The organism is Erythrobacter rubeus (assembly GCF_014705715.1).
GTDB classification, from domain to species: domain Bacteria; phylum Pseudomonadota; class Alphaproteobacteria; order Sphingomonadales; family Sphingomonadaceae; genus Erythrobacter; species Erythrobacter rubeus.
In genome coordinates this window covers 153,837-209,963 of sequence record NZ_JACXLC010000001.1, presented here as the reverse complement: position 1 = coordinate 209,963, position 56,127 = coordinate 153,837, and the positions used below count along the sequence as shown (strand labels likewise).

Sequence of the window (56,127 nt, the reverse complement as noted above, 5' to 3'; positions counted from 1 at the left end):
GAAGTCCTCAATATCAAAACCTCTGAGTTCCAACCAGGCACATAGGTCGGCTAGCGGATTTGGACCATCTCGAACTGAAGGGGCAGAAGCGACATACGCTGAATGATTGCCGCCATTTTTTGTTGTCTGGGCCGCTGACCAAATCGCTGATTTTCATCTCAACCGGATCAAGCCTCGCAGTTCGCTGTCATTCGCCAAGTTAAACAACGCTCGATCTTGCATGCGCTCCCCTTGACCTGAGAATAAACGGATCGCCTGGATCGTCTTCTTGTTCAATGGCCACTTGTGACCGGCCTTGGCTCCGAAGCTCCAAGGCACTCGGGTTTGACCGGCAAGGCCGAAGTGTAAGTAAGTCATACTTATTCTCCTTGGCCGGAATGACCTCGAAGAATGTCTGCGGCGAGGAACCGACATCTCGGATGGCAAAGCCTTGAATAAGAACGCAATTCGGCCATTCGCGCACAAGACGAGCTTGAAGTGGGTTTTGTAAATCATCGAGTAACCCAGCCAGCGCAACAGTAGCTTAACAAACAAATTATAGCGTAAATACTCTCACCATATAAATTGCCAATTCAAAGAGAAAAACAGCGATTTCACATCATATCAGATCTAATTCTATTTATATTTCTATGACTTACACCCCCGCTACGGATAATAGTTAATCATATTCAAATCAAACTATTAATAAATGTAATAGCTTAATATGTTGGGAGCTATTGCATAAATTTACCATTCATTAAAAAATAGATAAACTTTGCAATTTCAATATTTCAACTTACACATGAGGGGCGTACCTTGTTTTTGCAGAATTCGCGGCTTGTTTTGGTTTTGCTGTTCGCAGCAACAACTTCGTGCACATCGCCATCCAATGTCACTTCTCCAGCTCAGACTAGCCCCGCGGAGGTGTATGCCGATGTCGAACCGGCTTCGATGGTGCGAGAGGGGCGATTAGATCAGTCTAGTTCTGAAATCGACGAAAATGGCCCTGCATTCGATGTGAGAGATGATTCCAGCATTTGCACTCGATTGACAGTTGACCCGTCGGTCTGGTCAATATCTCAGGGCTACGAACCGCCAAGCGACCTTAGCACTATGTTCGCTGCCGCATTATCCCGTGCGCACATGGCTAATGGTGGGTCGCCTCGCCTTCCGGCAGACCGAAAGATCCCTCGCATCACAAGTGATTCGTCCGGGCAAAACCCTTACTGCCGCGATGAGGGCGTCGATATCATTGTGACAGCCCGATATTCGGCTCGTGCTGACGGAACGCCGTTCCTGTTCGAATATGAGATTCGTCAAGGGCCTGTGGTACGCCGAAGGTCTTTTGAGAGAGATGCAGAGGCTGATCTGAGGGATGGAAAGCTTAAGTGGATTTACTGGCAGAGCCGCATGCAAAACGCAGTGTTCATGGACACGCAAGAACGTGCGGTGATCATATTAAATGACATTTTCCACTTGGAGTAGGAGTGCGACATGTCCGCAAGCAACATCGTAAACGTGAATAGGATTGTTAATTCTGATCGTATTTCGAGCACTGCGTCGGCAAAATATCTCTCTTTGGCGACGTTGTTTATATCGTTTTCGGTGCTCTCCGCCTGTTCCGCATTGGGCGGCGAGGCCAGTAGACCTGATGGCGGGATTGGCGGGACGATTTCCCCGGATGCCGAGCTCGCCGAATTCGACCGCGATAACCCGGATTGCCCAATTTGGACCAACTGGGAGAAAATGTGCTCGCGCACTGGACCGAATGGGGAAACGTTATGCGTGCGCGATGAGGCAAGACCAGTCGAGCCGAGCACGCCGTTTTGCGCTTCCAATTCCCGTTCGAGCCGATTGCCTCTATATCTCAATGAGTTAAATGATCGAGGGCGCGAATCCGCTTTAAGATTTTGCGATCGCATATCGTCGGGATCCGACGGTCGACAAATCGAAGCTTGTCTTTATGTCAGGGATAGGCCCTTCAGCAGCAGAAGGTTGCAAGCGCGATTGCATCCTTGGTGCTCTGCTTGGGGAACCGATACGGCTATGGCTGAGGTGCAACCAGTGTGCTCCACCAACGCACGGGACAAAGGAAAAAACTGCGCCGCGCTCGCCAAAGAAAGATACGTGCACTCCGATATCTTGCGATGTGACGAGGCGCGAGTTCCGAATTGGTGTAGCGCGCCCGCTCGTCTTGGGCGAGACAAAATTAGAGTATCACCTGACCAGTGGGCTATCCTAAAAACTAGGAATCCCGAATCCTTCGCGGTATTTGGTGTATACTGTGAGAGTGGAGTGGTTCTGCGGCAAATCCCAAGTCTACAGACGAAAGTCTGACAGTACTAGGCGATTTTCGGTCATGAAATGACAAGCCACGGCGATCACGAGCAGCTGCTCTGGAGGCAATATTCCAGTATTCCAGTCTGGTGATTTTGAGACCAACCCATTTCTCGTCAGATCACGTACCATATTGATCGAAAAATCTGAGACGGCCACTCCTAGCCATGCAGGTGTGCTGCATTAAGGTAGAAGATCGACAATGTTTCGCTCTTCGGCGGTCGTTTTTGTATCCTTGTCGATGCTGTAGGACTGGTGAGCACTTGGCGGCGAGGCCGATAGACCTGACGGCGAAATTCGCGCGATGGGTTCTCCAGATGCCAAACTCGCCGAATTCGATCGCGATAATCCAGAGTGCTAGGTGTGGAGCACCGAGCCGTGGATGCGTAACCGAAGCACTCAATGCTTCGTGCTGCAGCGATGTCACCTTTCGGCGTGATCATAGTCTCGGCAGAAGGCCCAGCATGGGGCGCTAACTCATCGTTCGTGGCATCGCGGCGCAAGTCGAGTATTGCTACCTGCGACTAAGAAATTGGTCCCTGACTTTCACACCGAAGCTGCAAGCATTTGAATTTCGTGAATGCGAAAACGCTAGACTTTACAGCGAAACCCCCAGGAATCTGCGATTGTGGTCGCTTGGGAAGGTGCTGCTCTACCATTGAGCTACACATGCATGGGCCTTGAGTGAGCGCCCAATGCACCCGCTTACCTTCATGGCAAGGTGCCGTAACCCCACTTGGCGCCTTTTTTGAGCTTAAACACTTTTGGCAGGCCGCGGGGCCTTGCCGCGGTGGCGCGTGTCGGGCATCTGCGGTTACAAATTCGACAGGAGATCCCCATGCGTCAGATCGATCATTTCATCGTCGGTGACAGCCCCGCCCCCACCCGCAAGCATCAGGTATGGAACCCGTCCACCGGAGAAGTGCAGGCCGAGGTTGGGTTGGGCGATGCGGCCTTGCTCGAACAAGCGATTGCGACCGCACAGAAGGTCCAGCCGGAATGGGCGGCAACCAATCCGCAAAAACGTGCGCGGGTGATGTTCAAGTTCAAGGAACTGATCGAGGCCAACATGCAAAGCCTCGCCGAGCTGCTTTCCTCCGAGCACGGCAAGGTGATCGACGATGCAAAGGGCGATGTTCAGCGCGGGCTCGAAGTGATCGAGTATGCCTGCGGCATTCCGCAGGTGCTCAAGGGCGAGTACACCCAGGGCGCAGGGCCCGGCATCGATGTCTATTCGATGCGCCAGCCGCTCGGCATCGGGGCTGGCATCACCCCGTTCAACTTTCCCGCGATGATCCCGATGTGGATGTTCGGCATGGCGATCGCGGCGGGCAATGCCTTCATCCTCAAACCTTCCGAACGCGATCCCAGCGTGCCTGTGCGGCTTGCCGAACTGTTCGTGGAAGCGGGCGCTCCCGAAGGTCTGTTGCAGGTCGTTCACGGTGACAAGGAAATGGTCGACGCCATCCTCGATCATCCGGCGATTTCCGCAGTGAGCTTCGTCGGCTCGTCCGATATCGCGCACTATGTCTACAAACGCGGCGTTGCTGCCGGTAAACGTGTCCAGGCCATGGGCGGCGCGAAGAACCACGGCATCGTCATGCCGGATGCCGATCTCGACCAGGTCGTGAACGATCTCGCAGGCGCGGCCTTCGGCTCGGCGGGTGAGCGCTGCATGGCGCTTCCTGTGGTGGTGCCGGTGGGCGAGGACACGGCCGAACGGCTCAAGGAAAAGCTGATCCCGGCCATCCACGGACTGAAAATTGGCGTCTCCAGCGATCCCGACGCGCATTACGGGCCCGTGGTCACGCCCGAGCACAAGGCGCGGGTCGAGGGCTGGATCGATACCGCTGAAAAGGAAGGCGCGGAGATCGTCATCGACGGGCGCGGCTTCACGCTGCAGGGCCACGAGGACGGATTCTTTGTCGGCCCGACGCTGATCGATCATGTGACGCCGAAGATGGATAGCTATCAGGAAGAGATCTTCGGCCCGGTCCTCCAGATCGTGCGCGCAAACGACTTCGAAGACGCGGTGCGGCTGCCGAGCGATCATCAATACGGCAACGGCGTCGCGATCTTCACCCGCAACGGCCATGCCGCGCGCGAGTTCGCAAGCCGCGTCAATGTCGGCATGGTCGGCATCAACGTGCCGATCCCTGTGCCGGTCAGCTATCACAGCTTCGGCGGATGGAAACGTTCAGGCTTTGGCGACATCGATCAGTATGGGACCGAGGGTCTTAAGTTCTGGACCAAGCTGAAGAAAGTGACGCAGCGCTGGCCCGATGGGGGCGGTGATAGGTCCAACGCCTTCGTCATCCCAACCATGGGGTGAAACGGATGGCTGATCGCCTCTCTCGATCGATGACATGGCTGCTTGCGGGTTCCATCCTGCTCGGCGGATGCGGATCGCCGGAGGAGGCTCCACGGGAACCGGATCAAGCGGAGATCGGGAACGCGCCGGTTAGCTCAGAACCGAAAGCGGATGACGGCGCGAGCGATGCGGTTTCAGGCGAAGCGGATAGCGCGATGATTCCTGCGCGATATCACGGGGTCTGGGATTTCGAAGGCGGCACCTGCGAGCGCACGAGCGATCTGCTGATGGAAATCTCCGCATCGGAAATTCTGTTTTACGAATCGCTGGGGCTTGTGACTGCCACCGAGCCAGACGGTGATGACGTGATCGTCACCCTCGATATGGAAGGCGAAGGTGAGACTTGGACGCAGCAAACCCGCTTTTCGCTGGTCGGTGAAGGCGACGAATTGAGGCTCCACACCTCCGATGGCGAGCAGCCAAAGGAAGCGGACACATATCCCAGCAAGCGCTGCGCTGATTGAGGAGATTGCCATGGTCCCGAAATCCTCTGCCCTAATAATCGCGGTGATGCTCAGCGGCTGCGCTGGCGCTTACGCTACGCCAGATGCGAGCGCGGCCCCTTCGGAGCCACGAGCCAAACCCGTCGGCGCGGCTTGCGATGCTGAGCCGGTCCAGCAGCATGTCGGTAAGGAAGCGACGCAAGAGGTGGGCAAGATCGTGCTTGAGCAAAGCGGGGCGCGCGCACTTCGCTGGGGTCCTCCGAATTCCGCATGGACGATGGATTACAGCGAGCAGCGGGTGAACATACGATACGACGAAAACATGACGATTACGGCGATCACCTGCGGATGATATGTTGCCGTTTGGACTTTAGTCGGATCGGATAGGCCAGCCATGATCATCAGAGTTTTTCGTGTTTGGATAAAACCCGCCAATGAAACGGAGTTCGAAGAGAAATATCGAGGGATCTCCGTCCCATTTATGAAATCATGTGACGGGATGGAAGCCGTCTGGATCGGCAAGCCAATGGAAGCGACAACCGGTAGCTACGTTATGGTGTCCCACTGGACGTCCAGGAAATCACTGGAAGATTCGCTTGGTGCGAACTGGAATGAGCCTCACATTCCCGCTGGGATGGAGCACCTAGTCGAGAATTGCACAGTCGATCATTTCGAGATGATGTGAGCAGACGATGGCTAGTGCGGATCGCAAACACGTCAGTTCCGGATCACCTTACGAGGCGCAGTTCGGCTTTTGCCGGGCCGTCCGCGTGGGAAACCGCATCATCGTCGCTGGAACCGGTCCGATCGAGCCTGACGGTGAAACCACCCCAGGCGATGCCGCCGCGCAAGCCGTGCGGTGCTGCGAACTGATCATTGCTGCGATTGAGGAGCTTGGCGGCAGCGCCAAGGATGTGGTCCGCACGCGCATGCTGCTCACGGATTTCAGCGATCAGGACGCCGTTGGCGCTGTTCACGCCCGCTATTTCGGCGGTGCAAGGCCCGCTGCGACCATGGCTGGGGTGGCATGGCTCTGCCGGCGCGAATGGAAGGTCGAGATCGAAGCCGAGGCGGTCGTCGAGGACGCCTAGGCTACATGCTAAGCAACCGCGCGCGGAAACGGATTGCGTATCCGTTCGAGCTCCAGCTTGCTCTCCACACGAACAATCAGTTCGGGCAGGCTTTCCATATCGTTGAGCTCATCGGCTGAAATGAGCATGCGCGCGGGATTGCCATGCTCGGCAAGGAGGATCGCGGGCAGCTGCGCGCTATGCGTGGGATATGCCTTTGCAAACTCGTCGCGGTGATAGAACTGCACGCCCATCCTGATACTACCCAGGAACCGCCGCCACTGGCCTCGCATGGCAACAGGGCCATAGGTCAGCGCACACAGCGAGCACGGATAGGTCGATGGCGACACGATCTTGTGCACCATATCCTTGAGCGCGTTCAGAATGCCGCTGTCGGCGTTGTAGACAATTATCAGGCGCGAATAATGCTGGGTCATATAGTGCTGTACGCGTGCAATGGCCGCGCGGTTACGGCGTCGTGCTTTTTCGCGTTGCGCTGCTCGCATCGTGCCTAGCAAAAGAAGCGGCTTTCCGGCCCTTTTCTAAGCGCGAGAAGCGCTGTAGATGCGCGGGCATGCAAGGACAATTTTCACTTACATCCGATCAGCTTGCGATCCAGGAAATGGCGCAGCGCTTTACCGCCGACAACATCACGCCCAATGCGGGCGAATGGGATGAGAAGCATCACTTCCCAAAAGACGTGATCAAGCAAAGCGCCGAACTCGGCTTTGGCGCGATCTACGTGTCCGAGGAATCGGGCGGTATCGGGCTCGGCCGGCTTGAAGCCGCGCTGATCATGGAGGCGATGGCCTATGGCTGCCCGACGACGAGCGCTTTCATCTCGATCCACAATATGGCCGCCTGGATGATCGACCAGTTCGGCGGTGCAGGTGTGAAAGAAAAATACCTCCCCGATCTGGTCACGATGGAAAAGATCGCCAGCTACTGCCTGACCGAACCCGGCAGCGGATCGGACGCTGCGGGGCTGAAGACAAACGCCAGGCTGGACGGCGATCACTATGTCCTTAACGGCACGAAGCAGTTCATTTCGGGCGGCGGGGTCAACGACGTCTACGTCACCATGGTGCGTACCAGCGATCACAAGACAAAGGGCATCACCTGCCTTGTCATCGACAAGGACACGCCGGGTGTCTCTTTCGGCGCACCGGAGAAGAAACTTGGCTGGAACGCCTCTCCGACCGCGCAGGTCATCTTCGAGGATGCGCGGGTACCGGTCGAGAACCGCGTCGGGGATGAAGGCGAAGGGTTTCGCTTTGCGATGATGGGGCTCGATGGCGGACGTCTTAATATCGGCGCATGCTCGCTCGGCGGGGCGCAGCGCTGTCTCGACGAAGCAGTCGCCTACACCAAGGATCGCAAGCAGTTCGACACGCCGATTGCCGATTTCCAGAACACGCAGTTCATGCTCGCCGACATGGCGACCGACCTCGAAGCGGCGCGCGCTCTGCTGTACCTCGCGGCTGCCAAGGTGACCGACAACGCGCCGGACAAATCGCGCTTTTCCGCGATGGCCAAACGGCTCGCGACAGACAATGGCAGCAAGGTCGTGAACGACGCGCTGCAATTGTTCGGCGGCTATGGCTACCTCAAGGATTACCCGATCGAACGCTTCTGGCGCGACCTGCGAGTTCACTCGATCCTTGAGGGTACAAATCAGGTCATGCGGATGATCGTCGGCCGCGATCTGCTGCGCCAGTGAACGCAGGGATAAGGCGAAAACCATGACGCAAGACGTTAACATTCATAAGGATGGCCGCGTCGGCCATATCTCGCTCAACCGGCCCAAGGCGCTGCACGCGCTCACGCTCGACATGTGTCACGCAATGAGCGCGGCGCTCACCGAGTGGGAGCATGACGACGACGTCGAAGCGATCATTCTCGACCATGCCGAGGGGCGCGGCTTTTGCGCGGGCGGCGACATCGCGTTCCTGCGCAATTCGGCCTTGAACGATGGTGGCGTGTCGGGCCGCAAGTTCTTCCACGACGAATATCAGCTCAACCATCAGCTGTTCACCTACCCCAAGCCCATTGTCGCCTTCATGGACGGCATCACAATGGGCGGCGGCGTGGGCATCGCGCTTCCCGCGAAGTTCCGGGTCGCGACGGAAAACACCCGTTTCGCCATGCCCGAAACCGGCATCGGCCTGTTCCCGGATGTCGGCGGCGGCTGGTACCTTTCGCGCCTCGGCGGGCGTCTGGGCCAGTTCCTCGCGCTCACAGGTGCGCGGCTCGATGGAGCGGAATGCTTGTGGACCGGGATCGCCACGCATTACGTTCCGAGCGAGATGATCGATGAGCTCAAAGCTCGCATTATCGAGCGGCCCGGCCGCATTGCCGGGATCCTGTCCGAGCCCGTCGGCACTCCGCCCGATGCCCGCATCGAAGGGAACGCGCTGCGCATCGCCAAGCATTTCGCGTCCGACGATTACGAGGAGATACTCGCCAGTCTCGAAAACGAGATCGAGACCGATGAGAACGGTAATGCCGAATGGGCGGCAAAAGAGCGCGACACGCTCGGCACCAAGAGCCCGCAGACCTGCAAGGTCGCGCTGCGCCAGCTTGCGACCAGCGAACAGATGATCGATTTTGCCGAAAACATGCGGATGGAATACCGCATCGCCTCGCGGGTGCTGACCCGGCCCGATTTCGCCGAGGGCGTGCGCGCCGTGATTGTCGACAAAACCAACGATCCGCAGTGGGATCCGCCCACGCCCGAAGGTGTGAGCGAGGAACTCCTCGACAGCATCTTTGCGCCCCTGCCCGATGACGAGGAATGGAAACCACTCGCGTAATCCCGCCCGCACCGTCATGCTGAACCTGTTTCAGCATCCATTTCGCCAGTGGCGGGTGCGGTGCAGATCGAAGAACGGACCCTGAAACACGTTCAGGGTGACGAATTGGAGAAGGCCGATGGCCCAATACGAAACTATCACCGTCGAAAAAGACGCGCAGGGGACCAAAGGGGTCACCCTGCTCACCCTCAACCGGCCCAAGGCGCTCAATGCGCTGAATTCCAAAGTGCTCGAAGAACTGATCGACGCCTTTGCCGACTATCAGGCCGATGACAGCCAGCTTTGCGCGGTCCTTACCGGCTCGGGCGACAAGGCTTTCGCTGCGGGTGCCGACATCAAGGAGATGAGCGAAAAGGCAGCGGCCGATTTCTATCTCGACGATTTCTTCTCGCCGTGGACGAGCGAGATCGTGAAGAAGACCCGCAAGCCGTGGATTGCGGCGGTCAATGGTTTCGCGCTCGGCGGCGGGTGCGAGCTTGCGATGATGGCGGACTTCATCGTCGCCTCGGATAATGCGAAGTTCGGTCAGCCCGAAATCAAGCTGGGCGTGGCCCCCGGCATGGGCGGATCGCAGCGTCTGACCCGCGCGATCGGCAAATCCAAATCGATGGAAATGTGCCTGACAGGCCGGATGATGAGCGCCGAGGAAGCCGAGCGTTCCAACCTGATCGTGCGCGTGGTCCCGCAAGCCGACCTTATCGCAGACGTCCTGAAAACCGCCGCGACCATTGCCGGGATGCCGCCGATGGCGACCATCGCGAACAAGGAAATGGTCAACAGCGCGTTTGAAATGATGCTCGACCAAGGCCTGATCGTCGAACGCCGCATCTTCCAGATTCTCACCGCGAGCGAGGACAAGGCCGAAGGCATGGCGGCGTTCATCGAGAAGCGCGAGGGCCAGTGGAAGGGGCGGTGATCTTCGCTCTAAGCATACTGCTGTTTGGCGTCTTCTTCTGCTGGGCCGCTTTCGTCGGTTGGCGCCATCGCCGCGAAGACAGCATAAGCCTGCTCGAAGCCAGCATCCTGACGGCCAGCGGCGAAGAGCCTTTGCCGCTCACCCTATTTGATCGGTTACTTCAGAAGTTCCAGCTGATCATGATGACCATTTTTGGACCGCCGATGGTCTTTCTTGGCGGCTACGGACTGCTAACCGAAATAGGTGTTTTATGAAGATCGCATTCATCGGCCTCGGCAATATGGGTGGCGGAATGGCCGCGAACCTTGTCAAGGCTAGCCACGATGTCCGCGCATTCGACCTGTCGCAGGACGCGCTTGCGGCGGCAAAGGAGGCGGGCTGCGCAACTTTCGGATCGGCGCGCGCGGCATGCGAGGAGGCCGAGGCGGTCGTCTCGATGCTGCCCAACGGCAATATCGTGCGCGATGTCTATCGAACCGATGTGATTGGCCAGGCGCCCAAAGGCGCAGTGCTGCTCGATTGCTCGACCATCGACGTCGCGACCGCGCGCGAGGTCATCGCGACCGCGGAAGAGGCGGGGTACGACATGGTCGACGCGCCTGTTTCCGGAGGGATCGCCGCCGCGAATGGCGGCACGCTCACCTTCATGGTTGGCGGCAGTGAGACCGCCTTCGGACGCGCCGAGCCGATCCTCGAGGCGATGGGCAAGGCTGTCATCCACGCAGGCGATGCGGGCAACGGACAGGCGGCGAAGATCTGCAACAACATGCTCCTCGCGATCCAGATGATCGGCACGTGCGAGGCGTTTTCGATGGCCGAGAAACTCGGCCTCGACCCGCAGACATTCTACGACATCTCATCCGTATCCTCGGGCCAGTGCTGGTCGATGACGAGCTATTGCCCGGTCCCCGGCGTTGGTCCGCAAAGCCCTTCGGATAACGAATATCAGGGCGGTTTCGCCTCTGCGCTGATGCTTAAAGACCTGAAACTTGCGATGGAGGCAGCGGAGAGCGCCGGTGCGACAACGGCTCTCGGCAAGCATGCCAAGGATATTTACGAAAGCTTCGCCGAAGAGCACGGCGCGCTCGATTTCTCCGGGATCATCAAGACGCTTTGATCTCTGCGATGATCTGATCGAGCCATTTGCGCGGGACGCTGCGCTCGCCGACATTCGCGACGAATTCCTGGCCGTTCCCGACGCGGTACATGCGATCGGGCGCGGGCCAGTTTTCATCCTTGTCCGCGAAATAGGTGATCCCTCCGCGCTCCAGCCATGGCGGGCGGCGCCATAGGCCTACAGGCCCGCCCGGCACTGTTAGCCGCAGGGCATCCGACGCGCGGCTGGCAGTCCCTCCCAGCCCGAAATACACCGCGTCATTGCCTGCGTGCATCCCGATGAAATGCGGATGATCGACGCTGATGGCGCGCTGAACGTGGGAGTCTAACTCGTCCGCTTTCGACACTTCGACAACTGCGGCGATATTCATCCATCCGAAGATCCGGTGGTGCTTACCGCCCGTCGCATCGCCCTCGAACAAACCGAAGAAAAGGAAGACGTCTCCAGGGCCTACCCCCTGTTTCGATAGGTGCCCCTGCGACGAGCTGCACTGGCCGAGCATGACCGTGCCATCGTCCAGAAACATCGGGTCGTGATGACAAAGCTCTTTCGCGCCATATTTTCCGCGGCTTGCTTTGCTGGTGAGATCACCGAGGCCAAGGCTGCCATAGGTGGTGCGCGACAGGCCTTTCGTATCCGGGATCGGCAGGCTCACTGGGCGACCATCAATGATCGGCGATGGCCCTCCCCCGGCGGTGCTATCGAAACCCTTGCGTGAAAAGATGATCCGCATCATTCTTGCATTGCCCTGCGACCGAATGTTGCACAAGCGGCTGCATTCGTTGCTTTGCGCCCGATGAGCTTTGACGGTAAAGGCTGCACACTATGAGCGATCACAAGAAAGTCACCGCACTCGTCATGGCCGGCAAGAGATCGGGGGTGCTCGATCCGCTGGCACAGCGCGCTAATGTCGCGCAGAAATGTGTCGTGCCGGTCAATGGCGTGCCGATGGTAGAGCGCGTCGTCCGGCAGGTTTCAGCCTGCGACCGCGTTGGTCAGATCCGCATCGTCGCGCACGAACCCGATGAAATCGCCGCGCTCCCGACCGTGGCGAAACTGATCGAGGAAGGCCGTCTGACCTTTGCCGAGGGCAAGTTCAATCTGGTCGACAGCGTGGTTTCTGGTGCCGAAGGCGCGGAATATCCCGTGCTGATCACGACCGCGGACAACTGCCTGGTGACGCCCGAAGGCTATGCGGAATTCATCGACAAGTGCTTTGCCGCCGATGCAGGCGGAGCCGCCGCGCTCGCCAGAAAAGAGGACGTGCAGGCCGCCGACCCGCAAGGTCAGGCAAAATTCTACCAGTTTCGCGACGGCGCCTATTCCAACTGCAACATGTACTGGATGGGCAGCGAAGAGGCACTGAACGCAGCGGAGATCATGCGTGAGGGCGGCCAGTTCGTGAAGTTCCCCCGCCGCATCATCAAGGCGTTCGGCCTCATGAACCTGCTGCGCTTCCGCCTTGGCTGGGGATCGAAGGAAAAGCTGTTCAGCCAGGTCTCGCGCAGGTTCGGGCTGAAGCTATCCCCCATCGTCGTGTCCGATGGACATTACGCAATCGACGTCGACAACGAACGAACCTTTGCCGTAACCGAGAAAATCCTTAAACGCCGTGAGAACCAGGCGCCGGTATAGGGAAAAATCCCCAGCGTCTGAGCAGGAGAACGCAGGCGCAAATGGCCAAAGGAATGGGACGCCTATTCACCAATATGGGCTGGTTGCTCGGCGGGCGCGGCATCAATGCCGTGCTCAGCCTGGTTTACCTTGCCTTGGCGACGCGCACCCTCGGCCTCGAAGGCTTCGGCAACTTTGCCATCATCGTTGCACTCGGACAGACCGTATCGGGACTTGCGAGCTTTCAGACGTGGCAATTTATCGTGCGTTGGGGCGCGGGGAGCGGGCCGGACGATATGAAGGCCGCGACCGAGGCGACCGGTTTTGCGATCGCGCTCGATTTACTTTCCATTGCGCTCGGCACAGTGCTCGCAGCGGTGCTTTGCTACACCGCGCAATATTGGCTGCCGCTTTCGACCGAGCTGCTGTGGGTGGCATTCGGGTACTGCATCATCTCTCTTCTCGCCTTGCGGTCCACGCCGATCGGGCTGCTGAGGCTGCGCTTCGATTACAGGCGGGCAACCACGGCGGAGGCGACGCAGCCGATTGTCCGCACGGCCTGCGCGGTGCTGGCGGCGGTGTTCTTCCCCACGGTTGCGGGTTTCGTGCTGGCGTGGGCCATTGCAGAGATTTGCGTGGCCGGCGCGCTTTGGTTCGCCGCGGCAAGGCGTGAGCGGATCGATCTGTCGCGTATCAGCCTGCGCAATGTCCCGCGCAGCCACCCGGACGCCTGGGGCTTCGTGTGGTCGACCAATTTCACCGAAAGCCTCAATATCAGCGCCAAGCATGTCCTTCTGCTGCTGGTCGGCGCAATCGGCGGGGAGGCCTTCGCTGGCGGTTTCCGGGTCGCCTCGCAGCTTGGCCAGGCCCTCGTGCAACTCGCCCAGACCATTTCGAAAGCGATCTATCCGGAGCTTGTGCATGCCAAGGATGACGCTGTCCGTATCGCGCAGCGGATGGCCTATATCGCCTTGGGCGGCGGAATTTTCGCTGTGGTGCTCGCGCTGATGTTCGGCCGGCTCATCATCGAAACGATTGCGGGGGAACCACTGGGCGGGGTTTACTGGACGATGGTCATCATCGCGATCGCCGGCGCAATCGAGCTGGTGGGAGCCAGCCTGCAATCGCTGCTGGTTAGTGCAGGCCGTGCCGGTACGGCGCTGATTGCGCGCGCGATCCCCATGGCGCTTGGCTTCGCATTGCTGGAATTCGCGATGGGATGGCAGGGCCTGAAAGGCGCAGCGCTGACAATGCTGGGGTCAAGCGCGCTCGCCGTCATCGGCTTCTGGATCGCGATCCTGTCGCTCCAGTCGATCAAGATCACGGTCGAGCCGCCCGCAGGCAAGGACGCGCCGGAGCCGAGCCCAGACCCACGCTGATCGCGCGAAAATCGGCGCTATTCGGGATCGGTCCAGGACAGCTTCGGTTTGCGTGCGGCGGCGGTTTCATCGAGCCTGCGGCGCGGCGCGTAATACGGCGCCTGCTTCATCGTCTCGTCACCTGCCAGCGCCCGCTCGGTGACCGACCGGAATGCGGTGATGAACTGATCGAGGCTCGCCTTGCTCTCCGTCTCGGTCGGCTCGACCAGCATCGCCCCGTGGACCACGAGAGGGAAGTACACCGTCATCGGGTGATAGCCTTCGTCGATCAGCGCCTTCGCAAGATCGAGAGTCGAGAGATCGCCGCCGAAATCCTTATCCCCGAACAGCGCTTCGTGCATGCACGGACCGCTATCGGCGAAGGGTGCATAGAGAATGTCTTCGAGGCTGCGGAGCACATAGTTGGCGTTGAGAACGGCATCCTCGGCGACCTGTTTCAACCCGTCAGCGCCATGGCTGAGCATGTATGTGAGCGCGCGCGTGAACATCCCCATTTGCCCGTGAAAGGCGGTCATGCGGCCGAAGGTCGGCCCGCATTCGTCGCCGCTTTCCTCCTCGACGAGATAATATTCGCCCTCATCGCTCTTTTTGACAAAGGGCAGCGGGGCGTAGGGCGCGAGCGCTTCGGAAAACACGACCGGACCGGAACCGGGGCCGCCGCCGCCATGCGGGGTCGAGAAAGTCTTGTGCAGATTGATATGCATCGCATCGACGCCAAGGTCGCCCGGACGCACCCGTCCAACGATGGCGTTGAAGTTCGCGCCATCGCAATAGACATATCCGCCCGCCTCGTGGACTGCATCGGCGATCTCGCGGAAGTCCTTTTCGAACAGACCGCACGTATTGGGGTTGGTGATCATCACGCCCGCGACATCGGGGCCGAGACGCTCCTTCAGCTTGGCGACATCCACGCGGCCCTCTGCAGTCGCGGGGATATCCTCCACCTCGTACCCAGCGAACGCAGCGGTCGCCGGGTTGGTGCCATGCGCGCTTTCCGGCACAAGCACCACCCTGCGCGCGTCGCCGCGCGCCGTGTGCGCGGCGCGGATCGCAAGGATCCCGCAAAGCTCGCCATGCGCGCCAGCCTTCGGGCTCATCGCGACCGACGGCATGCCGGTGAGCTTGCACAGCCAGTCGCCAAGCTCATGGATCACCTGCAGCGCGCCCTGCACGCTTTGCTGCGGTGCGAGCGGGTGAATGTCGGCAAATCCGGGAAGCCGGGCCATCTTCTCATTGAGGCGCGGATTGTGCTTCATCGTGCACGAACCCAGCGGGAAAAAGCCGAGATCGATACCGTAATTCTGCCGGCTGAGGCGCGTGTAATGGCGCACCGTTTCCGGCTCGGTCAGACCGACGAGGCCGATGGGCTCCGATCGTTCGACCCCAGCCAGCCGCGTCGGCGCGCTTTCGTCGATCTCGGGCAGATCGACGCCGGTTGTTTCCGAATGACCGATCTCGAAGATCAGCGGCTCTTCAAGCATCAGGGCGCGGTTGCCCGTCGTTGTCATCGGGCCGTTGTGAAGGCCGTCTTCGGTCACTTCCATCTGAGGCTTCCAGCCGGATTTGTTGGGCGCGTTCATTGGGCTGGCTCCTTCGCCTGCGTCCCGGCCAGAGCGTCGTGCAACTCTGTGGCCAGACGGTCGATGTCGTCTTCGGTCGTGGTCTCGGTTACGGCGACGAGCAGCGCGTTTTCCAGCGCCTCGACACCCGGATAGAGGCGACCGAGCGACACTCCGCCCAGCACGCCGCGATCGGCAAGGTCGCGCACGATCTCCCTCGCGGGCTTGCCATCCAGCATGATCGTGAATTCGTTGAAGAACGCTGTGTTGAGCAGGCTGACGCCCGGCACCTGCGCAAGCCTGTCCGCCGTCATACAGGCAAGCCTGTGGTTTTCCGCTGCGAGTTCGCGCAAACCCTTTTCGCCGAGCAAAGTCATGTGGACGCTGAATGCGAGCGCGCATAGTCCTGAATTGGTGCAGATATTCGACGTCGCCTTTTCGCGGCGAATATGCTGCTCGCGGGTCGACAAAGTCAGCACAAAGCCGCGCTTGCCCTCCGCATCGGTGGTTTCGCCGCACAAACGCCCAGGCATCTGGCGCACATGCTTGGGATCGCGCACGGCAAACAGGCCAAGATATGGGCCGCCGAACTGCAGGCCGACGCCGATCGACTGTCCCTCACCCACGACGATATCCGCGCCGAGCTCACCCGGCGATTTGATCGCGCCCAGCGCCACCGGCTCCGTATTCACAGCGATGAGCAGCGCGCCTTTCGCATGGGCGGCCTCTGCGACCTTGGAAAGATCGCTGATCCGGCCAAGGATGTCGGGGTATTGCACCACAACGCATGCCGTCTCCTCGTCGATCCGGCTGATCAGGCCATCGAGGTCGGGCTCCGTCTGGATCGATGGCTGCGCGTCGGCGATCTCGTCGCCGGTAAACTGCGCCATGGTCTTTACGACCTGAGCGTAATGCGGGTGAAGCGCGCCGGAGAGGACCGCCCGTTTCCGCTTGGTCACGCGGCTCGCCATCGCCACCGCTTCCCAGCATGCGGTCGACCCATCGTAAAGCGAAGCGTTCGCGACCGCGCAGCCATACAGGCGGGCGACCTGCGTCTGAAATTCGAAAAGCATTTGCAGCGTGCCTTGCGCGATTTCAGGCTGATACGGCGTGTAAGCCGTCAGGAATTCGCCGCGCTGGATCACCGTGTCGACGCTCGCCGGGACGTGGTGGCGGTACGCCCCTGCCCCGAGGAAGAATGGCGCATCGCCTGCTGCCAGGTTTTTGCCTGCGCGCGATTTCATGTGCCGTTCCACCGCCATCTCGCTCGCATGCATCGGCAGGTCGTGGATCGGTCCGTCGAGCTGCGCCACCGCGGGCACGTCGACGAACAGGTCGTCTATCGAGGACGCGCCGATCTTGGCCAGCATATCGGCGCGGTCGGTATCGGTAAGAGGAAGGTAGCGCATGGTGGTATCGGCCTTTTGGCAGGTGCGGCTCAGGTCAGGGGATCAAAGGCTTTCGACAAAGGTCTTGTAACCCTTGTCATCCATCAGCCCCTCAAGTTCGGAGCTGTCGGAAATCGTCAGGCGGAAGAACCAGCCATCTTCTTCAGGCGAGGAGTTAACGAGGGCCGGATCGTCTTCGAGGGACGAATTCGTTTCGGTAATCTCACCGCTGATCGGGGCATAGACGTCGCTTGCCGCCTTCACACTTTCGACCACGGCCGCATCTTTGCCCTTGTCGATGACGGTGCCGACATCGGGAAGTTCGACGAAGACGATGTCGCCCAGCTGCTCCTGTGCGTAATCGGTGATACCGACAGTGGCGCTATCGCCCTCGACATCGATCCATTCATGTTCGTCGGTAAAGTAACGCGGCATAGGTATCAGCTCCCTCGGAAATAGCGGTGCGGGACAAACGGCATGGGTGAAACTGTGGCGGGCAGGCGCTTACCGCGCACTTCGCATTCGAGCGCGGTGCCCTCTGCGGCGTGCAGAGCATCGACATAGGCCATCGCGATCGGGCGGCCGAGCGTCGGTGAGAACCCTCCGCTGGTCACGATGCCGACCTTGGTGTCGCCCGCAAACACGTCCGCGCCTTCGCGCGCGGGCATGCGGCCATCGAGCAGCAATCCGACGCGGCGACGGGCGAGCGTGCCGCCCTCGGCATCTGCCAACCGGGCCGCAACAGCCTTGTGGCCGAGATAGCCGCCTTCGCTCCGGCGCTTCTTCGACAAGGCGAAGGAGAGGTCAGCGCTCACAGGGTCGATATTCTGGTCGAGGTCATGCCCGTAAAGCGGCAGGCCAGCCTCCAGGCGCAGGCTGTCACGCGCGCCAAGCCCCGCTGGCTTCACCCGATCGTCGGCGATGAGCGCATTGGCCAGATCTTCCGCGCAGCCTTCATGGACCGAAATCTCGAAGCCGTCCTCTCCGGTATAGCCGGCGCGGCTGATCCAGAGATGCGCAGTCTTCCCGTCTCTGGTCCATTCGAAAAGGCCCGCGGTCATGAAGGTCAGCTCGCGGGTCCCGGGGATGAGTTCTTCGAGCACCGCACCAGCTTCCGGCCCTTGCAGGGCAAGCAGTGCGAAATCATCGAAATGCGTGAGCGTTATGTCGTCCGGCAGATGCTCGCGCAGGTGAGCGATATCGTCCCATTTGCACGCGCCATTTACGACCAGCGCGAGGTGCGGTCCGGTGTTGGTGACCATCAGATCGTCGATCACCCCGCCCGCCTCGGTCAGCAGCAGCGAATACCGCATCTTGCCGGGCTTAAGATTGGAAATCGCGCCCGGAAGCAGCTTTTCAAGCTCGTGCGCGGCATTGTCTCCCTTGAGGGTAAGCTGACCCATATGCGACACGTCGAACAGGCTGGCGCTGGTCCGCGTCCAGTTGTGTTCAGCGACAATTCCTTCGTACTGGATCGGCATTTCATACCCGGCGAAGGGGACCATGCGTGCGCCCTGCGCCCGGTGCCATGCATCGAGCGGGAGCGTCTCCAGCAGCGTTTCGTCTTGCGGTGTTTCGTCGCTCAAAATCTCAGTCCCCGAACAAGCAGCCAACGCCCCGAAAGGTGCGTCGTTCCTGCCCCCTCTGTCGGGAAACCTGAGAGCTTAGCGGGATCGCAAACGACCCGGCCTTCCCCTTCGGTGGTCACGGGTGGCCCGCAACGCTTTCCAGAGTGCCCATTCCTTGCGCGGTCCGTTTGCCTGAGAGTTTCCGGGGCGGTTGCTCCTTCGGCGCCTCGCCCGGAACCCCGAACGAATCTCTCCCGCGAAAGACGCCGGAATCACTTCCGGCAGGCATCGCTCATGTTGCGCATGCGAAGGGATGCGTCAATCGCCCATCGCGATATTCCGGGAAAACGCGAAACTTTCGTGCGTTCAGTCGCCGGATTGCTCGCTGAGGAGCCTCTGCGCGCGCTCCATCAAGGCGATTTCGCGCGGATCGAAGCCGCCCTCGTCTTCGGCCGACTGGCGCGGAGGAACCGCGGTCGTGAAATAGGCAATGCCTGTGCCGGCCCGCACGTCCATCCAGAGACCCGAACGCAGCCCATACGCCTCACCCGCATGGCCGATACGAATGCGTCCATTGGGGAAGAGGTTATCCTCACATCGCCCACTCGAATTATCGATCGACTGGAGCGCGAGCCCGTAGGAGCAAAAGAAGTCCTGCCCCTCATGCCTTTCAAAGATCGAGAAGAACAGCGCCATCGTCGTTTCGTCAGTCAGGAAGTTATCGTCGACCGATTTCAGGAATTGCTGCCCGATCTTGGCAAGGTCCATCATGCCAATCCGTACCCCGCCCTGCGGGCTGAACACGGAGGCATTGGTTCCGGGCACATAGTTTTCAAGGCTGCATTCGCTGTCTTCGGCGACAGGGACGGTGCAGTTGGGCGGAAGGTCAGCGGGATCATCGCGTGCGATTTCACCGGTATCGCGGTAGAGCACGACAGCGCGTTTCACCTGCTCTTCGCTGCATCCGATCCAGTTGAGACAGCCCTCGACGCCAAGCGGGCCAAAGACGGTGCGCTCGACAATTGCGTCATAGCTCTCGCCGGTTGCCGCCTCGAGCACGGTGGCGACCACCGGCGAGCCGAGATTGGCGTATTCGAAAGGGGCCTCGCCCGGCGGCGCATCGGCATACCATGCCTCCGGCTCTGCCAGCTTTTCTTGGAGGCTCTCTCCCAGCGGAATAACGTAACCAGCGCGGTCGCGCAGTCCGGAACGGTGGGAGAGCAATTGCGCGAGCGTCACTTTGGCATCGGGAAAATTCGGCGAGCGAACCTGCCAGCCCAGATAATCCGAGACATCGGCATCGAGCGCGACCTTGCCCTCATCCACGAGCCGCAGGGTCGCGAGTGCCATGATGAGCTTAGATATGCTGGCGATGCGAACCGGATCGTTCGCCTCGACCTCGCGCCCGCTCTCGCGGTCCGCCACGCCTTCGACGATGATCGGGCGCACGCCCTCGCGGTCGAAAGCGATAACCACTGTCGCGGGTACGGGCTCTGCGGCATGGGCTGTCATCGGCAGGATCAATAGCAGCGCGGCGATAAGGCGAAACGTCATGCGCGCACCATCACCGCTTAACCCGCCAATATCAATCGAGATCTGCCTAATCCAGATTGGGACGCAGCCAGCGTTCCGCCGTCGCAACATCGACACCGCGCCGCTTGGCGTAATCTTCCAGCTGGTCGCTACCGATCCGGGCAACACCGAAATACTGGGCTTCGGGATGGCCGAAATAGAACCCGCTGACCGCCGCTGTCGGCCACATGGCGAAGCTTTCGGTCAACGTCAGGCCGACATTCTTTTCGGCTTCGAGAAGCTCAAACAGGATCGGTTTCAGCGAATGATCGGGGCAAGCCGGGTAGCCCGGAGCGGGCCGGATACCGCGATATTCCTCCTTGATCAGCGCTTCGTTGGTGAGCTGCTCGCCCGGAGCATATCCCCACAGATCGGTCCGGGTGTGCTGGTGGAGCCGCTCGGCAAAAGCTTCGGCGAACCGGTCAGCGAGCGCTTTCAGCAGAATGTCCGAATAATCGTCCTTATCCGCCTGGAAGCGGGCGATATGCGGCTCGATACCGTGAATCCCGACTGCAAAGCCGCCGATCCAGTCACCGTCAGGGTCAATGAAATCAGCGAGGCACATATTGGCGCGGTCGCGTGATTTCTTCACCTGTTGGCGCAGGAAGGGAAGAACGACATGCTCTTCGCGCCCGCCTTTTCGAATGAATTCCTGGTGGATCGTCACATCATCGCCGTCGCGCGCGCAGGGCCAGAAGCCCGCAACACCGCGGGCGGTGAGCCATTTTTCCTCGATGATTTTGTCGAGCATGGCGTTCGCATCGTCGAACAACTGGCTGGCGGTTTCGCCGACCACTTCATCGGTGAGAATGGCCGGATAATTGCCGTGCAGTTCCCACGCGCGGAAGAACGGAGTCCAATCGATATAGGCGCGCAGGTCGGCCAGATCCCAATCGTCGAAAGTGTGCACGCCGGGTTGAAGCGGCGGCGCAGGCTTGTCGGACAGGTAGGCGTCGTAATAATTCGCGCGCGCGTCCTGCAGGCTCAGCAGCACACTCGGTGTCTTGCCCGCGCGTGCCTGCCGCACTTTTTCGTATTCACCAGCAGTATCGCCCACGAATTCATCGCGCTGGGTGTCGGACAGCAGCTTTGATGCGACCCCGACGGCGCGGCTCGCATCGAGGACATGGATCACCGGGCCTTCGTAATTGGGATCGATCTTCAGAGCGGTGTGCACCTTGCTGGTCGTCGCCCCGCCAATGAGCAGCGGCATCGTCATTTCGGAGCGCTGCATCTCCTCTGCCACCGTGACCATCTCGTCGAGCGACGGTGTGATGAGGCCTGACAGACCGATCATATCGGCATCGTTCTCATTCGCCGCTTCGAGGATTTTCGGCCAAGGGACCATCACGCCGAGATCGATCACGTCATAGCCATTGCACTGCAGGACGACGCCGACGATGTTCTTGCCGATATCGTGCACGTCGCCCTTGACCGTGGCCATTATGACCTTGCCTTTGGATTTGCGCTCGGCCTCCGGCAGAAGGTCCTTCTCCGCCTCGATAAAGGGAATGAGGTGGGCCACGGCTTTTTTCATGACGCGCGCTGATTTGACCACCTGCGGCAAGAACATCTTGCCGCTGCCGAACAGGTCGCCGACGACATTCATCCCATCCATCAGCGGGCCTTCGATCACTTCGATCGGTCGTCCGCCCTTGTCCGCAGTCGCGCTGCGCATTTCTTCGGTGTCATCGACAATATGCGCGTCGATCCCCTTGACGAGTGCGTGTTCGAGCCGCTTGCGAACGTCCCAGCCGCGCCATTCCTCGGCAGCTTTCTCATCGGCGACGGATTTGCCCTTGTAGCTTTCGGCGAGGTCGATCAGCCGCTCGGTCGCATCGTCGCGGCGCATCAGGATCACGTCCTCGCACGCCTCACGCAGTTCCGGGTCGATCTGGTCGTAGACGTCGAGTTGCCCTGCATTGACGATCGCCATGTCGAGCCCCGCGGGGATCGCATGGTACAGAAACACGGAGTGCATCGCGCGTCGAACCGTTTCATTACCGCGAAAGCTGAAGGACAGGTTCGACAGACCGCCGCTTGTCTTTGCATGCGGGCACTGCTGCTTGATCTCGCGAACCGCTTCGAGAAAATCGAGCCCATAGCGGTTGTGCTCCTCAATCCCCGTTGCCACGGCGAAGATGTTGGGATCGAAAATAATGTCCTCGGCCGGGAAGCCCTCGGCGACGAGCAGGTCGTAGGCGCGCTTGCAGATCTCTACCTTGCGGTCCTTGGTATCGGCCTGCCCGACCTCGTCGAAGGCCATGACCACGACCGCCGCGCCGTAGGCCATGCATTTGCGCGCTTGCTCAAGGAAGGGCTCTTCGCCTTCCTTCATCGAAATCGAATTGACGATCGGCTTGCCCGAGACGCATTTCAGCCCGGCCTCGATCACTTCGAATTTGGAACTGTCGATCATTACCGGCACGCGGGCAATATCGGGCTCTGCCGCGATCAGTTTGAGAAACGTCGTCATGGCGTGGACCGCATCCAGCAGCCCTTCGTCCATGTTGACGTCGATCACCTGCGCGCCGTTTTCCACCTGCTGGCGGGCGACTTCGATCGCGGTGGTGTAATCGTCCGCCAAGATGAGCTTCTTGAAGCGTGCGGAACCGGTGACATTGGTACGCTCACCGATATTGATAAATCGGGCGCTGCTGCTCTGCTGGTTCATGGTTCAGGCGGCCACCACGAATGCTTCGAGGCCCGAGAGGCGCATGGCAGGTTCGGGAGACGGAACGGTGCGCGGCGGCAGATCCTTAACAGCGTCGGCGATCGCCTGGATATGCGCGGGCGAAGACCCGCAGCATCCACCGAGGATATTGGCCTGACCGTTCTCGGCCCACTGCCTGACCAATGCCGCCGTCGTCTCCGGCATTTCGTCGTACTCACCAAGCTCGTTCGGTAGGCCTGCATTTGGATAAGCCATCAGCAAGGTGTCCGCGATGCCCGAAAGCGACTGTACATGCGGGCGCAGCTGGTCCGCGCCGAAGCTGCAATTTAGGCCGATGGTGACCGGGTTCGCGTGCCTCACCGCATACCAGAACGCCTCGACCGTGTGGCCGGACAGGTTTCGGCCCGACAAATCGGTGAGCGTCATCGAAATCATGACTGGGATATCGCGTCCGAGCGCCGCCTCGAGCTGCTTGACCGCCATGATTCCGGCCTTCGCATTGAGCGTGTCGAACACCGTCTCGATCAGGATGAAATCGCAGCCGCCTTCGATCAGGGCTGCGGCCTGCTCGTAATAAACCGCAGTCAGTTCATCGAAATCGATTTCGCGGTAGCCGGGGTCTTCGACATCCGGACTAAGCGACAGGGTCTTGTTGGTCGGACCGATGGCGCCGGCGACGAAGCGCGGGCGCCCGTCCTTCGATTCATACTCGTCGGCAAGTCCGCGTGCGATCCGGCCGCTGGCGATATTGATCGCTTCGACCTGATCTTCGGCAGCATAGTCGGCCTGACTGATGCGATTGGCCGAGAACGTGTTCGTAGAGATGACATCCGATCCCGAATCCAGATAGCTCCGCGTGATGTCTTCGATCACGTCGGGCCGGGTCAGCGCAAGGATATCGTTGTTGCCTTTCTGATCGGCCTTCAGCCCGAGATCGCCCGCGTAATCCTCTTCGGTGAGCTTGCGGTTCTGAATTTGCGTCCCGAATGCGCCGTCGAAGATCAGGACGCGCTCCTTGGCTGCTTCGTTGAGCTTTTCGCGCGCGTTCATGCCGTCTCTCCAACGGGACGTTTCCCAAGCATATGGCAGATCGCATAAGCGAGTTCAGGGCGATTGAGCGTGTAGAAATGGAAGTCGCGCTCACCGCCTGCGTACAGCCTGCGGCAAAGCTCGGCCGCGACCGTTGCTGCGACCAGTTTGCGTGCGGCAGGCTTTTCATCGAGTCCTTCGAACAGGCCGTCCATCCAGCCGGGGATCTTGGCGCCGCATGCGCCTGCAAACTTGCGCGCCTGCGCGACATTGGTGACCGGCAAGATGCCCGGCAAGACCGGCTGCTCGATACCCGCCGCCGCCAATTGGTCGCGGAAGCGGAAGAAGGTTTCGGGCGAAAAGAAAAACTGGCTGATCGCGCGGCTCGCGCCCGCATCCAGCTTGCGTTTCAGATTGTCGATGTCGGCCTGCGGGCAGTCCGCGTCCGGGTGCGTTTCCGGGTACGCGGCGACCGAGATTTCGAAATCGGCGATATTCTTGAGACCAGCCACCAATTCGGCGGCGCTCGCATAGCCTTCCGAGTGCGGAGTGAACGGGGCACCCGGTTCGCCTGCATCGCCGCGCAGGGCGACGATGTGACGCACTCCTGCTTCCCAATAATGCTCCGCCACTTCGCGGATTTCGGCTTTCGATGCGCCGACACACGTAAGGTGGGCGGCAGCGGGCAGGTTTGCCTCTGCAATGATCCTCGCCACGGTTGCGTGGGTGCGCTCACGCGTCGAGCCACCTGCGCCGTATGTGACCGAGACAAAGCTCGGCGCAAGCGGCTTCAATTGCTGCACCGCATCCCACAGCTGCGCTTCCATCTTTTCGCTTTTGGGCGGGAAAAATTCGAAACTTACGTCGACATCACCAGGGAGGCCGGAAAACAGCGGCGTGTCGACAGCGGTGCGCGCTTCGTGAAGTTGATCGAGAGTTGGCGTCATGCGGATCGCTCTTTGGCAGGGGTTGCGGGATTGTGGCTTTCAGGAAGATCGCGGCGTTTCCCAAGCCAGATTTTGACAATCAGCTCACCGCCTTCAAGTGCGATGGGATCGCGGGCTGTGAAGCCGGACGAGCGCAGCAGGTCGCGTACCTGCCTGTCGGAAAAGCCGAGCCGGGAATGCTGGTGCCGCGTCCGCAGCTCTTCACGGTCATGGCTGGCGAAATCGACAATCGCGATCCGCCCTCCCGGTCGCGTCACGCGCGCAGCCTCGGCAAGAGGAAGCGCCGGATCCTGCGCGAAATGGAGGACCTGATGCAGCAGCACCGTATCGAAACTGGCGGCCTGGAACGGCAAGTCCGAAAAGTCGCCCTGCACCAACTCGATTTGCGCAGTGGGAAGATGTTGCAGTTTGGCCCGAGCAACGCGGAGCATTTCTAGGTTCTTGTCGAGCGCAACGACATGCTCGGCCTTGTCGGCAAAGAATTCCGCCATTCGGCCTGTGCCGGTGCCGATATCGAGCACCGATCCGAGCGGTGCATCGCCCAGCGCCTCGGCAAGTTTCTGCTCGACCTGAGCGTCCGGGCTGTGAAGCGCGCGCAAATCGTCCCAGTCGCCGGCACTGCGCGCAAAGTACGCCTCCGCCGATGTTTCCCGGGCATTTCGAATTGCGGCAAGCTTCTGACGATCTGCCCGGCATAATTCCGCGAACTCTGCATCCTCGCGTTCGGCGGTCGCCAGCAATCGTTCGGCCGCTTCGACTATCGGATTGCTGCTGTCCGATCCGCTGGTCGAACGCAGGAACACCCAGCTTCCTTCGCGGCGGCGCTCTGCGAGACACGCGTCGCACAGGATACCGACATGGCGGGACACGCGCGGCTGGCTTTGCCCGAGCACTTGCGCCAATTCACCCACGGCGAGTTCCATGGTACCCAGCAGCCGCGCGATGCGAAGCCGGGTCGGGTCTGCCAAGGCTTTGAAGATCGTTTCGATCGCCATGCAGGATGGATATAAAGATATTTTTATATCTGTAAATGCCTTCGTTTCACAGCATGTGCCTCGTTCGCCAGCGGTTAAAAGAAGCGAATGCGCTTGCATTCGTGTTTGGCGATGTCGAAACGGCGTCTTGGCCGCGCATATCGTCGAGGGGACCCCATGAAGCTTGGATGCTGTTACTACCCTGAACACTGGCCAGAAGAAATGTGGGCCGAAGATGCCCGGCGCATGGCCGAGATGGGCCTGTCCCTCGTGCGCATCGGGGAGTTTGCTTGGAGCCGCATCGAACCGGAACCGGGCCAGCTGCATTGGGAGTGGCTCGACCGCGCTATCGAAACGCTGAGCGATGCAGGCCTCAAGATCATTCTTGGCACGCCAACCGCAACACCGCCCAAATGGCTGGTCGATACGATGCCGAACATGGTCGCAATCGACGAGCAGGGGAAGCCGCGCGGCTTCGGATCGCGGCGCCACTATTGTTTCTCGCATGGGGGTTACCGCCAGGAATGCCGCCGGATCGCCACTGCGATGGCGAAGCGATATGGCACCCATCCCGCCGTCACCGCGTGGCAGACCGATAATGAATTCGGCTGCCACGACACGGTGCTGAGTTTTTCCGAGGCCGCTGCCGCCCGGTTCCGTATCTGGCTACACGCCAGATACGGTACGCCCGATGCACTTAATCGGGCATGGGGCAATGTGTTCTGGAGCATGGAATATCGCTCCTTCGATGAGGTCGATCCGCCCAACCTCACCGTGACCGAGGCCAATCCCGCGCATTGGCTGGATTACCGCCGCTTCGCGTCGGACGAAGTCGTCAGCTTCAACCGCGAGCAGGTCGATATCATCAGGCAGCATTCGCCCGACCGCGACATTACGCACAATTTCATGGGGTTTTTCACCGAGTTTGATCACCACGATGTCGGGCGCGATCTCGATATTGCGACATGGGACAGCTACCCCCTCGGCTTTCTTGAACAGTTCTGGTTCGGTGACGCAAACAAGCGCGATTACATGCGTCAGGGTCACCCGGATATCGCCGCGTTCCACCATGATCTCTATCGCGGATGCTCGGGCGGGCGCTGGGGTGTGATGGAGCAGCAGCCGGGCCCGGTGAACTGGGCGCGCTTCAATCCCGCTCCCCTGCCCGGAATGGTTGCGCTCTGGACGATGGAAGCGTTCGCCCATGGGGCCGAATTCACCAGCTATTTCCGCTGGCGCCAAGCGCCATTCGCGCAGGAGCAGATGCATGCAGGCTTACTGCGGCCGGACAGCGAGGAAGCCGAAGCGGCGGATGAGGTGCGCATAGCGGCACGAAAGATCGCTGAGCTTGGCCCGCAGCAAATGGCGCAGGCCCCCGTGGCACTGGTGTTCTCATACGAAGCTGCGTGGGTGTGCGGGATCCAGCCGCAAGGAGCAAGCTTCCGCTATCTGGAGCTGGTCTACGAATGGTATTCGGCGCTGCGGCGGCTTGGGCTCGACGTCGATATCGTGTCAGCCGGCGCATCGCTCGACGGGTACAAGATCGTGCTCGCTCCGACATTGCCGATTATTTCCGATGAGTTCGTAGAAGAGCTTCGCGAGCTGGATTGCCCGGTGCTGATCGGTCCGCGTTCGGGCAGCAAGACGCCAAGTTTCACGATTCCCGACGATTTGGCACCAGGCGGATTGCGCGCGTTCCTACCGCTGACCGTCAGCCGCGTCGAAAGCATTCGCGATGGGTGCACGCATCGCGGCGATGGCTTCGAGATCACCCGCTGGCTGGAGCATATCGAAAGCGAGCTTGAGCCAGAGATCGCCCTCGAATGCGGGCGCGGCATTGTCTTCGCAAACAACAATTATCGCTATTGCGCCGGCTGGCCGGACGGCTCGCTGCTGACCAGCCTGATCGAACAGATGGGCAGTGAAGCGGGCATCGAGACGATGCGCCTGCCCAAAGGTCTGCGTATTCGCCGGACGGCAACGCATCAATTCGTCTTCAACTACGGTTTGGAGCCGGTGCAATTTGCGGGCACGGGCGACACGATCGCGCCAGCCTCGTTCGTCGTGACCCCGCTCACGACATGATCGCTTGCCAAGCCGCCCGGCTGCGCACATGGGGATCGCGATGAGCGCCTCACGGACATACGCGATTATCGGCTGCGGCATGATGGGCCGCGAGCATATGCAGAACCTGGCGCTTGTACCGGGTGCAGACCTCATCGCGATTGCCGATCCCGACGCTGGATCGCGGGAGGCAGCCGCGGAGCTTGCGACGCGCCTTGGCCAGGACGTGCGGCTGTATTCGGACAACACCGAAATGCTCGATCAGGCAGCGCCCGATGCGGTCATCATCGCCTCGCCCAATTTCACCCATTTCGATCTCGTCAAACCGGTAATGGAGCGAGGCGCGGCGATTTTGCTCGAAAAGCCGATGTGTACGGCGCTCTCCGATGCCAAGGCGCTTGCCAAGGCTGCAGCGGATTACCCCGGCCTCTTCTGGGTGGGGCTCGAATATCGTTACATGCCTCCGGTCACGCGGTTTATCGAGCGCCTGCACGCGGGCGAAGCAGGCGATATCAAGATGCTGGCCATTCGCGAGCATCGCTTCCCGTTCCTGGTCAAGGTTGGGGACTGGAACCGGTTCAATCGCAACACCGGCGGGACGCTAGTCGAGAAATGCTGCCATTTCTTCGACCTGATGCGTCAGATCCTTCGCGATGAACCGGTGCGGGTTTTTGCAAGCGGCGCGCAGGATGTGAACCACCTCGAAGAGCGCTACGATGGCGAGACGCCCGACATTATCGACAACGCCTTCGTGATGGTCGATTTTGCAGGCGGCGCGCGGGCGATGCTCGACCTTTGCATGTTTGCCGAGGGTTCACAGGAGCAGGAAGAGATAAGCGCTGTCGGCCCTGGCGGGAAAATGGAAGTGATGCTGCCATCCGGCGAAGTCATCTGGTCGCCGCGCGACAAGTCCGGCCCGATCGTCACGCATGTGGACACCCCGGCAGAAGCGCTCGCTGCGGGTGATCACCACGGCGCGACATACTTTCAGCAGCGCGATTTCCACGAGGCGCTTGTGCATGGCACGAAACCGCTGATCGATGCGCGCGACGGCTATCGCTCGGTTGTCATGGGCGCAGCCGCCCAGCAATCCATTGCAACCGGCCAGCCGGTCGATATCACTTTCGAGGTTTAGGAACAGACGTGCTTCAGAAAATGCCCCGCATCGGCTTCGGCCTATGGAAAATACCGCAGGACGACACCGCATCATGCGTGGTCGAAGCCGTGCGCGCAGGCTATCGCCATTTCGACAGCGCAGCCGATTACGCCAACGAGATGCAAACCGGCGAAGGTCTGACGCAGGCGATGGCGGATGGGCTCGTCTCCCGCGAGGATTTGTGGCTCACCTCGAAGCTCTGGAACACCTTCCACGCGCCGCAGCATGTGGAAGAAGCTTGCCGCAAATCGCTGGAAGATCTGCAGCTCGATTACCTCGATCTCTATCTGATCCATTTCCCCATCGCCCTCGAATACGTGCCGATCGATGAGCGCTATCCGCCCGAGTGGCTGCACGATCCGGACGCGCCAAATCCGGTGATGAAACCGGCCGAGGTGCCGCTGCAAGAGACATGGGCAGCGATGGAAGCGCTCGTGGACAAGGGCCTCGTGAAGCAAATCGGCGTGTGCAATTACAATTCGGCGTTGCTCCACGATCTGATGAGCTATGCGCGGATAAAGCCCGCGATGCTCCAGATCGAATCGCATCCCTATCTGACGCAGGAGCGCCTGATCCGACTTGCGAAGCAATACGGGATGGATGTGACGGCCTTCTCACCTCTCGGGGCGCAAAGCTATTTCGAACTCGACATGGCCGCCGAGGGCGAGAGCCTGCTCGGCGCGGCGCCAGTGATGGTCGCCGCCGATGCGCACGGGAAAACACCGGCGCAAGTGCTGCTGCGCTGGGGAATTCAGCGCGGAACTGCTATCATTCCCAAGACCACGAAACCTGAGCGCATGAGGGAAAATTTGGACGTGTTCGACTTCGAACTGTCGCAGGTGGAAATGGCGGCCATCGGCGCGCTCAATCTCAATCGCCGCTTCAACGATCCGGGGACATTCACCGAAGCGGCCTTCAACACATTCCATCCGATCTATGACTGACGCAGCGGCACAGGAATTTCCCGCGACCATCGCAGGAGGCGGTGATCTTGCCGCCTTTCTCGCTGCCAACAAGACTGCGGTAGATGCAGCCTTGAGCGATGCGGGCGCGCTGTTGTTTCGCGGGTTCGACGTCCCCGATCCGGTGGCTTTCGACGCGGCCGTTCAGGGATACGGAGAGCCGGGCTTCACCTATGAAGACTCGCTATCGAATGCCGTGCGCACCAATGTGACGCCCCGCGTCTTCACCGCCAACGAAGCGCCGCCGACGACCGAGATTTTCCTGCATCACGAGATGGCGCAGACGCCGCTCTATCCCTCGAAACTGTTCTTCTATTGCGAGATCGCAGCGGAGACTGGCGGGGCGACTCCATTGTGCCGCTCCGATTGGGTGCTCGACCGGCTGGGCAAAGAAGCACCCGCGTTCGTCGCGCGCGTCGAGGCCGAAGGCGTCCGCTACACCAACGTTATGCCGGGCGACGACGATGCTGGTTCAGGCCAGGGGCGCAGCTGGCGCAGCACGCTGAGCGTCGACAACAGAGTCGCAGCGGAGGCCCGTCTGCGCGAACTCGGCTATTCGTGGGAATGGCAATCTGATGGCAGCCTGCGCGCAACGACGCCCGCGCTACCGGCGGTGCGCACCATCGGCGACGGTCGCCGCAGCTTCTTCAACCAGCTCATTGCGGCGTTTCGCGGTTGGGCGGACAGCCGAAACGACCCGAACCGGGCGATTACCTTTGGCGACGGAACGCCGATCACGTCGCAGGACATGGCACCGGCGATAGAAATTGCCGATGAATTGACCGCAGACCTGGCATGGCAGCCGGGTGATGTGGCGCTGGTCGACAACTACCTCGTCATGCACGGTCGCAAGCCCTTCGAGGGCAAGCGCCGCGTACTCGCGTCACTGGTGGCCTAGCTCGTCTCCGCCAGCATTTGTTCGTAACGGGCGCGCAGCGTATCGCTTCCGAACTCCGGGGTCGCGGCTGCTGAATATTCACCGGTTACGGGATCCAGCACCAGCATGCTTTCGGTCGCGTAATACTTCGCGATGCGCGCATATTCGGTTTTTTCGGCGAGCCAGTCGGAGAAAGGCGAGCCTGCCGAGAGCACGCGCGCGGCGAGATCGAAAAGCGCTGGCGAAATCGAACGGTATCGCGGTTCCTTGCCGGTCAGAGCGAACAGCATCTCGCCCTGCTCGCGCGGAGAGATCGCCGGTCCTGGCCCGCCAATCGGCAAGATCTGGTTGCGCTTCTCCTGATCAGAAACGCAGTTTGCTATAAAGCGCGCAAGGTCGCGGTCGCTGATGGGCTTGCACCTCGTGAGCTCTCCATCGCCGAACAGCAGAAACGGCTTGCCTTTGGCGACCCGTGCGACCTGTCCCGAGAGCGACTTGAAGAACGCGGTCGGTCTCACGATCGTGTGATCGAGCGCGCTTTCCACCAGCTCTTTCTCGAAATCCAGCTTGGCATGCTGAAACGCCAATCGCGGTTTCTGGACGCAAATCGCCGACAGGAGAAGAAAGTGCTCCGCCTCTGCGTGTTCGGCGGCTCGGAGCAGGTTCACATTGGCCCGGTAATCGACAGCCCGAGTGTCCTTGGGCGATCCGCTACGCGATGCGAGGCAGGATACCACGCATTGCGGCGCGGCCTCGCGGACGGCTTCACGAAGGGCCTCCAGCTTTCCAAAATCTGCGAAAAGGACACCCGCGCCGCTCGCGGCACATTCGCGCGCAGCTTCCTCCCCGCTCACGGACCGGCGGAGCAGGCACACGGCGTCATGCCCGCCCTCGACCAGCGCACGCACAACCGCACGTCCAATCGTTCCGCTTGCCCCTGCGACCAAGATGCGAATGCGCTGCGTCCCGTCTTCTTCAGTCATCCAGCCACTAGCATGACCACAGCTGCCACCTGCACGCAAGTCGGCCTCTTGACTTCGCTCTGACGCTGTCGAAGGTCGCACGATGGCGCGTCTTCTTCTGTTCAACAAACCCTTCGGCGTGCTGTCGCAGTTCACGGACCGGAGGAGCCCGACCAAACGCCAAACGCTTTCGGATTTCATCAAAGTGCCGGGCGTCTATCCAGCGGGAAGATTGGACCGCGATAGCGAGGGGCTGCTCCTGCTATGCGATGACGGAAAGCTTCAGGCGCGCATAGCCGATCCGCGGTTCAAATTGCCGAAGACCTATCTTGTTCAGGTGGAGGGGGAGCCTGGCGAAGCTGCGCTCGATCGCCTGCGCAGCGGTGTTCGGCTGAAAGATGGCATCACCCGCCCGGCCGAAGTGCAGCGCATCGAAGAACCCGCATTATGGCCGCGCGACCCGCCGATCAGGGTCCGCAAATCGGTCCCGGACAGCTGGATCGAGCTGACCTTGCGCGAAGGCAAAAACCGGCAGGTGCGGCGCATGACTGCGGCAATCGGTTTCCCGACATTGCGCCTGGTGCGCTGGTCGATCGGCGAGTGGGAGCTGGGCGGCATCGCGCCCGGGACGTGGACCGAAACAAAGGCGCGCTAGCTTTCGCCGCGCTCGAAGGCGAGGCAACCGCGATTGATCAAATCACAGGTGAGTTCGCTCACGTCTGCGAAAACCTGATCTGGCGTAACCTCTACACGTGGGCCCGCGCAAATCGCTTTTGCGAATGCCGCAACCGTGCCCCCGCAAGGAATGCACTCCCCATCGACCATCAGCAACACTTCACCGCCATCCTCGCTGATATACGCAAAGCGGCTCGCCGGATTGCGCAGCACGACCTGCTCCGTTTCGAACATCGCGGAGACGTGATCGATCGTAACCGGGTTTTCGAGCCGCCAGTCGATCCGATCGTTCTTCGGCGCGGTCGCGAATTCGCCGAACCAGCGCGCAAACGCTTCCTTGTCGTTCAAGCGCTCGGCAATCATCGCTCGCAGCCGGGCGAGAGCATCATCGGAAATCTCGCCAGCATTCGCTTGCATGGCCAAGTCCGGGTCGGTGTAGCGATCATCGTCATTGTCGCCGCTCGTCACTGTGTCCGCCCAGCCCGCGATGAGCTCATCGCGTGACGGCGCGCGAAAACCGACTGAGTATGTCATGCAATCATGTCCGACCGCTACGCCGCGATGGGCAATCTGCGGCGGGACATAGAGGATGTCTCCGGGTTCGAGCACCCACTCCTGCTCGGGCTCGAACTCGGCCAGCAGACGCAGACCGTCGTGCGGAAGCAGCGGCGTGTCATCGTTGCAAAGCCCGCCCAATTCCCAGCGACGCCTGCCGAGACCCTGTATGAGAAAGACATCGTACTGATCGAAATGCGCACCAACGCCGCCGCCATCGGTGGCATAGCTGACCATGACATCGTCGATGCGCCAATTGGGAATGAAGCGAAACGGATCGAGCAACTCGGCCACCTCGGGCACGTAGTGATCGACCGCCTGCACCAGCAGCGTCCATGGGGCCTTGCCCAATTCGTTAAATCGATCTTCTGCAACAGGCCCGTGTTCCAGTGCCCATTCGTCAGCGGCTTCCGAAATAAGGCGCGATTCCACATGCGCCTCGCAGGCGAGCCCTGCGAGCTCGTTCGGCTCCAGCGGGTTTCGCCACTCGGTCCATGGATTGCGGATCAGCAGCGGCTTTTTCTGCCAATACTCGCGAAGAAATGCCTGCGCGTCGAAGTCTCTGAAACGCAGCGACACGCTCTTTAGTCCTGTCCCGCCGACGCGACGAGATCCATGAAATTGCGCGCAGCCTCACGGTCGGCCTCGTCCTCAAAAGCGACATCCAGGTCAGGCGCGGCGTCAAGCATATAAAGTAGGCTCCAGAGGCCGAACCTTTTGCCGCGGTCTTTCTCGAGCCCGAGATCGACCAGCATCCGGTCCGTTGCCGCAGGGATCGCATCGACCTGTACCTCCCCCAGCTCGGTGGTGCCGAAATAGCGAAGCAGCAGATGTTCCATGTCCATAATGCGGCGCTAAACCTCTGCGCCCGCGATGCAAGCGCGGATGTGCTGCCTCAGGTCACCGAGCGCCGGATTCGATCGTGTGCTGGGACCAAGCTGTATCTGGTTCGGATGTTCCTGGTGCCGCTTACGTTACTCCGACACGTGACCCAATCATTACGAATAGCCAAGCAAGGCGCAACCTACGCTGGCGGGGCATAGCTCAAGCGCAACTTAGTGTCAGTTGACGCCGTTTCTTGTGACCCGCCATCTTAATGCAGAGTGACTCCGGGCTTTTCACTGAGCTGATCTGTTTGAAGAGGCAGACAACGGCCTGGCACCAGGACCCATGGCACGGCAATAATCTCTCAGACCCGCCTCTTACCACTGCCGGACTTGCTTACATGGATGACGAGGATCGGGAGCCGGAAGGCGACAGTCGGCCACAAGCTGATAGGCCCGAAAACAGCTTTTCAGGTTATGACCCTGATTCCGGACGCCGAAGATCAGATGCAACTCTCCCAATATCTGCCGTCTTGGTCTAACGCTAGAACGCGATAGCCAAGCGATTGGATGCGATTACAAATTGCTCTTGCAATTAAATCTACATAGGTAGATTAGGCTTGTATGCCCCGCTCGCGTTCCCTGTCGCCTCAAGCAAAGAAGCTGCTTCAAGTTTTGGTGGAGGCAGGCCAGCGTGGTTCTCATGGCTACGAGATCATGCAGGCCGCGGACATTAAATCAGGCACCTTGTATCCACTTCTGATACGGCTCGCCGACCAAGGGTTTTTGGAAGCTGAGTGGCAGAAGCCCGACATGCCAGGTCGCCCTCCGCGACAGATATACAGACTCACGGCTGAAGGTATCGAACTCGCGATGCGCAACCGTCCCGAAGTTCGATCAGGCGGGAAGCCGGCGACTGGGACAGCTTCCGCATGATCAAGTTTGCACGGCTCGCGAGCAATCTGATCTGCGACATGCTCGTCGCGGGGCTCCCGGTAGCTCGGAAGCCTTGGGCGCACGCGGCTCGCGCGGAGGTCGACAGCATTCCTTGCGATGGAGCCGCTCTTCTCTTCGCGGCTGGTGCCGCTCGCGGTATCACGCTTCTAGTGCTGGCCGATTGGCTTTGCGCTTTGATCGACATAGTAGGGAATGCCCGGTTTCCGAGTGGTGCAGGTGCCAAGGGCCTAGACGTCGATGCTTCGCGCCGTTCGGCCATCATGGTTGTCGGGTTCTCCTGTGCAATCGGAGCTGTGCTCCTCGGCTGTGCTTACCTCCACGCTGTCGATGCCCCGACATACATGATCGCATCGAATGCGGGGGCGTTGGTTTGCGGGCTCGCGGGAGCGCTCGTGATTGCAAGCCGTCCGGCCTTTTCTCGAAGGGTCAGTGACATAGCCGTCCTGCTAATGTCGCTCGCTCTGGTGGCGACCGCGCTCACCGGCACGTCGGTCGCGGGCGCTTCGCGATGGGCTAGCTTTGGCGCGCTGGTCCTACAGCCCAGTTTCATCTTTCTTCCCGCAATTATGATAATTCACGCGCGTCAGTCCAGCCATGCTTCAATGCTCGGAGTTATGCTGACCGTGATTGCCATCGCGTTCCAACCAGACAAGGCAATGTCTGGGATATTGGTGCTCGGCCTTGCGTCTATCGCCTATGGGCAGCTCAGACGATCCAGTTTGATCGCGCTCGCAGGGAGTGTGGCAGCCTTTACATATGTAGCGACGGTGCCGGTAGAGATCCCGACATCGCCCTATGCGGACGATGTCTTCGCCATCGCATTCGATCTCCACTCCGGTACGGCCATGGCGGCCTCTATCGGAGTATTGCTTCTCCTAGCCCCTGCTATCTACGGGTGCATGTCCCGGACTATCGATCGTGCCCAGTGCGTCACGTTCGCGGCTGTATGGGGCGGCCTCATTCTTGCGGCAGTCTTTGGTCATTCTCCAACGCCAGTCATAGGATATGGCGGCAGCGCAATCCTCGGATATCTGATCAGCCTCGGCATTTTGATTTCCCCAAACTCCCGCGCCCAGCAGCTTCCTTCTAGCGCGAAGCTACTGCCGCCTCTAAAACTGATCGATGTGTCGCGGTTTGTGCGCTGCCTGGTCGCATGAAGAAGTTCGGGATGATACGCATTCAATTGGCGATGTCTTTCCTTAGAACACACCGATATTGGCTTCTTCCGTGCCTCATCTTTGTCCTTGGATATCTCGGCTGGACGGAGCTCACCCGGACGCGCGGCGCTCAAGCAGTAGTTTTTCAGCCAGCAGAAAAAGACTGCTCGGCCTCAGGGCCCCTCCGTTATTGCGTGAGTAGGGCGAAGGGGGGCACCAATGGCGACGTAGTCTACCACCTGCACGGACGCAATCTCGAAGAGACGATCTGGAATGACGATACCTATTATACGGGCCTTATCCAGGCTGAATGGCAGCGCACAGGCACTCTGCCCCCGACAGTTGTGACGATGTCCTATGGACCGACTTGGCTTCTCGCCCCAAACGGCACGCAGCCGGATAGCGGCTTGCTGGAAGACTTCATGAAGCGAATGGCGTTGATCGAGGAGGAGTTGGGCGAACCAGAGCGTCGATTGCTTTTGGGCGAGTCAATGGGCGGGCTCAATGTGCTTGTCGCTGGGCTGACCTACTCTTCGCAGTTTGATAAGGTCGCGGCGTTATGCCCGGGCGTCTATGCGCTCTCTCCCTTCGCTTCGTTTCAGGAGATGAAAGATGCGGCGCGGCGCAACGGGGCAAATGGGTGGAAGCGCCAAATCGAACAACGACGCTCGCGAGGATAGCTGGGAAATGATCTTGTCATTCCTCGCTGAGAAGCTGTCGAACCCGAGGCCTTGATTGAGCCGATTGCGGACCATCGCGTTTCGGCCCTAGATCTGCTCAGAAATTCAGAAACAAGTTCACGTTCGCAATATGGTCAATGCGGTCTTCGCCGTCTCTTATGACATACTGATTGAGATAACCTGGGACTACTTCGATACCTTCAGCCAACGGGAATGAAACGCCTACGAAGTTACGCCAGACGCTGAGGCCGCCCCGCTGGAATTCGGTTTCGTTGAGTTCGATGAATGGCTCGGTATAGGCGATGACCTTGTTGTTTTGCGTGATCGAAGCGCGAAGCTGCACGAAGTTGCGGAATCGCCATGCTGTTTGGTCCCCTTCCTCGAAGGTCCGCTGTTCTAGTCGAGTGCGAGAGTCGATTGTCAGGCCGCCCGACGTTTCTACCAACCTGACATTCAGCTCCTGATAGAAGCGGTGCTCGTTGACCTCCACGGGGCCGACTGGATCGGTGAGAATATAGGCATATCCGCCCCCGATACTGACCCGATCGTTGATCCGGTAGCCCACAAGAGAGCGGAGAAGCAGCTGTCCGAGCCGATCGGCATCGTCCGTAAAGCGCTCCTGAGCTTCGCCGCGCACGAACCAATCGCCCTCTTCGTTGAGATCGACAACGATGAACTGACCGGTCCAGATGTTGAAGTCTTCCTCGGTGGCCGAGGCCGGGGAAGCGGTGGCGAAAAGGGCGAGCGCAATGGCGCCACCCAACGAGAAGCGGGAAAAATGCATAGAAGAATTCTCGGTGCTTGCTTGGAGAGAGGGTTCCGAGAGGTTGGCGGCCAATCGCAGGGGGGCTTTCAACATAGTAAGGGGCGATTGGCCGCCGAGGTTAACTCAGAAACGGTAAGACAATCCGCCGCTGAGTATCCATGGATCGAGGTCGTGTTCGGTCCTTAGTGCGACTTCCTCGCCGGCACGGAAAGTGGCTGTCGTTCCGATGAAGTAGCGTTTGGCATCGAAAGAAAGGCCGAGGCCGCTGTCGTTCAGCGCGATATCGACACCCGCCTGAAGCGCGACGCCGAATTCGTCCGACAGATCGACATTGGTTGCACCCAGAGCCGCCGCATCAGCGCCGACACCTTCGTCGAAAATGAAGAAGTAAGCGGGACCTGCACCGATATAGGGCTTGATGGTGCTGCCGAGATCGAAGTGATACTTCGCTGTCAACGTGGCCGGCAGGATGATCGCATCGTTAATGAGCTCCGCACCGCCGAGGGTGCCGGTGCCGCGAACGTCATGCGGCGATACGCAGCAATAAGTCTCGAGCGAGAAATTGTTTGTCACAAAGTATTCGATCGTAGCTTTGGGAATGACCGAATCCGTAGCTCGCACGTCCGAGCCCGCAGGCAGTCCGATCTCGTCGATTTCGACTTCCGTGATTTCGCCTTCGGGTAGGACGGTTGTGACGAAGCCTTTGACTTGCACCGAACCCTGACGATCCTGCGCAATCGCCGGAGCGGCGAGGGGAAGCGCGAGCGCGCCGAACAAAAGACCATATTTGCTTGGGATCATTTTCGTTCTCCTTTTATGGGAGATACAGCCACGGAGGCGGACATCTCGGACAGAGCGCGCCCGCCCCACTGCTGAATTGCCGAATTAGTTCGCCGAACTGACCGTCGTCGGCTGGAACGGCATGGAGCTGTGATGGGTGTTGATCTTCAATTCACCATCGGGGCCGCGAACATAGCCGAAGGTGTATTCGACCTTCGTCACCGAACCGTCGGGTAAAGTGAAGAAGTAGTTGCCCATGGCCATCGCGTTGTCATCATCGGTGACGATGCCTTCGTTTTCGAAGCGGACATCGGTCCAGCCCTTGATCGCGAAGCCGCTGTCTTCGGCGCGCATACCCTTCACGAAGTAGCTCAGCGCTTCTTCGTAGGTACCGCGGAACTGGTCTTCAGCAGCAAGGGTCGGCTTGAAGAGGACCGTACCGTTGTCGTAGTTGTAGAGAGTGTCGAGATGCTCGCGAGCGCGCTCCTCGTAGTCGCCGCCATTCGCGTGGGCCGCGCTGATTGCGACAATACCTTCGCCCCATTCTTTCTGTGCGGCTTCGACTTCCTCGGTCGTGATGGGGGTGGTGTTGGCAAGAGCCGGCGCTGCAAGGGCGGAAACCGCGGCCAGGCCTATGGCAGTCTTGATCGTCTTCTTCATCTGTATTCTCCTTTTCACTCAGCGAGTTCGCAATTACTGCAAACATCGTTCGACTGGTGTCCGGGCGTCGAAAACCCTCGATCAAGAGATAGGGGAGGCATGAGGCGCACAAATCCGCCGAGTGGCAGGCTCGCAGGCCTAGGCCGGATGGCCTATGCAGTTTTCAGCAGACGCCCTAAAGTGGCTGCATGAACCAAGAGGCAGACATCGTAACGTCCAATAGAGAGACGATTGCAGATCTGCGCGAGCTCTATCGCGCGGCCGAAGGCCGTGCTGCGCGTATTCGTCTCATCTCTGAAACCGAGCGAGCTCTAGCGGGAGCAGACGGAGAAAGCCTTAGCGAGGTGCTCGGCGAATGCGGCCAGAGGCTGGCCTTCTTCCTTGGCTTCAAGAAAGCGGTGCTGCTCAACGCGGATGATACGGGCGGATTGCCGCTCACTGCTCCGGGACCGTATGGCGACATCGTCGGCCGCATGTCTATCGGAAACCTCGATTCGATCGATCCGATTGCCGACCCTGAAGATCGCGAAGCGGCGAGAATCCAGCTCGACCTGATGGGAGCAGCAATCGACCGGGTCCACCGCGAGCGCGAGAAGGCAGACCTGCTTGCGGCGCTGCAGGATCGAGAGCGAAGCCTTGAACGGCTGGTCGAACGCATCTTCACCGCGCAGGAGGAAGAGCGCAGACGGGTCTCACACGAACTGCATGACGGTGTCGCGCAGACTGCGACGGCGCTGGTTCGCTTACTTGAGAGCGCTCAGATTGGGGCCGAAAGCCGGCAAGGGGGAGCATGCGTGGCCAAACCGGCAGAGATTGCTCGGGGTCTCGTTTCGGAATTGCGGCGTGTCATCGCGGGGTTGCGCCCGACCCTGCTCGACGATTTGGGCCTCGTGCCAGCTTTACATTCGCTTGCGGATGGACTCGAGGCCGATCGTTGCAAGGTAACGAGGGTCCTCGATAACGACGAGACGCGCTTACCTCCACTGGTGGAAACCGCGCTCTTCCGCGTGGCGCAAGAGGCGGTATCCAACATCCGAAAGCACGCAAGCGTGCCCTGCGATGTCTCCATAGAGGCGCATCTCGCCCCGGGGAGCGAACGCATCTTGCGCATCACAGATCATGGAAAGGGTTCAGCCGCGATGCTGTCGTCGAAGCCGCCCGCACCCGGCAGCCAAGTTGGTATCGACGTCATGCGCGAGCGAATGGCAGGCATTGGCGGTAGTCTCATGTGGAAGCCGGGCGAGAATGGCGGCGTCGTTGTCGAAGCGCGGCTTCCCGGCGACTGACGAAGACTGATTGGCCGAAAGAGATTGACTTGTCCTCTACGAGTATCCTGATTGTCGATGACCACCAACTCGCGAGGGAGGGCCTGAAAGCTCTACTCGTCGAGAATGGACGCAATGTCATCGGCATAGCCTCTACCGGCGAAGAAGCCATTAGACTGGCGCAGGAACTAGTTCCCGAGGTCATACTGATGGATGTGCGCTTGGGCTCTGGAATTGATGGCTTGGAGGCTACTCGTCAGATCGCGGCATTAGGCCTTTCGAGCCAGATCATCATGCTCACGCTCCACGATATGCCGGGTTATGTGCGCGAAGCGTTAGTGGCGGGTGCTTCAGGCTACGTGCTTAAAGACACCGCTATAGATGATTTGTGCTCGGCGATTGATAGTGTTCTGGCTGGGCAATCTGCACTCCCAATCGATCTGGTAAGCGCAGCCATGAAGGAAACACCGACGCGACAGAAGGAAAAGGGCCTTGAGGATTTGCTCACGAAGCGCGAGCAGGACGTGGTGGAATTGATCGCGGAAGGTCTTACCAACAAAGAGATCGCAAGGCGGCTCGAAATCAGCCCGGCGACCGTCAAGGTGCATGTCGAACGGATCATCGGAAAATTGGGCGTGACAGACAGGACGCAAGCGGCGGTGAAGGTCGTTCAGATGAAGTCTGAAGCGCTTTGAGCGTCGCCATGACCGAAGAACCCTTGAAATCCAATCTGCGTTTTTGGACCGATCGCCCTCTAGCCTTCAAAGGCCTTGTCGTCATCGCGCTGCCGCTGGCAATCCTGCTCAGCGCACTCTTTTCGCTGTATCTAGCGAGCTCTGCCGAGGCCGAAGCCGAAGATGATGTTCGCCGGGCATTTGCCATTCAGCGCGACACCTACCAGGTGCACGCCTTGCTGGCAGAGGCGGCCGCCGGGGTGCGGGGTTTTGTCCTGACGCGCGAAGAGCGATTCTTGGAGCCTTATAAGAGGGCAGAAACCGACTTGCCTGCCACGATGAATCGCCTCGACATAGCTATCGAAGACGAGGTCGTGCGCGGCCATTTCGAATACTTGCAGGAGGTTGTGGCGACCAAACGAGATGGGCTCTCTTCGACTGTCGCACTCGCGGGCGCTCCAAACACAATCAGCGAGATAAGCCTAGAAAACGCTTTGCTGGATAACAGGCAATCGCTCGACGCCGTGCGAATGGCGGTAGAGGAAGTGCAGCGCACGGAAGCGATTGTGTTAGAGCGGCGCCAGATCCTCGTCGACAACGTGCGAACCGGATTTCTCGGTCTCACCGCCGTAAGCGCGGTTATCGGTCTCTTGGGCAGCATCGCGGGTGTGTATCTATTCTCGACCGGTATTGTCCGGCGGGTAAGCCGGCTGGAGGAGAACGCCGGGAAGCTCGCCCGCGGGGAGCGGCTTCGTGAGCTGCCGGAGGAATCAGATGAAATCGGCAGACTTGCGAAGCGCTTGACTCGCGCCAGCGCCCTTCTGCGGGCACGCGAGGAAGACCTGCGCGCGAGCGAAGAACGGTTTCGTCTCGTTATAGAAAGGGTGCGCGATTATGGCATCTTCACTCTTGATAAGGATGGCGTTGTTACGAGCTGGAATCTCGGGGCCAAGCGCATCAAAGGTTGGAGCGCGGACGAGATCCTAAATCAGCATTTTAGCCGGTTTTATCCCGAGGAGACGCGGGATTTCCTTCCTGCTCAAATGCTCGAGCGAGCACGCGCCGAAGGCGCGGCGGAGGACGAGGGTTGGCGTGTGCGAAAGGACGGTACGCGTTTCTGGGCCAATGTCGTCATTACCGCCTTGCGCGATGAGGAAGGCGAACTTCAGGGCTTTGCTAAAGTCACGCGTGACATGTCCGAACGCCGCCGAAGCGAAGAAGCGTTGCGTTTGGCGCGCGAAGAAGCCGTTGCGGCCAACCGCGCGAAGACGCAATTCCTTTCGCGCACCAGCCATGAATTACGGACGCCGCTCAATGCGATCCTGGGCTTCGGTCAGTTGCTGGAAATCTCCGAAGAAGAGTTCGAAAGTCACCACCGCGAGGCGATCGGACAGATCGCAAAAGCCGGAAGACACCTACTTTCACTCATCAATGATCTGCTCGATATTTCCAGTATCGAAGCCGGCGCGACCGATGTCGAAATCGAACCTGTGCCGGTGGCCGTATTTCTGCAGGACTTGTACGCGTTGGCGGCGCCGATCGTTGCAAGCGCAGGCCTCCGTTTCGATCTGGACATTCCGACAGAGGACTGCAGCGTCTTGGCCGACCGGCGCCGGGCAACGCAGGTCGTGCTGAATCTCATCGGCAACGCGGCTAAGTACAATACTTCCGGTTGCTCGGTGCGTCTGGGAGCAGCACTTTGGGACGATACGGTTGCGTTTATCGTAGAAGATGACGGGCCCGGCATCGCGCCCGCCGATGTACCGCGGCTTTTCACGGCATTCGATCGGCTAGGACAGCAGGATCGCGCCAAGATCGAAGGTACGGGCTTAGGTCTCGCTTTGTCGAAGAGTCTAGCTGAATCGATGGACGGAGGTCTCACCTATGAGGCCGCGAACAAAGGAGCACGCTTTTGCTTCACCGTTCGTAAAAGTGCAGCTGGGGCCGGTGCGCCCAACAACGCGGCAGGAGAAGCAACAGCATGACCAAGCGGCTGGTTGATAGCGACGAAATCCTCTCGTGCCGCATCCTCGCTATCGATGACGAAGAGGCCAACATCGCACTCCTTCGCAACGTGCTTGAGCGTGAGGGATACTCTCAGATCGAGTGCCTTACAGATCCGCGCGAAGCGCTCGCAACATACATGGAGTTCGAGCCCGATATCGTCCTTCTCGATCTCATGATGCCCGAAGTAGATGGGTTTCAGCTGCTCGAATCATTCGGACGACACGATGCCGCGGACGAATTTCGCCCGATCCTTGTGCTGACGGCGGATACGACGGTCCAGGCCCGGCGAAGGGCCCTGGCTCTTGGTGCCAAAGACTTTGTGTCGAAACCGTTCGACGTGATTGAGGTTGGCTTGCGTATCTCGAATCTGCTTGAGACGCGCATACTGTACTCCCGTCTGAAACCTTAAACAGCAGCAAATCCAAGGTCGGCCGTGCGATTTATCGTGTTTACGCGCTGCGTACAACGCTTTGCCACTCAATTAGTGTGATTAGCCCTGCATCGCCTATAAAGCCCGCAAGCCATTGATTTATAAGACAGAATGGTGCCGCTTACGTGACTCGAACACGTGACCCCATCATTACGAATGATGTGCTCTACCAACTGAGCTAAAGCGGCACTGCGGGTCGCGCTTTTCGCGACCGGGAATGGAGGCCCGAGCCGGAATCGAACCGGCGTGCAAGGATTTGCAGTCCTCTGCGTAACCACTCCGCCATCGGGCCGAGCCACCTGCTGCTTGCATCGCTTAACAGCAAACGGAGCGCGCGCACTAGCGATTCGCTGCGATAAAGGCAATCCGCCAATCGCTTTGCCCTTCGCATTGGCTGCTAATCCCCAATATATCGCGCTGTAAGCGCCGCTTTTGGAACGCGCCTTTACGCAACGTCAGTCTGGACCGACCGCGCAGAGCCGGGCAAACGGGCGCTCATGACTATCGCAAGCCTACTCGAGCCCATCACCGGGCAGCCCGGCCCGGCGCGGCTCGTCCATGCGGCCGACTGGATGCAGGGACGCACGCTTTACGGCGGGGCATCCGCTCTGGTTGCCTACACGATGGCGCAGCGCGCATTCACGGGTCTCCCTCCCCTTCGCGCGGCACAAATCGGCTTTGTGGCGCCGATTGGCGAGGAAATAGAGCTCCATGCGGAAATTATCCGCGAGGGCAGGAATGTCACGCAGGTCCGAAGCGAAATTCATTCCGGCGGCAAGACAGCGCTCACCGCGTTCTGGCTGTTTGCGGCGCAGCGCGACGCCAATGCGAAGCGGGCGGCCGATGATCTTGCCGATTGGCCGGGCGCTCCGGAGGACAGCCCGCAGGCCATGAAAGGTCAGGGCCCCGCCTTCATCCAGAACAACTTCGAATTGCGCTACGGCCAGGACAAAGAGGCCGACCACGGCGCGACCATCCGGCGCTGGGCGCGGCTGACCGAGGACCATGACCTCGATCCGGTTAGCAAGCTGGTACTGATGGGCGACGTGATGCCGCCCGGAGCGATGCGCATTATGCAGCGTATGGGGCCTATCAGCTCGATCAACTGGTCGTTCAACGTGCTCGACCCGTTCACCCAGTCAGAGGGCGGCTGGTACCTCGCGGAGAATGCGAGCCAATATGCCGATAGCGGTTACTCTTCCGAGCGTTTGCGCATGTGGGACAGCGATGGCCGCCAGGTTATCGAAGGTCTGCAATGCGTTGCAGTCTTCGGCTGAAGCGGCGCGTTACACGTCCTCGAAGCTGGCTTTGCGCTTTTCCATTCCGGCCATAACCGCCTCGACCTGATTTTTCGTCCGCATGATCGCGTGCTGCTCGATGCTTTCTTCGAGCAGGATCGCATCGGTGTCGCGCTCAAGCATGCCGGCCTGAAGCCGTTTTGCTGCACGGATGGCGTGCGGATTGCGATTCGCAATCTCGGCGGCGATCGCCGTCGCGCGCGCCAGCGGGTCTTCGTCGACATAGGTTGCTAGACCCAATTCCTTGGCATCCGCGCCAGAGAACTCACGGTTGGTGTAAATAAGCTCTCGCAGCACGTCGTCTCGCACGAGCCCGCGCCAGAGCGCGTAGCCGCCCATATCGGGGACGAGGCCCCATTTGAGCTCCATGATTGCCATTCGCGTTTCCGGATGGACGATGCGAAAATCCGCGCCACTCGCGATCTGCAAACCCCCGCCGAAACACACGCCATGCACGGCTGCGATGACCGGGACGGGAAGCTTTCGCCACTGCATCGCCACCTGCTGGAACTTGTTGGAATTTCCGTAAGTGCGCTCGGTAAGTTCCGGCTCGTCCGGGCTCGGTGCCCGGGCAAAGCTGGAGGTGTCTAGACCCGCGCAAAAGGCCTTACCCTCGCCCGACAGCACCACCGCGCGCAGCCCTTTTGTTCGCTGCAAAACGCTGCCCGCCTCGATGATCCGCTCGAACATTTCGGGGTCGAGCGCATTCATCTTGTCGGCACGGGTCAACCTGACCTGTGCGACCCCGTCATCACCCAATTCTATGGCGATCCGGTCGTTTGCGGGCATGGTGGCAGTTGGCATTTCGGTCCTCGGTATCGTGACGTTGCGATCTGTGTGCCAGTCGCATGATAGAGGCCGCGTTTCGCAAGTCCATATCCGCGGCAACCTCAAAGCCGGTCGGCGGAGCCTTTGTCGAAGAGGAAAACGCTCTGATCCGATGGAATGTCGAGGTAATATCCGCGCTCAGGGTCTGTCGCCAGCATGCCTGCGAGTCCGAACAAACCCAGCTTTGCTCGCACCCTCGCGACATGGACGGCGACGCTATTCGTTTCGGGATCGAAATTGATCCGCCAGACATCCGCAAGCAATTCCCTCCGGCTCATGGGCTCGCCGGGCTGTTCAGCCAGACGCCAGAGTAGTTCAAATTCTCTTGGATAAAGGGCAAGCCAACGATCGGCGATCCGTCCGTCACGGTGGAAGAGATCGAGGGTGATGTCGCCCGCCTCGCGAAACCGGGGGATCAGGGTATCGCTGTCAGGAAAAACACTGGTTGCGGCACTTGAATTCACAGATTGCCCCCTGCTCGCATGGAATAAACCGAGCGGTGTGTGATGATAAGATGATCGATCAGCTCGATATCGAGCGCTCTGCCAACCTCGATCAGGCGGCGCGTTGCGGAAATATCCCTGTCGCTCGGCCGGCAGTCCCCCGACGGATGGTTATGCGCAACGATCAGATTGCTCGATCCGCAAGCCAGCGCATGACCAAAAATCTCCCGCATCCTGAGCGACAGGAATGCTCCACTTCCCTGGCCCATGCTTTCGTCGGCGAGGTAACGTCGGTTGCGATCCAGAAAAATCGTATGCAGTCGCTCGCGATGAGAGCATTCATCGAGAACTTTGCCACGCAGATAATCGACCAGCGACGTCGTCTGCGCAGCTTGCGCGTCTGTGACTTCATTGAAGTGTCGCTGAGAAATAGCGGTCATGGATTCTTACCCGCCGGTCCGGCTAGGTTGCCGGGTCCGAATGGAAATCGGATTGGAACCCGCCAATCGCGATATTCGCCGTAAAGCTTCTTACGTCGGATGTGCCGAAAGAGCCCCAGGGCCATGAGGATGATCTGAAAATAGGACGGCCCTATGACAAGGACGGCGTGTGCTAATGGTGTCACCACGTCAACGGCGAAGCGCACCGCATGAGCCGAAGCCGCCACAACTTGAAAACCCGCGATCCAGAGAGTGTAGTTTCGATTGGCGTAGAGTGCGATCATCGTGAAAGCTATCGCGGTGACCGTATCCATCGTGGCAAAATAAACGCCTCCGCCTGCGAAGATCAGAGCGTCTCCGGTGATTGCCTCTATGACCACTATCGGAAGGATCAACAGGCCGACGAAGACACATGCGACCGCTCGTTCAGGCGCGCCGCCCCAGCGCAACATCGCAAGCCCAAGCAGGATGCTCACGAACTGCTGCGCCAGGGCGCGGTTCTCGAAGATCACTTCAAGCATGCCGAGCCATTTGTCGGTCAGGCGTCTTCGACTAACGCATCGGTTGCCTGCGCCTCACCAATGGCAGCTTCTGGCACTTCGGTTGGGATATTGCTTGAATCGCCGCCCATCTTTTCCCGCGCGACCTTGCTGAGTTCATCGTGAACACGCAGCAGGCTGGTCGACATTGCCATGGCCTGTGCCTCTGCCTGGTTCAGGCGCATCAATGCGCGCTGGCCGGTATGGACTTCCACGGCTGGGTTCTGACGCGCGGCGAGCATGGCCTGTTTAAGGCGCGTAAATGCGATCATGGATTCGTCAGCCAGCGCTTCTGCCTCGCGAATAAGCTTTTTAAGGTTGTGAGCATCATTCAATACGCGATCCGTCATTTTATTATCTCCGAACCCGCGATTGCTCAAAAGGCGGGACTAAGCTTGTTCCACGGGGACGCGCGCTTTCCCGTCCATTGCATCGCTCAATGCGACTGCCGCAGTCACGGATAGCACCACCGCGGCCAATATGCCGAAAGCGATGCCGATTACGGCAGCGAAGCGAAACAGGACGGCATGTTCGCCGTCGAGCACCCCAGGGACGACCTTTGGTTCGCCAGGACGCAGCCACGGCGCCTGTTCGATCAGGGGAAGAACATCGCTCATCACGAGTTCGCCTTGGTCGACCCGTTCACCGTTGTTGCTCTTCGGGTCGTTAAGCGGGACCTGATTTTTATTGTATACAGGTTCGCTGAAGGCCTTCTCAATGTCTTGAGGGGGCGCCTGCTGAGCCGAGATATCTGCGGATTCCGGAACAGGCTCGGTGGCGTTTGTCTCGCGGTAGCGCTCGACCAGATCGCCCAGATTGCTCACTTCAAAGATATTCTTAAGGGCGCGGATGTGCTGGTTTATCCGCGTCTCAGAGACGCCAAGTTCCTGAGCGATCACCTTTATTGGCATGCGGCGATCAATTCTTTCCATCACGGCCTGCTGCCTTTCGGTTAGCGGCCGCGCCGCTTGGGGCGGCATCTTTCTCTCCATTTAGTTTGCTTCTGACAACATGGTTAACGCACTGTGCGCGCGATTGCTCCGAAATAGAAGGTGAGTCTTGTTCGGTTTTCGAGCAGATCGATCATTGAGAAGGTCCATTAATGCCCAGCGACAAAAGGTATCGCTTCACGTTTCTTGCTGCTTGGCGCAGTCGTTGTTCATTTTCGACCATGGCAATTCGCACGAAGCCCTCGCCCTTTTCTCCATACCCGACACCCGGTGCGACCGCGACTTGTGCCTCGGTCAAAAGTTGCTTCGAAAATTCGAGACTCCCCATGTCGGCGAGAGCAGGCGGAAGCGGTGCCCAGGCGAACATCGATGCCGATGGAGCCGGGATCTCCCATCCGGCTCTGCCGAACGCCTCGACCATTACGTCTCTTCGTTTCCTGTAGAGGTTGCGATTGGCCTCCACGATGTCCTGCGGACCGTTGAGCGCAGCACAAGCTGCCGCCTGGATCGGGGTAAAAGCTCCATAGTCGAGGTAAGACTTAACCCGCGTGAGCGCTGCGATGAGCTGCTTGTTGCCCACGGCAAATCCCATTCGCCAGCCGGCCATGGAATAGGTCTTGCTCATGCTGGTAAACTCGACAGCAACGTCCTTGGCCCCCTCGACCTGCATGATCGAAGGTGTGGGCTCGCCATCGTAATAGAGTTCCGAATAGGCCAGATCGGACAGGACCCACACCTTGTTCTGCCGCGCCCAGTCCACCAGCCTTTCATAGAAAGCCAGATCCACCGTTTCAGCCGTGGGGTTCGACGGATAACTCACGACCAGCACACTCGGACGCGGCACCGTGTAATTCATCGCGCTTTCTAGGGACCGCCAATATTCCTCGTCCGGCGTCGTCGGAACGGCCCTGATGGTCGCTCCAGCAATGATGAACCCGAACCAGTGGATCGGATAGGACGGATTGGGGGCAAGGACGACGTCACCGGGTGCAGTGATAGCGTTGGCGAGGCTCGCGAGCCCCTCCTTCGATCCCATCGTGACGACCACTTCGCTTTCAGGATCGAGATCGACGCCAAAACGGCGCTCGTAATACCCCGCTTGCGCACGCCGCAGGCCCGGAATTCCTTTCGACTGCGAATATCCGTGCGCGTCAGGCTTCATCGCAACTTCGCAGAGCTTTTCGATCACATGCGGCGGCGGTGGCTGATCCGGATTTCCCATGCCGAGATCAATGATATCCTGTCCCGCCTGACGCGCCGCGTGCCGCATCGCGTTGACCTCTGCAATCACGTAAGGCGGCAACCGCTTCATGCGGTAGAATTGTTCGTCCATGGTGCTCCTGCCCCGATCCGCCTCGGTCAAAATGACAGCGGACTTGCAAAATACAGTAGGCCATTTGTTATCGATGTGGGAAGGCGTTTCCGCTAGAACCGTCGGCAAATATCAATCGCAGCACGCCGCCCCTTTGTTGATCGGCTGGCAAGGAAAGTTCGAGATATGGCAAACAGCGACAGCGCAAATCCGTTCAAAGCTCCCGAAGCCTTTCGCGCCTTTTTCGATATGCAGGGCGAGGCCATGCGCGAGATGGTGTCCGGCGCGATGCCCGGCCTGAAAGATGGACCGGATGCCGCAGCGGCCATGCAATCGTTCATGCCGGGGGATTTCACCGCGGCCGACCTCGCCGACTGGACCAAGGCAAGCGGCGAGTTGCAGAAGATGTGGCTCGAATTCGCGGCCTTTCAGGCGAAAAAGGCCGCCGAAAAGTCGACGGATGGCAAATACCTGCTCGACCCGGCGCAGTGGCTGATGATCTCGCAGAGCATGGTCGACCAGTTTCCCAAGGGCGCGTTTGATGCGCAGGCGAAACTTGCACAGGATTCGCTAGCGCTCTGGAAGGGTGTGTTCGAGCGCGTTGTCACTTCGACGACAAATGGTGGAAAATCGAATGACGAAGATGGTCCCGCTCTCCCGATAAAGGACCGGCGCTTTTCCGATCCGGCATGGCGCGAACATCCTGCATTCGCGCTGCTTCACCAGACCTACCTCATGCTCACCGAGTATTTCCGTCAATCGGTGCAATCGATGAACGGGCTCGACAAGGAAAAGCGCAAGCAGCTGGACTTTGCCGTCAGCGCCCTGTCGGAAGCGATGAGCCCTGACAATTTCCTGCTGACCAATCCCGTCGTCATGAAGCGCACGGTCGAAACGCGCGGTCAGAACCTCGTGCGCGGCATGCAGCATCTGATCAACGATTTGAAACGCGGCCAGTTGACCCATACCGATCCCGACGCCTTTACGCTGGGCGAAAACCTGGCCGCAACGCCCGGAAAAGTGGTTCACGAGACATCGCTCTATCAGCTTGTCCAGTACAGCCCTTCGACCAAGGAAGTGCTGGAAGTCCCGCTCGTGATCTTCCCCCCTTGGATAAACCGGTTCTACATTCTCGATCTGACGCCGAAGAAAAGCTTCATCAAATGGGCTGTCGATCAGGGCCTGACCGTATTCGTAGTCAGCTGGAAATCTGCCGACGAAACCATGCGCGATGTCGTGTGGGACGATTACATCCGCGCTCAGATCGAAGCCATCGACCACGTCCGCGATCGCCTGAAAGTGCCGTCCGTTCATGCCATCGGTTATTGCGTCGCAGGCACCACTTTGGCGGCTACGCTCGCTGTGCTTGCGCGGCGCGACGAAGCCGACAAGGTGAAAAGCGCGACATTCTTCACAGCGCAGGTGGATTTCGAGAAGAGCGGAGAGCTCAAGCATTTCATCGATGATGGCCAGTTGGAAATGATCGGAAAGCTCTCTCCGGAGGGCTATCTCGATGGTCGCTACCTTGCTGCTACGTTTAACGCGCTGCGCGGCAAGGACCTGATCTGGAACTACGTCGTAAACAACTACCTGCTAGGCGAAGACTATCCGGCCTTCGACCTGCTCCACTGGAACGGCGATGTGACGAATTTGCCGTCCAAATGGCACAACGATTACCTGAGGGATCTGTACCGCGACAACAAGCTGGTGGTCCCCGATGCGCTGACGGCTGACGGAACGCCGATCGACCTCACGAAGGTCGAGACGCCAAGTTTCGTGCAGGCAGGCAAGGAAGATCACATCGCGCCCGCCGAGAGCGTCTGGCGTCTCACCGATCATTTTTCGGGCCCGCTCGAATTTCTGCTTGCAGGATCGGGCCATATCGCCGGCGTTGTCAATCCGCCCGCCGCCGGAAAATATCAGTACTGGGTCGGTGATAGCGACGCTTCTTCATTGAAAGCCTATATCGAAAGCGCCGAAGAGCATCCGGGCAGTTGGTGGCCGCATTGGCTCGAATGGCTCCACAAGCAGGACGACAAGAAAGTCGCAGCAACCGGAAAACGCAAGCCTGGCGGGCGCGGCGACAAGGTGATCGAAGACGCTCCGGGACGTTACGTCAAAACCCGATAATTTTTTCACCCTCTGCCGTTTATTTGGGGAACTGCGGCAGCGCTTATCCGTTGAATTATCGTGCGAAAAGCCGCTATTGTGCAGTGCACAAAAAATCCTTGACTTCGCCGCTGCAATGCCTATTTTGTGCAGTGCAACATGAAGTGAGGAAATTATGGCTGAAGCCAAAACTCAATCGAAGATCGATGCCGCTGCAGAGAAGGCCTACGCTGAAGCAGCTTCCAAGACGGCTAGCGCCGCTAAGGTCGCCGACGCCGTAGAAGCAGACGCTCCGAAGCCAGCTCCGAAAGCTGCGGCTGTCAAGAAAGCAGTTGCTGCCCCGGCCAAAAAGGCACCGGCAAAGAAAACTACTGCCAAGCCAGCCGCGAAAAAGGCTCCGGCCCGGAAGGCTCCGGCCAAGAAAGCCGCTGCCAAGAAAGCACCGACCAAGACCGCAGCTAAGAAAACTCCCGCCAAGAAGCCGGTAGCTCGCAAGGCACCAGCCAAGAAGGCGGCACCGAAATCCACGAACACCAACCCCGTTACCAAACTCAAGGAAACCATCATGGCTACTGCAGAAAAGAAAGATTTCACCGCGACCGCAAAGGAAATGGCTGCTGACGTGCAAGAGCGCGTAAAGACTGCCTACGCCAACGCAGGCGAGTTCGCCGGCGAATTCGGTCAGTTCAACAAAGACAACGTCGAAGCTGTTGTCGAAAGCGGCAAGATCTTCTTCAGCGGCGCACAGGAACTGGCCCGCGACAACGTCGAAACCGGCAAGACGGTCGTCGAAACCGTTACTGAAGATGCGAAGAAGATGGTCGCTGTCAAATCGCCGACCGAACTCTTCCAGCTTCAGGGCGAACTGGCACGCCGCAACTTCGACGCAGTCGTCGGCTACGGCTCGAAGCGCACCGAAGCTTGGGTCAAGCTTTACAACGACGCGTTCGCTCCGATTTCGAACCGCGTTAGCGTCGCTGCCGAGAAGATCTCGAAGGCTGCGTAAGCACAGATTTCTAAGCCGGGCCTCTCCTCTCTCTCCCAATCCCGGTTTACGAAAGCGCGCTTAATTGCGCAGGGCCGGATGGACTACATGGTCTGTCCGGCCCTTTCTTGTGCTCACCGGGCTCAGCCGAGCAAACAGCAGGGAACCGCCGCGGCGACGCCTTGTTAAGGCAGGGCGCATTATGGTTTTCGACGAGCCCTTGCGATCACCGATACGAATCCCATAATGGAGCCTCATGGCAACGCCCCGCCCCACCCTTTATCCCGTCCGCCTGCCACTTACGCTCGTGCCTCTCGGCGCTGGCAGCGATGATCCCAGCAAAGACGGCGAAGGCGGCACTGACAACGAAGTCGGCGTTGCCACAAAGACCCGGACAAAGCCGAAAAAGCCGAGCCAGTACAAGGTTCTGCTTTTGAATGACGACTACACCCCGATGGAATTCGTGGTGATGGTGCTCAAGCGCTTTTTCTCAATGGATATCGAGCAGGCGACGCAGGTAATGCTGCACGTCCATCAGAAAGGCGTCGGCGTTTGCGGCATCTTTCCCTACGAAGTTGCCGAAACCAAGGTGAACCAGGTGATGGATTTCGCCCGTCAGAACCAGCATCCGCTGCAATGCACACTTGAGAAAGCGTGAGGCAGGGTCACCATCCCGAGCCTGATCCGGTCGGCCCAGGCCAGGAGAGTGTCTGGGATTATCCGCGTCCGGCGATCGCCGGACCGACCACCCGCCGCATCCAGATCATCCACCGCGACATCATGCTCGTCGATAGCAGCAACGCGTGGCGCACGCTCGAAACAAGCCACCCGCCGACCTATTATGTCCCGCAGTCCGATGTTGCGATGGAATACCTGTCGCCGAACTCGCGGCGCTCCATCTGCGAATGGAAGGGGCAGGCGAACTATTGGAACGTAACCATCGGCGATGAGCGCATCGAAGCGGCGGCGTGGTCTTACCCGGACCCAACGCCCAGTTTCGCGGGCATACGCGATCATCTGGCCTTCTATCCCGACCCTTTCGACAAATGCCTCGTCGATGGCGAAGTCATCACGCCGCAGGCAGGACAGTTCTACGGTGGCTGGATCAGCCAGTACGAGGCCGGCCCCTTCAAAGGCGGCCCTGGCAGTCGGTTCTGGTGAGCGCGAAGCCACCAAAAATGCGCACATGACCGCGCCGACATTTCGCGCTATGGGCGGCAAACGCAGGGAAAGCTGGTCAAACCGGCCTTCCCGATATTGATAGAGAGCAACGCGAGAGCGGATTTCCAAACGTGCTTAACGCCATCCCCAGTCTAGATCGGTATATCTTCCGGCTGGTGATCGTGCCCATGCTGGGCGTGTTCGCGCTCGCAGCATCGTTGTTCCTGCTCGACAAGATGCTGCGCCTGTTCGAATTCGTCGCGGTTGAAGGCGGCCCGATCAGCGTGGTCTTCAAGATGCTCGGCGCGCTCATTCCCGAATATGCGAGCCTTGCGATCCCACTTGGCCTGCTCCTTGGCGTGCTGCTCGCGTTTCGCAAACTCGCCACCTCCAGCGAGCTCGATACGATGCGTGCGGTCGGCCTGTCCTATTGGCGGTTGCTGCGTGTTCCTTACGCAATCACGCTGGTCCTCGTGGCGATCAATGTGGCCCTGGTTTTCTATGTCCAGCCGCTCAGCCGCTATTATTACGAGCAGATGGAGTACGAGCTCCGCTCCGGCGCGCTCGGGGCCTCGATCAAGGTCGGCGAATTCACTACGCTAGCCGATCGCATGGCATTGAGGATCGAAGAGAGCGAAGATGAAGGCAGGCGCCTTATCGGGATTTTCGCAAGGGTTGCGAACGACAGCGACCAAGTCCTCTCCATCAGCGCTCGCGAAGGCTCTTTCCTGGCAACGACCGACGATCCCAACACCATCATTCTGAGGCTGAGCGAAGGGACCATCATTCAGGACACGGGCAGCGACACACCCCGCGTCCTTTCCTTCAGCCGTCACGACCTTCCGATCGACCTGCCTGCGATCGAGCAGTTCCGCGCCAGAGGCGATGCGTCGCGTGAGTTCATTCTGCCGGAGCTCCTTAGGATAGGCTGGAACGACAATGCGGACGAAGAGACACGCGACGCGAGCCAGGCGTCGTTCAACTTCCGCCTGGTGGAAGTGGTGATGATGCTCTTGCTCCCGCTTCTGGCGGTATCGCTCGCCATTCCGCCAAAACGCTCTACCAGCGCTCTTGGCGTGTTCGTGTCGATCGTGATGGTGGTCGCTTATCACAAGGTGAATCAATACGGTGAAGACGTAGCGGCGCTCGGCAGGATTGATCCGATTATCGCCCTTTGGGGACCGTTCGTGATCTTCGCGGTCCTCATCATCTGGATGTACTACCGCGTCGCCCATGTGCCGGGCGGGCAGGCCATCGGCGCGCTCGAAACTGCTTTCGCCAAGATATCGCGGCAGCTTGCCAAGCTGTTCGGCCGCCGCCGCGCGAGGACCGCCCTGCCCGAGGATGCCGATCCGCAATTGGCTCCGGCGGAATAAGCGGATATCCGACCCGCAATGCAGCTCGATTTCTTCCCCTCGCGCACGCTCACCATCTACATGGCGAAAGCGTTCGTGGTCCGGATTCTCGCAGTCCTCGTCATGCTGGTGCTGGTGCTTCTGGCGCTCGACCTGCTTTCGGCCACGGGTGATATCCTAACGCCAGAGGGCAACGGTCAGGCTGAGATCATTCGCTATGCCAGTCTGCGCATCCCTCAGCTGGTTTCGCGTTTTCTGCCGTATTCGGTGCTCCTCGCTACGCTCATCACCCTCGTGACGCTCAACCAGAACAGCGAAGTCGTGGCGATGAAGGCTGCCGGTTTGTCCGCGCATCAGGTCCTTGCCCCGCTGCTTCTCACCGCGGCTCTCGTTTCGGTGATCAGCTTCGCCTTCAACGAGCGCATCGTTACCCGCGCCAACTCCGCCCTGAAAGCGTGGGAAGCGGTCGATTACGGGGCCATTCCCGCCGACAGCGGCACCCGATCGAACATCTACCTCACCGATGGTTCGAACATTTTGACCGCAGCCACCTTATCCGGAACCGGGGATCAGACAACGCTCTCCGGCGTGACGTGGTACGAACGCGGCCCGACCGGGATCATTCGCGAGCAAATCAACGCGGCCAGTGCGACTTACACAGCCCCCGGATGGAGGCTGGAGAACCCCGTGCGCTTCGATGTCGGCGGTGCCGAGACCCAGACTGTCTCGGGCCTCGTCGTGGGTGAGACACTGACACCCGAGCAGATCGATTTTCAGTCGATCGATCCTGACGGGCAATCCTTCTGGGAACTGTCGGAAACGATCGACGCCTATGAGGCCGTTGGCAGGCGCACGTCGGAAATGCGCGCGAGTTGGTGGCATCGCTTGTCCGGTCCGTTATCGGCGCTGCTAATGCCGCTGCTCGGTTCGGTCGCAGCCTTCGGACTGGCGCGGTCGGGCCAGCTGTTCGTTAGAGCCGTCATTGGGATGGCGCTCGGTTTCGCCTATTTCGTGGTCGACAATGCGGCTCTCGCAATGGGCAGCTTTGGCGGATACCCGCCTTTTCTTGCCGCGTGGGCGCCGTTTTTCCTGTTCCTGCTGGTGGGTGAAACCGTGCTTGTTCGGACGGAAGAATGAGCCGCGCAAATGTGAGCGGCGATTGGTCCCTGCGTCTGGCGAGACCGCAGGACGTAGACGCCATGCCGGCAATAGAACGAGCGGCGGCGGAGCTGTTCATGGGTGAGCCTAGCCTCGAAAACTTCGATCCCGACGACACTTGGGAACCGGCCGAACTTCGCCGCTTCATTGGCAAGGGGCACTGCCTTGTCAGTCATGTCGGCGAGGAAATGGCGGGATTTCTCGTTAGCGAACCCTTTGGGCGCGAGCTGCACATCTGGGAGATGGATGTTCTCCCTCGCTTCCAGAAACGCGGTATCGGTGCAGGACTGGTCAGAGCCTCGCAGATCGATGCGCGCAATTCAGGCTTCCGCGCCATTACCCTCACGA

At 59.6% G+C, this 56,127-nt stretch carries 56 protein-coding genes, 2 tRNA genes and 1 riboswitch (1 of these 59 cut by a window edge); of the genes, 32 read left to right on the top strand and 26 right to left on the bottom strand.

Annotation, left to right across the window (positions count from 1 at the left end):
• Positions 1–3,154: 3,154 nt before the first annotated feature.
• Genes IB285_RS01115 through IB285_RS01095 form a run of 5 tightly spaced genes read left to right on the top strand, consistent with a single transcriptional unit; the run spans position 3,155 to position 6,221 of the window.
• The gene (locus IB285_RS01115) at positions 3,155–4,648 is read left to right on the top strand and encodes a CoA-acylating methylmalonate-semialdehyde dehydrogenase (RefSeq protein WP_190786437.1); all 1,494 of its coding nucleotides are present in this window, start codon (positions 3,155–3,157) and stop codon (positions 4,646–4,648) included.
• A gap of 5 nt (positions 4,649–4,653) precedes the next feature.
• Positions 4,654–5,151 carry a hypothetical protein gene (locus IB285_RS01110; RefSeq protein WP_190786436.1) on the top strand — a complete coding sequence of 166 codons (498 nt, stop codon included), beginning with the start codon at positions 4,654–4,656 and terminating at the stop codon, positions 5,149–5,151.
• 10 nt (positions 5,152–5,161) lie between these two features.
• Positions 5,162–5,482, top strand: a complete 321-nt coding sequence (locus tag IB285_RS01105) for an I78 family peptidase inhibitor (protein ID WP_234033026.1) — start codon at positions 5,162–5,164, stop codon at positions 5,480–5,482.
• Positions 5,483–5,524: 42 nt separating this feature from the next.
• Positions 5,525–5,815 (top strand): antibiotic biosynthesis monooxygenase family protein, encoded by a 291-nt coding sequence (locus tag IB285_RS01100; protein WP_234033025.1) that lies wholly within the window; start codon positions 5,525–5,527, stop codon positions 5,813–5,815.
• Positions 5,816–5,822: 7 nt separating this feature from the next.
• Positions 5,823–6,221, top strand: a complete 399-nt coding sequence (locus IB285_RS01095) for a RidA family protein (protein ID WP_190786434.1) — start codon at positions 5,823–5,825, stop codon at positions 6,219–6,221.
• An 8-nt stretch (positions 6,222–6,229) separates the two neighbouring features.
• Here the strand turns inward: IB285_RS01095 and IB285_RS01090 are convergent, their stop codons facing one another.
• On the bottom strand, positions 6,230–6,637 hold the full coding sequence (locus IB285_RS01090; RefSeq protein WP_190786433.1) for a hypothetical protein: 408 nt from the start codon (positions 6,635–6,637) through the stop codon (positions 6,230–6,232).
• A gap of 137 nt (positions 6,638–6,774) precedes the next feature.
• Here IB285_RS01090 and IB285_RS01085 point away from each other — a divergent pair, with 137 nt between their 5' ends.
• From IB285_RS01085 to mmsB, 5 genes are all read left to right on the top strand, one after another.
• Positions 6,775–7,920, top strand: a complete 1,146-nt coding sequence (locus IB285_RS01085) for an acyl-CoA dehydrogenase family protein (RefSeq protein WP_190786432.1) — start codon at positions 6,775–6,777, stop codon at positions 7,918–7,920.
• Between the two features lie 22 nt (positions 7,921–7,942).
• Positions 7,943–9,013: an enoyl-CoA hydratase/isomerase family protein gene (locus IB285_RS01080; protein WP_190786431.1), complete on the top strand. Its 1,071-nt coding sequence runs from the start codon at positions 7,943–7,945 to the stop codon at positions 9,011–9,013.
• 118 nt (positions 9,014–9,131) lie between these two features.
• Entirely contained in the window at positions 9,132–9,929 is a 798-nt protein-coding gene (locus IB285_RS01075; RefSeq protein ID WP_190786430.1) for an enoyl-CoA hydratase-related protein, read from the top strand.
• Complete coding sequence (locus tag IB285_RS01070) at positions 9,926–10,183, top strand: hypothetical protein (protein ID WP_190786429.1); 258 nt, start codon at positions 9,926–9,928, stop codon at positions 10,181–10,183. The genes IB285_RS01075 and IB285_RS01070 overlap by 4 nt, the downstream gene beginning before the upstream one ends.
• On the top strand, positions 10,180–11,046 hold the full coding sequence (mmsB, locus tag IB285_RS01065) for a 3-hydroxyisobutyrate dehydrogenase (RefSeq protein ID WP_190786428.1): 867 nt from the start codon (positions 10,180–10,182) through the stop codon (positions 11,044–11,046). Before IB285_RS01070 ends, mmsB begins: the two co-directional genes overlap by 4 nt.
• On the opposite strand, the gene IB285_RS01060 is transcribed toward mmsB, so the two are convergent.
• A complete protein-coding gene (locus tag IB285_RS01060) occupies positions 11,033–11,782 on the bottom strand; it encodes an Nmad3 family putative nucleotide modification protein (RefSeq protein ID WP_234033024.1) in 750 nt (249 codons plus the stop codon). The genes mmsB and IB285_RS01060 overlap by 14 nt on opposite strands.
• 89 nt (positions 11,783–11,871) lie before the next feature.
• On the opposite strand from IB285_RS01060, the gene IB285_RS01055 reads away from it, so the two are divergent.
• Both IB285_RS01055 and IB285_RS01050 read left to right on the top strand, forming a co-directional pair.
• A complete protein-coding gene (locus IB285_RS01055) occupies positions 11,872–12,681 on the top strand; it encodes an NTP transferase domain-containing protein (RefSeq protein ID WP_190786427.1) in 810 nt (269 codons plus the stop codon).
• A 41-nt stretch (positions 12,682–12,722) separates the two neighbouring features.
• Positions 12,723–14,039 (top strand): lipopolysaccharide biosynthesis protein, encoded by a 1,317-nt coding sequence (locus IB285_RS01050; protein ID WP_234033023.1) that lies wholly within the window; start codon positions 12,723–12,725, stop codon positions 14,037–14,039.
• A gap of 17 nt (positions 14,040–14,056) precedes the next feature.
• On the opposite strand, the gene gcvPB is transcribed toward IB285_RS01050, so the two are convergent.
• From gcvPB to IB285_RS01005, 9 genes are all read right to left on the bottom strand, one after another.
• On the bottom strand, positions 14,057–15,619 hold the full coding sequence (gene gcvPB / locus IB285_RS01045) for an aminomethyl-transferring glycine dehydrogenase subunit GcvPB (protein ID WP_190786426.1): 1,563 nt from the start codon (positions 15,617–15,619) through the stop codon (positions 14,057–14,059).
• Positions 15,616–17,007 (bottom strand): aminomethyl-transferring glycine dehydrogenase subunit GcvPA, encoded by a 1,392-nt coding sequence (gene gcvPA, locus IB285_RS01040; RefSeq protein WP_190786425.1) that lies wholly within the window; start codon positions 17,005–17,007, stop codon positions 15,616–15,618. Before gcvPA ends, gcvPB begins: the two co-directional genes overlap by 4 nt.
• 42 nt (positions 17,008–17,049) lie before the next feature.
• Positions 17,050–17,421: a glycine cleavage system protein GcvH gene (gene gcvH / locus IB285_RS01035; protein ID WP_190786424.1), complete on the bottom strand. Its 372-nt coding sequence runs from the start codon at positions 17,419–17,421 to the stop codon at positions 17,050–17,052.
• A gap of 5 nt (positions 17,422–17,426) precedes the next feature.
• Positions 17,427–18,572: a glycine cleavage system aminomethyltransferase GcvT gene (gcvT, locus tag IB285_RS01030; protein WP_199803318.1), complete on the bottom strand. Its 1,146-nt coding sequence runs from the start codon at positions 18,570–18,572 to the stop codon at positions 17,427–17,429.
• A 152-nt stretch (positions 18,573–18,724) separates the two neighbouring features.
• A riboswitch (glycine riboswitch) is annotated at positions 18,725–18,821 on the bottom strand.
• 99 nt (positions 18,822–18,920) lie between these two features.
• Complete coding sequence (locus IB285_RS01025; protein ID WP_190786423.1) at positions 18,921–20,108, bottom strand: serine hydrolase domain-containing protein; 1,188 nt, start codon at positions 20,106–20,108, stop codon at positions 18,921–18,923.
• A 46-nt stretch (positions 20,109–20,154) separates the two neighbouring features.
• Positions 20,155–22,800: a methionine synthase gene (gene metH / locus IB285_RS01020; protein WP_190786422.1), complete on the bottom strand. Its 2,646-nt coding sequence runs from the start codon at positions 22,798–22,800 to the stop codon at positions 20,155–20,157.
• Positions 22,801–22,803: 3 nt separating this feature from the next.
• Positions 22,804–23,850: a homocysteine S-methyltransferase family protein gene (locus tag IB285_RS01015; RefSeq protein ID WP_190786421.1), complete on the bottom strand. Its 1,047-nt coding sequence runs from the start codon at positions 23,848–23,850 to the stop codon at positions 22,804–22,806.
• The gene (gene metF / locus IB285_RS01010) at positions 23,847–24,776 is read right to left on the bottom strand and encodes a methylenetetrahydrofolate reductase [NAD(P)H] (protein ID WP_190786420.1); all 930 of its coding nucleotides are present in this window, start codon (positions 24,774–24,776) and stop codon (positions 23,847–23,849) included. Before metF ends, IB285_RS01015 begins: the two co-directional genes overlap by 4 nt.
• Positions 24,773–25,771 carry an ArsR/SmtB family transcription factor gene (locus IB285_RS01005; protein ID WP_190786419.1) on the bottom strand — a complete coding sequence of 333 codons (999 nt, stop codon included), beginning with the start codon at positions 25,769–25,771 and terminating at the stop codon, positions 24,773–24,775. The genes metF and IB285_RS01005 overlap by 4 nt, the downstream gene beginning before the upstream one ends.
• 156 nt (positions 25,772–25,927) lie before the next feature.
• Between IB285_RS01005 and IB285_RS01000 the strand changes: the two genes are divergently transcribed.
• From IB285_RS01000 to IB285_RS00985, 4 genes are read left to right on the top strand one after another with little or no spacing between them, the layout of a single operon-like run.
• Positions 25,928–27,835, top strand: a complete 1,908-nt coding sequence (locus IB285_RS01000; RefSeq protein ID WP_190786418.1) for a beta-galactosidase — start codon at positions 25,928–25,930, stop codon at positions 27,833–27,835.
• Positions 27,836–27,875: 40 nt separating this feature from the next.
• On the top strand, positions 27,876–28,949 hold the full coding sequence (locus IB285_RS00995) for a Gfo/Idh/MocA family protein (protein ID WP_190786417.1): 1,074 nt from the start codon (positions 27,876–27,878) through the stop codon (positions 28,947–28,949).
• 8 nt (positions 28,950–28,957) lie between these two features.
• Positions 28,958–29,914 carry an aldo/keto reductase gene (locus tag IB285_RS00990; protein ID WP_328705829.1) on the top strand — a complete coding sequence of 319 codons (957 nt, stop codon included), beginning with the start codon at positions 28,958–28,960 and terminating at the stop codon, positions 29,912–29,914.
• Positions 29,907–30,830 carry a TauD/TfdA family dioxygenase gene (locus IB285_RS00985; RefSeq protein WP_190786416.1) on the top strand — a complete coding sequence of 308 codons (924 nt, stop codon included), beginning with the start codon at positions 29,907–29,909 and terminating at the stop codon, positions 30,828–30,830. Before IB285_RS00990 ends, IB285_RS00985 begins: the two co-directional genes overlap by 8 nt.
• Here IB285_RS00985 and IB285_RS00980 read toward each other — a convergent pair.
• Complete coding sequence (locus tag IB285_RS00980; protein WP_190786415.1) at positions 30,827–31,792, bottom strand: NAD(P)H-binding protein; 966 nt, start codon at positions 31,790–31,792, stop codon at positions 30,827–30,829. The two genes, IB285_RS00985 and IB285_RS00980, sit on opposite strands and share 4 nt — an antisense overlap.
• 82 nt (positions 31,793–31,874) lie before the next feature.
• Here IB285_RS00980 and IB285_RS00975 point away from each other — a divergent pair, with 82 nt between their 5' ends.
• Positions 31,875–32,426, top strand: a complete 552-nt coding sequence (locus IB285_RS00975; protein WP_190786414.1) for a pseudouridine synthase — start codon at positions 31,875–31,877, stop codon at positions 32,424–32,426.
• Here the strand turns inward: IB285_RS00975 and IB285_RS00970 are convergent.
• A complete protein-coding gene (locus IB285_RS00970; protein WP_190788934.1) occupies positions 32,423–33,574 on the bottom strand; it encodes a cupin domain-containing protein in 1,152 nt (383 codons plus the stop codon). The two genes, IB285_RS00975 and IB285_RS00970, sit on opposite strands and share 4 nt — an antisense overlap.
• Positions 33,575–33,585: 11 nt before the next feature.
• Positions 33,586–33,840 carry a hypothetical protein gene (locus IB285_RS00965; RefSeq protein ID WP_407925595.1) on the bottom strand — a complete coding sequence of 85 codons (255 nt, stop codon included), beginning with the start codon at positions 33,838–33,840 and terminating at the stop codon, positions 33,586–33,588.
• Between the two features lie 609 nt (positions 33,841–34,449).
• Here IB285_RS00965 and IB285_RS00960 point away from each other — a divergent pair.
• The 3 genes from IB285_RS00960 to IB285_RS00950 are packed head-to-tail and all read left to right on the top strand — an operon-like array spanning position 34,450 to position 36,619.
• Positions 34,450–34,761, top strand: coding sequence for a PadR family transcriptional regulator (locus IB285_RS00960; RefSeq protein ID WP_190786412.1), 312 nt, complete (start codon positions 34,450–34,452; stop codon positions 34,759–34,761).
• Positions 34,758–35,939 (top strand): putative peptidoglycan glycosyltransferase FtsW/RodA, encoded by a 1,182-nt coding sequence (locus tag IB285_RS00955; RefSeq protein WP_190786411.1) that lies wholly within the window; start codon positions 34,758–34,760, stop codon positions 35,937–35,939. Before IB285_RS00960 ends, IB285_RS00955 begins: the two co-directional genes overlap by 4 nt.
• Positions 35,936–36,619: an alpha/beta hydrolase-fold protein gene (locus tag IB285_RS00950; RefSeq protein WP_199803317.1), complete on the top strand. Its 684-nt coding sequence runs from the start codon at positions 35,936–35,938 to the stop codon at positions 36,617–36,619. Before IB285_RS00955 ends, IB285_RS00950 begins: the two co-directional genes overlap by 4 nt.
• Positions 36,620–36,716: 97 nt before the next feature.
• Here the strand turns inward: IB285_RS00950 and IB285_RS00945 are convergent, their stop codons facing one another.
• The 3 genes from IB285_RS00945 to IB285_RS00935 all read right to left on the bottom strand — a co-directional run bounded on the left by IB285_RS00945 (position 36,717) and on the right by IB285_RS00935 (position 38,825).
• On the bottom strand, positions 36,717–37,457 hold the full coding sequence (locus IB285_RS00945) for a DUF2490 domain-containing protein (RefSeq protein WP_234033022.1): 741 nt from the start codon (positions 37,455–37,457) through the stop codon (positions 36,717–36,719).
• A 51-nt stretch (positions 37,458–37,508) separates the two neighbouring features.
• Positions 37,509–38,186 (bottom strand): OmpW/AlkL family protein, encoded by a 678-nt coding sequence (locus tag IB285_RS00940; RefSeq protein ID WP_190786410.1) that lies wholly within the window; start codon positions 38,184–38,186, stop codon positions 37,509–37,511.
• Between the two features lie 84 nt (positions 38,187–38,270).
• Positions 38,271–38,825 carry a phosphoribosyl-AMP cyclohydrolase gene (locus IB285_RS00935; RefSeq protein WP_190786409.1) on the bottom strand — a complete coding sequence of 185 codons (555 nt, stop codon included), beginning with the start codon at positions 38,823–38,825 and terminating at the stop codon, positions 38,271–38,273.
• A gap of 188 nt (positions 38,826–39,013) precedes the next feature.
• Between IB285_RS00935 and IB285_RS00930 the strand changes: the two genes are divergently transcribed.
• From IB285_RS00930 to IB285_RS00915, 4 genes are read left to right on the top strand one after another with little or no spacing between them, the layout of a single operon-like run.
• The gene (locus IB285_RS00930; RefSeq protein ID WP_190786408.1) at positions 39,014–40,111 is read left to right on the top strand and encodes a sensor histidine kinase; all 1,098 of its coding nucleotides are present in this window, start codon (positions 39,014–39,016) and stop codon (positions 40,109–40,111) included.
• 29 nt (positions 40,112–40,140) lie between these two features.
• Complete coding sequence (locus IB285_RS00925; protein ID WP_190786407.1) at positions 40,141–40,785, top strand: response regulator; 645 nt, start codon at positions 40,141–40,143, stop codon at positions 40,783–40,785.
• A gap of 8 nt (positions 40,786–40,793) precedes the next feature.
• A complete protein-coding gene (locus tag IB285_RS00920) occupies positions 40,794–42,749 on the top strand; it encodes a sensor histidine kinase (protein ID WP_190786406.1) in 1,956 nt (651 codons plus the stop codon).
• Positions 42,746–43,180, top strand: a complete 435-nt coding sequence (locus IB285_RS00915; RefSeq protein ID WP_190786405.1) for a response regulator — start codon at positions 42,746–42,748, stop codon at positions 43,178–43,180. The genes IB285_RS00920 and IB285_RS00915 overlap by 4 nt, the downstream gene beginning before the upstream one ends.
• Positions 43,181–43,313: 133 nt before the next feature.
• Here the strand turns inward: IB285_RS00915 and IB285_RS00910 are convergent.
• Both IB285_RS00910 and IB285_RS00905 read right to left on the bottom strand, forming a co-directional pair.
• Positions 43,314–43,389: transfer RNA gene (locus tag IB285_RS00910), tRNA-Thr, on the bottom strand.
• A gap of 30 nt (positions 43,390–43,419) precedes the next feature.
• Positions 43,420–43,493, bottom strand: a tRNA-Cys gene (locus IB285_RS00905).
• A gap of 205 nt (positions 43,494–43,698) precedes the next feature.
• On the opposite strand from IB285_RS00905, the gene IB285_RS00900 reads away from it, so the two are divergent.
• Complete coding sequence (locus IB285_RS00900) at positions 43,699–44,478, top strand: acyl-CoA thioesterase (protein WP_190786404.1); 780 nt, start codon at positions 43,699–43,701, stop codon at positions 44,476–44,478.
• Positions 44,479–44,487: 9 nt separating this feature from the next.
• Here the strand turns inward: IB285_RS00900 and IB285_RS00895 are convergent, their stop codons facing one another.
• From IB285_RS00895 to IB285_RS00865, 7 genes are all read right to left on the bottom strand, one after another.
• The gene (locus tag IB285_RS00895) at positions 44,488–45,303 is read right to left on the bottom strand and encodes a crotonase/enoyl-CoA hydratase family protein (protein WP_190786403.1); all 816 of its coding nucleotides are present in this window, start codon (positions 45,301–45,303) and stop codon (positions 44,488–44,490) included.
• An 86-nt stretch (positions 45,304–45,389) separates the two neighbouring features.
• Complete coding sequence (locus IB285_RS00890) at positions 45,390–45,791, bottom strand: winged helix-turn-helix domain-containing protein (RefSeq protein WP_328705828.1); 402 nt, start codon at positions 45,789–45,791, stop codon at positions 45,390–45,392.
• Positions 45,788–46,210: a JAB domain-containing protein gene (locus IB285_RS00885; protein ID WP_190786402.1), complete on the bottom strand. Its 423-nt coding sequence runs from the start codon at positions 46,208–46,210 to the stop codon at positions 45,788–45,790. The genes IB285_RS00890 and IB285_RS00885 overlap by 4 nt, the downstream gene beginning before the upstream one ends.
• Positions 46,207–46,731 carry a hypothetical protein gene (locus tag IB285_RS00880; RefSeq protein ID WP_190786401.1) on the bottom strand — a complete coding sequence of 175 codons (525 nt, stop codon included), beginning with the start codon at positions 46,729–46,731 and terminating at the stop codon, positions 46,207–46,209. The genes IB285_RS00885 and IB285_RS00880 overlap by 4 nt, the downstream gene beginning before the upstream one ends.
• Positions 46,732–46,748: 17 nt before the next feature.
• Positions 46,749–47,129: a hypothetical protein gene (locus IB285_RS00875; protein WP_234033021.1), complete on the bottom strand. Its 381-nt coding sequence runs from the start codon at positions 47,127–47,129 to the stop codon at positions 46,749–46,751.
• Positions 47,130–47,138: 9 nt separating this feature from the next.
• Positions 47,139–47,660, bottom strand: a complete 522-nt coding sequence (locus tag IB285_RS00870) for a hypothetical protein (protein ID WP_234033020.1) — start codon at positions 47,658–47,660, stop codon at positions 47,139–47,141.
• 172 nt (positions 47,661–47,832) lie between these two features.
• On the bottom strand, positions 47,833–49,032 hold the full coding sequence (locus tag IB285_RS00865) for an LL-diaminopimelate aminotransferase (protein WP_190786399.1): 1,200 nt from the start codon (positions 49,030–49,032) through the stop codon (positions 47,833–47,835).
• 165 nt (positions 49,033–49,197) lie between these two features.
• Here IB285_RS00865 and IB285_RS00860 point away from each other — a divergent pair, with 165 nt between their 5' ends.
• From IB285_RS00860 to IB285_RS00830, 7 genes are all read left to right on the top strand, one after another.
• A complete protein-coding gene (locus tag IB285_RS00860; protein WP_234033019.1) occupies positions 49,198–51,141 on the top strand; it encodes a PHA/PHB synthase family protein in 1,944 nt (647 codons plus the stop codon).
• 154 nt (positions 51,142–51,295) lie between these two features.
• Entirely contained in the window at positions 51,296–52,126 is an 831-nt protein-coding gene (locus IB285_RS00855; RefSeq protein ID WP_190786398.1) for a phasin family protein, read from the top strand.
• 235 nt (positions 52,127–52,361) lie between these two features.
• The gene (gene clpS, locus IB285_RS00850; protein ID WP_234033018.1) at positions 52,362–52,763 is read left to right on the top strand and encodes an ATP-dependent Clp protease adapter ClpS; all 402 of its coding nucleotides are present in this window, start codon (positions 52,362–52,364) and stop codon (positions 52,761–52,763) included.
• Positions 52,760–53,266, top strand: a complete 507-nt coding sequence (locus tag IB285_RS00845) for a DUF427 domain-containing protein (protein ID WP_190786397.1) — start codon at positions 52,760–52,762, stop codon at positions 53,264–53,266. The genes clpS and IB285_RS00845 overlap by 4 nt, the downstream gene beginning before the upstream one ends.
• Positions 53,267–53,397: 131 nt before the next feature.
• On the top strand, positions 53,398–54,642 hold the full coding sequence (locus tag IB285_RS00840) for an LptF/LptG family permease (protein ID WP_190786396.1): 1,245 nt from the start codon (positions 53,398–53,400) through the stop codon (positions 54,640–54,642).
• Positions 54,643–54,660: 18 nt separating this feature from the next.
• Positions 54,661–55,758: an LPS export ABC transporter permease LptG gene (gene lptG, locus IB285_RS00835; RefSeq protein WP_190786395.1), complete on the top strand. Its 1,098-nt coding sequence runs from the start codon at positions 54,661–54,663 to the stop codon at positions 55,756–55,758.
• Positions 55,755–56,127 carry the 5' portion of a GNAT family N-acetyltransferase gene (locus tag IB285_RS00830; RefSeq protein WP_190786394.1) on the top strand. Its footprint extends 164 nt past the window's final position, so only the first 373 of its 537 coding nucleotides appear in the window; it begins with the start codon at positions 55,755–55,757; the stop codon falls past the right edge of the window. The genes lptG and IB285_RS00830 overlap by 4 nt, the downstream gene beginning before the upstream one ends.

Excerpts from the sequence above, each read along its gene's own strand:
- IB285_RS01115 (WP_190786437.1), top strand. The coding sequence starts at position 3,155 with ATGCGTCAGATCGATCATTTCATCGTCGGTGACAGCCCCGCCCCCACC.
- IB285_RS01110 (WP_190786436.1), top strand. The coding sequence starts at position 4,654 with ATGGCTGATCGCCTCTCTCGATCGATGACATGGCTGCTTGCGGGTTCC.
- IB285_RS01105 (WP_234033026.1), top strand. The coding sequence starts at position 5,162 with ATGGTCCCGAAATCCTCTGCCCTAATAATCGCGGTGATGCTCAGCGGC.
- IB285_RS01100 (WP_234033025.1), top strand. The coding sequence starts at position 5,525 with ATGATCATCAGAGTTTTTCGTGTTTGGATAAAACCCGCCAATGAAACG.
- IB285_RS01095 (WP_190786434.1), top strand. The coding sequence starts at position 5,823 with ATGGCTAGTGCGGATCGCAAACACGTCAGTTCCGGATCACCTTACGAG.
- IB285_RS01090 (WP_190786433.1), bottom strand. The coding sequence starts at position 6,637 with ATGACCCAGCATTATTCGCGCCTGATAATTGTCTACAACGCCGACAGC.
- IB285_RS01085 (WP_190786432.1), top strand. The coding sequence starts at position 6,775 with ATGCAAGGACAATTTTCACTTACATCCGATCAGCTTGCGATCCAGGAA.
- IB285_RS01080 (WP_190786431.1), top strand. The coding sequence starts at position 7,943 with ATGACGCAAGACGTTAACATTCATAAGGATGGCCGCGTCGGCCATATC.
- IB285_RS01075 (WP_190786430.1), top strand. The coding sequence starts at position 9,132 with ATGGCCCAATACGAAACTATCACCGTCGAAAAAGACGCGCAGGGGACC.
- mmsB (WP_190786428.1), top strand. The coding sequence starts at position 10,180 with ATGAAGATCGCATTCATCGGCCTCGGCAATATGGGTGGCGGAATGGCC.
- IB285_RS01060 (WP_234033024.1), bottom strand. The coding sequence starts at position 11,782 with ATGATGCGGATCATCTTTTCACGCAAGGGTTTCGATAGCACCGCCGGG.
- IB285_RS01055 (WP_190786427.1), top strand. The coding sequence starts at position 11,872 with ATGAGCGATCACAAGAAAGTCACCGCACTCGTCATGGCCGGCAAGAGA.
- IB285_RS01050 (WP_234033023.1), top strand. The coding sequence starts at position 12,723 with ATGGCCAAAGGAATGGGACGCCTATTCACCAATATGGGCTGGTTGCTC.
- gcvPB (WP_190786426.1), bottom strand. The coding sequence starts at position 15,619 with ATGAACGCGCCCAACAAATCCGGCTGGAAGCCTCAGATGGAAGTGACC.
- gcvPA (WP_190786425.1), bottom strand. The coding sequence starts at position 17,007 with ATGCGCTACCTTCCTCTTACCGATACCGACCGCGCCGATATGCTGGCC.
- gcvH (WP_190786424.1), bottom strand. The coding sequence starts at position 17,421 with ATGCCGCGTTACTTTACCGACGAACATGAATGGATCGATGTCGAGGGC.
- IB285_RS01025 (WP_190786423.1), bottom strand. The coding sequence starts at position 20,108 with ATGACGTTTCGCCTTATCGCCGCGCTGCTATTGATCCTGCCGATGACA.
- metH (WP_190786422.1), bottom strand. The coding sequence starts at position 22,800 with ATGAACCAGCAGAGCAGCAGCGCCCGATTTATCAATATCGGTGAGCGT.
- IB285_RS01015 (WP_190786421.1), bottom strand. The coding sequence starts at position 23,850 with ATGAACGCGCGCGAAAAGCTCAACGAAGCAGCCAAGGAGCGCGTCCTG.
- metF (WP_190786420.1), bottom strand. The coding sequence starts at position 24,776 with ATGACGCCAACTCTCGATCAACTTCACGAAGCGCGCACCGCTGTCGAC.
- IB285_RS01005 (WP_190786419.1), bottom strand. The coding sequence starts at position 25,771 with ATGGCGATCGAAACGATCTTCAAAGCCTTGGCAGACCCGACCCGGCTT.
- IB285_RS01000 (WP_190786418.1), top strand. The coding sequence starts at position 25,928 with ATGAAGCTTGGATGCTGTTACTACCCTGAACACTGGCCAGAAGAAATG.
- IB285_RS00995 (WP_190786417.1), top strand. The coding sequence starts at position 27,876 with ATGAGCGCCTCACGGACATACGCGATTATCGGCTGCGGCATGATGGGC.
- IB285_RS00985 (WP_190786416.1), top strand. The coding sequence starts at position 29,907 with ATGACTGACGCAGCGGCACAGGAATTTCCCGCGACCATCGCAGGAGGC.
- IB285_RS00980 (WP_190786415.1), bottom strand. The coding sequence starts at position 31,792 with ATGACTGAAGAAGACGGGACGCAGCGCATTCGCATCTTGGTCGCAGGG.
- IB285_RS00975 (WP_190786414.1), top strand. The coding sequence starts at position 31,875 with ATGGCGCGTCTTCTTCTGTTCAACAAACCCTTCGGCGTGCTGTCGCAG.
- IB285_RS00965 (WP_407925595.1), bottom strand. The coding sequence starts at position 33,840 with ATGGAACATCTGCTGCTTCGCTATTTCGGCACCACCGAGCTGGGGGAG.
- IB285_RS00960 (WP_190786412.1), top strand. The coding sequence starts at position 34,450 with ATGCCCCGCTCGCGTTCCCTGTCGCCTCAAGCAAAGAAGCTGCTTCAA.
- IB285_RS00955 (WP_190786411.1), top strand. The coding sequence starts at position 34,758 with ATGATCAAGTTTGCACGGCTCGCGAGCAATCTGATCTGCGACATGCTC.
- IB285_RS00950 (WP_199803317.1), top strand. The coding sequence starts at position 35,936 with ATGAAGAAGTTCGGGATGATACGCATTCAATTGGCGATGTCTTTCCTT.
- IB285_RS00940 (WP_190786410.1), bottom strand. The coding sequence starts at position 38,186 with ATGATCCCAAGCAAATATGGTCTTTTGTTCGGCGCGCTCGCGCTTCCC.
- IB285_RS00935 (WP_190786409.1), bottom strand. The coding sequence starts at position 38,825 with ATGAAGAAGACGATCAAGACTGCCATAGGCCTGGCCGCGGTTTCCGCC.
- IB285_RS00930 (WP_190786408.1), top strand. The coding sequence starts at position 39,014 with ATGAACCAAGAGGCAGACATCGTAACGTCCAATAGAGAGACGATTGCA.
- IB285_RS00920 (WP_190786406.1), top strand. The coding sequence starts at position 40,794 with ATGACCGAAGAACCCTTGAAATCCAATCTGCGTTTTTGGACCGATCGC.
- IB285_RS00915 (WP_190786405.1), top strand. The coding sequence starts at position 42,746 with ATGACCAAGCGGCTGGTTGATAGCGACGAAATCCTCTCGTGCCGCATC.
- IB285_RS00900 (WP_190786404.1), top strand. The coding sequence starts at position 43,699 with ATGACTATCGCAAGCCTACTCGAGCCCATCACCGGGCAGCCCGGCCCG.
- IB285_RS00895 (WP_190786403.1), bottom strand. The coding sequence starts at position 45,303 with ATGCCAACTGCCACCATGCCCGCAAACGACCGGATCGCCATAGAATTG.
- IB285_RS00885 (WP_190786402.1), bottom strand. The coding sequence starts at position 46,210 with ATGACCGCTATTTCTCAGCGACACTTCAATGAAGTCACAGACGCGCAA.
- IB285_RS00880 (WP_190786401.1), bottom strand. The coding sequence starts at position 46,731 with ATGCTTGAAGTGATCTTCGAGAACCGCGCCCTGGCGCAGCAGTTCGTG.
- IB285_RS00870 (WP_234033020.1), bottom strand. The coding sequence starts at position 47,660 with ATGCCAATAAAGGTGATCGCTCAGGAACTTGGCGTCTCTGAGACGCGG.
- IB285_RS00865 (WP_190786399.1), bottom strand. The coding sequence starts at position 49,032 with ATGGACGAACAATTCTACCGCATGAAGCGGTTGCCGCCTTACGTGATT.
- IB285_RS00860 (WP_234033019.1), top strand. The coding sequence starts at position 49,198 with ATGGCAAACAGCGACAGCGCAAATCCGTTCAAAGCTCCCGAAGCCTTT.
- IB285_RS00855 (WP_190786398.1), top strand. The coding sequence starts at position 51,296 with ATGGCTGAAGCCAAAACTCAATCGAAGATCGATGCCGCTGCAGAGAAG.
- clpS (WP_234033018.1), top strand. The coding sequence starts at position 52,362 with ATGGCAACGCCCCGCCCCACCCTTTATCCCGTCCGCCTGCCACTTACG.
- lptG (WP_190786395.1), top strand. The coding sequence starts at position 54,661 with ATGCAGCTCGATTTCTTCCCCTCGCGCACGCTCACCATCTACATGGCG.